Source organism: Clostridium tertium, from assembly GCF_017873245.1.
In the GTDB taxonomy this organism is placed as follows: domain Bacteria; phylum Bacillota; class Clostridia; order Clostridiales; family Clostridiaceae; genus Clostridium; species Clostridium tertium.
The window spans coordinates 1-46,296 of the sequence record NZ_JAGGJY010000022.1 but is presented as its reverse complement, the minus strand read 5'-3'; the positions used below and the strand labels follow the sequence as shown (position 1 = coordinate 46,296).

47 protein-coding genes, 1 pseudogene and 1 riboswitch are annotated in these 46,296 nt (G+C 27.5%); of the genes and pseudogenes, 4 read left to right on the top strand and 44 right to left on the bottom strand.

Annotated elements, in window-relative coordinates; genetic code table 11:
* Positions 1-256: 256 nt before the first annotated feature.
* From J2Z25_RS17420 to J2Z25_RS17370, 12 genes are all read right to left on the bottom strand, one after another.
* On the bottom strand, positions 257-1,366 hold the full coding sequence (locus J2Z25_RS17420; RefSeq protein ID WP_209741470.1) for a YcjF family protein: 1,110 nt from the start codon (positions 1,364-1,366) through the stop codon (positions 257-259).
* 224 nt (positions 1,367-1,590) lie between these two features.
* On the bottom strand, positions 1,591-2,334 hold the full coding sequence (locus J2Z25_RS17415) for a hypothetical protein (RefSeq protein WP_209741469.1): 744 nt from the start codon (positions 2,332-2,334) through the stop codon (positions 1,591-1,593).
* Between the two features lie 159 nt (positions 2,335-2,493).
* Positions 2,494-4,302: a cache domain-containing sensor histidine kinase gene (locus J2Z25_RS17410; protein WP_209741468.1), complete on the bottom strand. Its 1,809-nt coding sequence runs from the start codon at positions 4,300-4,302 to the stop codon at positions 2,494-2,496.
* A gap of 8 nt (positions 4,303-4,310) precedes the next feature.
* Positions 4,311-5,426, bottom strand: a complete 1,116-nt coding sequence (locus J2Z25_RS18925) for a response regulator transcription factor (protein WP_209741467.1) — start codon at positions 5,424-5,426, stop codon at positions 4,311-4,313.
* A 134-nt stretch (positions 5,427-5,560) separates the two neighbouring features.
* Complete coding sequence (locus J2Z25_RS17400; RefSeq protein WP_209741466.1) at positions 5,561-7,324, bottom strand: FAD-dependent oxidoreductase; 1,764 nt, start codon at positions 7,322-7,324, stop codon at positions 5,561-5,563.
* A gap of 17 nt (positions 7,325-7,341) precedes the next feature.
* Positions 7,342-8,196 (bottom strand): carbohydrate ABC transporter permease, encoded by an 855-nt coding sequence (locus tag J2Z25_RS17395; RefSeq protein ID WP_209741465.1) that lies wholly within the window; start codon positions 8,194-8,196, stop codon positions 7,342-7,344.
* 14 nt (positions 8,197-8,210) lie between these two features.
* Positions 8,211-9,128: a carbohydrate ABC transporter permease gene (locus tag J2Z25_RS17390; protein ID WP_209741464.1), complete on the bottom strand. Its 918-nt coding sequence runs from the start codon at positions 9,126-9,128 to the stop codon at positions 8,211-8,213.
* A gap of 12 nt (positions 9,129-9,140) precedes the next feature.
* Entirely contained in the window at positions 9,141-10,430 is a 1,290-nt protein-coding gene (locus tag J2Z25_RS17385; RefSeq protein ID WP_209741463.1) for an ABC transporter substrate-binding protein, read from the bottom strand.
* Positions 10,431-10,884: 454 nt separating this feature from the next.
* Entirely contained in the window at positions 10,885-11,124 is a 240-nt protein-coding gene (locus tag J2Z25_RS18690) for a hypothetical protein (RefSeq protein ID WP_245173483.1), read from the bottom strand.
* Between the two features lie 40 nt (positions 11,125-11,164).
* Positions 11,165-11,725: a helix-turn-helix domain-containing protein gene (locus tag J2Z25_RS17380; RefSeq protein WP_245173481.1), complete on the bottom strand. Its 561-nt coding sequence runs from the start codon at positions 11,723-11,725 to the stop codon at positions 11,165-11,167.
* Between the two features lie 36 nt (positions 11,726-11,761).
* Positions 11,762-11,944, bottom strand: a complete 183-nt coding sequence (locus J2Z25_RS17375; protein WP_209741462.1) for a hypothetical protein — start codon at positions 11,942-11,944, stop codon at positions 11,762-11,764.
* Between the two features lie 161 nt (positions 11,945-12,105).
* The gene (locus J2Z25_RS17370) at positions 12,106-12,531 is read right to left on the bottom strand and encodes a nucleoside 2-deoxyribosyltransferase (protein ID WP_209741461.1); all 426 of its coding nucleotides are present in this window, start codon (positions 12,529-12,531) and stop codon (positions 12,106-12,108) included.
* A 353-nt stretch (positions 12,532-12,884) separates the two neighbouring features.
* On the opposite strand from J2Z25_RS17370, the gene J2Z25_RS17365 reads away from it, so the two are divergent.
* Positions 12,885-13,634 (top strand): acyl-[acyl-carrier-protein] thioesterase, encoded by a 750-nt coding sequence (locus J2Z25_RS17365; RefSeq protein WP_209741460.1) that lies wholly within the window; start codon positions 12,885-12,887, stop codon positions 13,632-13,634.
* A gap of 65 nt (positions 13,635-13,699) precedes the next feature.
* Here J2Z25_RS17365 and J2Z25_RS17360 read toward each other — a convergent pair whose 3' ends face one another.
* From J2Z25_RS17360 to yeiL, 4 genes are all read right to left on the bottom strand, one after another.
* A complete protein-coding gene (locus J2Z25_RS17360) occupies positions 13,700-13,852 on the bottom strand; it encodes a zinc-ribbon domain-containing protein (RefSeq protein ID WP_008677353.1) in 153 nt (50 codons plus the stop codon).
* 200 nt (positions 13,853-14,052) lie between these two features.
* A complete protein-coding gene (locus tag J2Z25_RS17355) occupies positions 14,053-14,868 on the bottom strand; it encodes a hypothetical protein (protein WP_209741459.1) in 816 nt (271 codons plus the stop codon).
* A 112-nt stretch (positions 14,869-14,980) separates the two neighbouring features.
* Positions 14,981-15,049 carry a DUF1697 domain-containing protein gene (locus J2Z25_RS17350; RefSeq protein WP_083854791.1) on the bottom strand — a complete coding sequence of 23 codons (69 nt, stop codon included), beginning with the start codon at positions 15,047-15,049 and terminating at the stop codon, positions 14,981-14,983.
* 134 nt (positions 15,050-15,183) lie between these two features.
* Positions 15,184-15,879 carry a transcriptional regulator YeiL gene (yeiL, locus tag J2Z25_RS17345; RefSeq protein WP_209741471.1) on the bottom strand — a complete coding sequence of 232 codons (696 nt, stop codon included), beginning with the start codon at positions 15,877-15,879 and terminating at the stop codon, positions 15,184-15,186.
* A gap of 134 nt (positions 15,880-16,013) precedes the next feature.
* Between yeiL and J2Z25_RS17340 the strand changes: the two genes are divergently transcribed.
* Positions 16,014-16,832, top strand: a complete 819-nt coding sequence (locus J2Z25_RS17340; protein WP_035285794.1) for a purine-nucleoside phosphorylase — start codon at positions 16,014-16,016, stop codon at positions 16,830-16,832.
* 369 nt (positions 16,833-17,201) lie between these two features.
* On the opposite strand, the gene J2Z25_RS19005 is transcribed toward J2Z25_RS17340, so the two are convergent.
* The 12 genes from J2Z25_RS19005 to J2Z25_RS17280 form a co-directional block, all read right to left on the bottom strand.
* On the bottom strand, positions 17,202-17,432 hold the full coding sequence (locus J2Z25_RS19005) for a transposase zinc-binding domain-containing protein (RefSeq protein WP_209741458.1): 231 nt from the start codon (positions 17,430-17,432) through the stop codon (positions 17,202-17,204).
* Positions 17,433-17,686: 254 nt separating this feature from the next.
* A complete protein-coding gene (locus J2Z25_RS17330) occupies positions 17,687-19,549 on the bottom strand; it encodes a beta-glucoside-specific PTS transporter subunit IIABC (RefSeq protein ID WP_209741457.1) in 1,863 nt (620 codons plus the stop codon).
* 150 nt (positions 19,550-19,699) lie between these two features.
* On the bottom strand, positions 19,700-20,530 hold the full coding sequence (gene licT, locus J2Z25_RS17325; protein ID WP_008678873.1) for a BglG family transcription antiterminator LicT: 831 nt from the start codon (positions 20,528-20,530) through the stop codon (positions 19,700-19,702).
* A gap of 322 nt (positions 20,531-20,852) precedes the next feature.
* A complete protein-coding gene (locus tag J2Z25_RS17320; RefSeq protein ID WP_209741456.1) occupies positions 20,853-22,286 on the bottom strand; it encodes a 6-phospho-beta-glucosidase in 1,434 nt (477 codons plus the stop codon).
* Between the two features lie 128 nt (positions 22,287-22,414).
* Entirely contained in the window at positions 22,415-22,585 is a 171-nt protein-coding gene (locus tag J2Z25_RS17315; protein WP_161956074.1) for a hypothetical protein, read from the bottom strand.
* Between the two features lie 209 nt (positions 22,586-22,794).
* Entirely contained in the window at positions 22,795-23,478 is a 684-nt protein-coding gene (locus J2Z25_RS17310; protein ID WP_209741455.1) for a right-handed parallel beta-helix repeat-containing protein, read from the bottom strand.
* A 173-nt stretch (positions 23,479-23,651) separates the two neighbouring features.
* Positions 23,652-24,509 (bottom strand): AraC family transcriptional regulator, encoded by an 858-nt coding sequence (locus J2Z25_RS17305; protein ID WP_111927772.1) that lies wholly within the window; start codon positions 24,507-24,509, stop codon positions 23,652-23,654.
* A 10-nt stretch (positions 24,510-24,519) separates the two neighbouring features.
* Entirely contained in the window at positions 24,520-25,386 is an 867-nt protein-coding gene (locus tag J2Z25_RS17300; RefSeq protein WP_209741454.1) for a transglutaminase-like domain-containing protein, read from the bottom strand.
* Positions 25,387-25,676: 290 nt separating this feature from the next.
* Positions 25,677-26,405, bottom strand: a complete 729-nt coding sequence (locus J2Z25_RS17295; protein ID WP_111927774.1) for an ABC transporter permease — start codon at positions 26,403-26,405, stop codon at positions 25,677-25,679.
* Positions 26,406-26,459: 54 nt separating this feature from the next.
* On the bottom strand, positions 26,460-26,774 hold the full coding sequence (locus tag J2Z25_RS17290) for a hypothetical protein (RefSeq protein WP_111927775.1): 315 nt from the start codon (positions 26,772-26,774) through the stop codon (positions 26,460-26,462).
* A gap of 375 nt (positions 26,775-27,149) precedes the next feature.
* Complete coding sequence (locus J2Z25_RS17285) at positions 27,150-27,884, bottom strand: SDR family NAD(P)-dependent oxidoreductase (RefSeq protein WP_111927776.1); 735 nt, start codon at positions 27,882-27,884, stop codon at positions 27,150-27,152.
* Between the two features lie 326 nt (positions 27,885-28,210).
* Positions 28,211-28,366: a DUF6132 family protein gene (locus tag J2Z25_RS17280; protein ID WP_008678881.1), complete on the bottom strand. Its 156-nt coding sequence runs from the start codon at positions 28,364-28,366 to the stop codon at positions 28,211-28,213.
* 184 nt (positions 28,367-28,550) lie between these two features.
* Between J2Z25_RS17280 and J2Z25_RS17275 the strand changes: the two genes are divergently transcribed.
* The gene (locus tag J2Z25_RS17275) at positions 28,551-29,105 is read left to right on the top strand and encodes a class I SAM-dependent methyltransferase (RefSeq protein ID WP_209741453.1); all 555 of its coding nucleotides are present in this window, start codon (positions 28,551-28,553) and stop codon (positions 29,103-29,105) included.
* Between the two features lie 64 nt (positions 29,106-29,169).
* Here the strand turns inward: J2Z25_RS17275 and J2Z25_RS17270 are convergent, their stop codons facing one another.
* The 10 genes and pseudogenes from J2Z25_RS17270 to J2Z25_RS17225 all read right to left on the bottom strand — a co-directional run bounded on the left by J2Z25_RS17270 (position 29,170) and on the right by J2Z25_RS17225 (position 38,158).
* Positions 29,170-29,331 carry a hypothetical protein gene (locus tag J2Z25_RS17270; RefSeq protein ID WP_207635934.1) on the bottom strand — a complete coding sequence of 54 codons (162 nt, stop codon included), beginning with the start codon at positions 29,329-29,331 and terminating at the stop codon, positions 29,170-29,172.
* A gap of 76 nt (positions 29,332-29,407) precedes the next feature.
* A complete protein-coding gene (locus J2Z25_RS17265) occupies positions 29,408-30,265 on the bottom strand; it encodes an AraC family transcriptional regulator (RefSeq protein ID WP_209741452.1) in 858 nt (285 codons plus the stop codon).
* Positions 30,266-31,060: 795 nt separating this feature from the next.
* Positions 31,061-31,555 carry a helix-turn-helix domain-containing protein gene (locus tag J2Z25_RS17260; protein ID WP_209741451.1) on the bottom strand — a complete coding sequence of 165 codons (495 nt, stop codon included), beginning with the start codon at positions 31,553-31,555 and terminating at the stop codon, positions 31,061-31,063.
* 338 nt (positions 31,556-31,893) lie between these two features.
* A pseudogene (locus J2Z25_RS17255) lies at positions 31,894-32,465 on the bottom strand (ATPase).
* Between the two features lies 1 nt (position 32,466).
* A complete protein-coding gene (locus J2Z25_RS17250) occupies positions 32,467-32,631 on the bottom strand; it encodes a hypothetical protein (RefSeq protein ID WP_111927780.1) in 165 nt (54 codons plus the stop codon).
* A 169-nt stretch (positions 32,632-32,800) separates the two neighbouring features.
* Positions 32,801-33,529, bottom strand: coding sequence for a DUF2812 domain-containing protein (locus tag J2Z25_RS17245; RefSeq protein ID WP_111927781.1), 729 nt, complete (start codon positions 33,527-33,529; stop codon positions 32,801-32,803).
* 15 nt (positions 33,530-33,544) lie between these two features.
* Positions 33,545-33,865 (bottom strand): PadR family transcriptional regulator, encoded by a 321-nt coding sequence (locus J2Z25_RS17240; RefSeq protein ID WP_111927782.1) that lies wholly within the window; start codon positions 33,863-33,865, stop codon positions 33,545-33,547.
* A 606-nt stretch (positions 33,866-34,471) separates the two neighbouring features.
* Positions 34,472-35,452, bottom strand: a complete 981-nt coding sequence (locus tag J2Z25_RS17235; RefSeq protein WP_209741450.1) for an NAD(P)H-quinone oxidoreductase — start codon at positions 35,450-35,452, stop codon at positions 34,472-34,474.
* Positions 35,453-35,738: 286 nt separating this feature from the next.
* A complete protein-coding gene (locus tag J2Z25_RS17230; protein WP_209741449.1) occupies positions 35,739-37,256 on the bottom strand; it encodes a hypothetical protein in 1,518 nt (505 codons plus the stop codon).
* A gap of 566 nt (positions 37,257-37,822) precedes the next feature.
* Positions 37,823-38,158 (bottom strand): hypothetical protein, encoded by a 336-nt coding sequence (locus tag J2Z25_RS17225; RefSeq protein WP_111930701.1) that lies wholly within the window; start codon positions 38,156-38,158, stop codon positions 37,823-37,825.
* 468 nt (positions 38,159-38,626) lie between these two features.
* Between J2Z25_RS17225 and J2Z25_RS17220 the strand changes: the two genes are divergently transcribed.
* On the top strand, positions 38,627-38,860 hold the full coding sequence (locus J2Z25_RS17220) for a hypothetical protein (protein WP_111927795.1): 234 nt from the start codon (positions 38,627-38,629) through the stop codon (positions 38,858-38,860).
* Between the two features lie 237 nt (positions 38,861-39,097).
* On the opposite strand, the gene J2Z25_RS17215 is transcribed toward J2Z25_RS17220, so the two are convergent.
* The 6 genes from J2Z25_RS17215 to J2Z25_RS17190 form a co-directional block, all read right to left on the bottom strand.
* Positions 39,098-40,069, bottom strand: a complete 972-nt coding sequence (locus J2Z25_RS17215) for a Gfo/Idh/MocA family protein (protein WP_209741448.1) — start codon at positions 40,067-40,069, stop codon at positions 39,098-39,100.
* Positions 40,070-40,385: 316 nt separating this feature from the next.
* A complete protein-coding gene (locus J2Z25_RS17210) occupies positions 40,386-41,573 on the bottom strand; it encodes a M20 metallopeptidase family protein (RefSeq protein WP_111927797.1) in 1,188 nt (395 codons plus the stop codon).
* A gap of 447 nt (positions 41,574-42,020) precedes the next feature.
* On the bottom strand, positions 42,021-42,587 hold the full coding sequence (locus J2Z25_RS17205; RefSeq protein ID WP_209741447.1) for a phosphoribosyltransferase family protein: 567 nt from the start codon (positions 42,585-42,587) through the stop codon (positions 42,021-42,023).
* Between the two features lie 14 nt (positions 42,588-42,601).
* The gene (locus J2Z25_RS17200; RefSeq protein WP_008678912.1) at positions 42,602-43,654 is read right to left on the bottom strand and encodes a guanine permease; all 1,053 of its coding nucleotides are present in this window, start codon (positions 43,652-43,654) and stop codon (positions 42,602-42,604) included.
* A gap of 36 nt (positions 43,655-43,690) precedes the next feature.
* Positions 43,691-43,792, bottom strand: a riboswitch (purine riboswitch).
* Positions 43,793-43,927: 135 nt separating this feature from the next.
* Entirely contained in the window at positions 43,928-44,515 is a 588-nt protein-coding gene (locus J2Z25_RS17195; protein ID WP_209741446.1) for an L-dopachrome tautomerase-related protein, read from the bottom strand.
* A 90-nt stretch (positions 44,516-44,605) separates the two neighbouring features.
* Positions 44,606-46,081: a protein adenylyltransferase SelO gene (locus J2Z25_RS17190; protein WP_209741445.1), complete on the bottom strand. Its 1,476-nt coding sequence runs from the start codon at positions 46,079-46,081 to the stop codon at positions 44,606-44,608.
* Positions 46,082-46,296: the final 215 nt, after the last annotated feature.

The window sequence follows — 46,296 nt, the reverse complement described above, 5'->3', positions numbered from 1 at the left end:
ACAACTATTAAAGCTAAACCTATAATCTTCTTAAAGAATGAGATTTAATACTTTTTATACTTATAATAGTATGTTTCTTATGGCAAAGGACTTTTTAATTATTTATAGATATCTGGAGATATTATTTTAATGCAGATTTTCATTGATTATATAAAAATATTATTAAAGTGAAAACCTATGTTAAGTTGCTTAGCATAGGTTTTTCTATAAAGTAATAAACAATATTAATGTTTATATACTATTGTTTATTATCAATTTAGCTTTTATTAAAATGCTTTTTTAATTCGTCATACATCATTTGGGATATTTCTTCACTTTTAGTAGCTTTTCCTTCATATTGATTGAAGGCTACCCTTTTCATAACTTCTATGTAAGAAAAAGCTAAAGCTGTTGTTAATACACTTGCTGTTGTACCACTTATTGCTCCTCCAATAATAGTACCTGCAACTGGTATAAACTTAAGAAGGTTGCTTACTATTGTCTTTCCTGCAACAGTTGCTCCTGCAATGCCTCCAACTCCTGAGGCTATGGCTACTAGTATCTCTTTGTCTACTTTAACACCAAAAATAGTGGTTATATGTGCAAGCATACCTACTTGTGCGGGTATAAGAATAGCTGAATCTGAAAAAGGAATTGGAGAAAAACCAACTCCAAAAGAAGTACCAATATAGCCAAGAGCCCATTTAGTAGCTGCATCTACTTTTCTTTTTAAATCTACTTTCTGGGCATTATTAAAAGCCCTTCTTATCCCTTGAGGCAAAATTTGATAAGTTTTCTCGACAAGCTCATTTAATCCAAAGCTAGGTATCTCTATACTTCCAAATTTTATTGGCTCAGCAAGTATTCTTTGAATTCCCCTTATATCTAAATTCATGTTATCTATATATTTTTCAAGTTCTAAAGAGTTATCACTAAAACTTTGAGTTAATACTATAATAACAGGTACTTTTTTAGATAAATCTCGTATCCATTCAATTTCAAAATCTTCAATTCTATTTGAAGAAGAATTTAAACAATACCAAACCACATGTATTAAATCATCAGAATTTATATCTTTATTTCTATGTATTCTATCTATTTCAATATCTATATCATTTCTAACTTTTTCTTGAACATTTTTATCAAGCTCAAGTCCTCTACTATCATATAAATTTATTGGAACTCCTTCTTTAGTAATTTTTTTTAGATGCTGAGTAACTGGTCTTCCAATTCCTGTTTTAGCTAGCTCTTCCCTAAATATACTATTAATTAAAGTGCTTTTCCCGACTCCAGTCTTTCCAATTAACATGATATTAGCTGGTGTTATTTTATTGTTTTCTTCATTTATTTTATCAAACAAATCATTTATAAAATTGTAGTTATCCATTTAAACACCCCCTATATTATTATAATAATTATCTTTAGTAATATCTATAAGTATATTATTATTTTACTAGCTTATTAATATGTATGTAAAAAGAAGTAGATTATCTACTTCTTTTTACATACACAATATTATTTATTTATGAATGTTCCAGCATTTATTAATTTCTATTTTTAAAATCACTGTGTTGTGAGTTTATTTAATAAATAGATATGTAGAGCTAGCTTTTATTTTCTAAATTTTATATACGCAATCATAATTGTAAAAAAGGCACCAGTCAAAATAAAAATATAAAATACTGCTCCGAAATTCCCTTTTTTGCTTTCATTATAATTACCTTTATTATTTATTTCTTCATTATTTGTGCTAAATTTATTTTGATCTTCTCTATTTATTGAATCATTAATATCTTCATTTTCATCTATCATTAAAATGTTATTTAATGTTTCTCTGGATCCCCCAAACTCTTCTTCTACAACTTCTCCTATGTTATCAAGAATTTCTTTATTATCAATATTTCCTAGTACTTCTTTGGCAAATAGTTGAGTATTATTTTTATAAAACTCAAAATATTTCCCTAAATCATTCACATTCCCCTTAAATATTATATCATATCTATTTTTCTCTTTAAGGTTAAAATTTCCGTCTTTAAAACTGAAATCTATATTAAGATTTAAATTATTAGCTATTGAAGTTATTTCTTTATATATGTTTACTAACTCACTTATTTTAAATTCCTTAATATTGGTTTTATCTTTAATATTTTCTGATAACTCTTTACCCTTATCTACTATTTCCTCAATCTCTTCCTTACTTATATCTAAATTATTCATATATTCAACAAAACTTTCGCTATTTAATCCTATAGATTGGAGATCATTCGATGTATTTGCAGAAACTCTTATTATATCACTTATCAAAAAAACACTTATTGCTAAAATTATAATTGCTATCTTTTTGCTTACTTTCATATTCTAGCCCCCCTTATATTTAACTATTTAAATTATTGACAAGCAGAGGGCATTTTTAATCATTTAAAATGTGTTTTTTATCATTCACTTGTAGTTACTTTCTTTTTGTATAAAGTAACTACAAAATTTACAATTTTTATAGTTATTAATAAATTTATTTTAAGTTTCATTGGAATTAATCTTATAATCTGAAGGTATTGATATAATTATACTTGTTCCAATATCAACCTTACTTTTTATTTCTATACCATAGTTTTCTCCAAAACTAAGCTTTATCCTTTGATTAACATTTTTTATTCCAATATGGTTTTCCTCTTTTATGTATTCTGTCTTAAGTTCATTATTAATAGATCTACTAGTTTCTTCTTCCATCCCTGCACCATCATCATCTACCTCTATTAAAATTCTATCTTTTAAAAGAAAGGATCTTATTGTTACGGTACACTTCTTATTTGTTGGCTTTATTCCGTGATATATTGCATTTTCTACAATTGGCTGCAGAGTTATTTTGGGAAGCATGGCTTCTAAGGTTTCTTCTTGAATATTATAAACAACTTCAAACTTGTTATCATATCTTATTTTTTGTATTTCTAAATATATATTTACATGCTCAATTTCATTTTTCAAAGTATTCATATAACCCTTTGTATTAAGGCTTATTCTCAAAAGTTTTGATAAATTTGAAATCATATGACTTCCTTCATTTTCTCCATTGGTAAACTCCATAACCTTCCACTTTATATTCTCTAAAGTATTAAATAGAAAGTGAGAATTAATTTGTGATTGAAGTGCTATAGACCTAGCTTTTTTTAGTAAGCGCATCCTATTATTAAGCTCTTCCTTAAGATATTGAACATCACTTATAGAGTTTTCTAAACCTCTAGATATTATTTTGAGTTCATTTATATTCGATTTACTGTAAATTGGTATAATATCATAATTTTTCTTCTCCAATATTCTAACAATCTCTTCTATTGGGGTAAAAAGCTTAACAGCTATAAGAAATGAAATAATAAGCACTAAGCTTATGCTAAAAATTAAAAATCCAATCATTATATCTCTGATTCTATTCACTCTTAATTTATTATCTTTAGTACTTATAAGAGATATAAAGTTCCAGTCATTATAATTAGATTTGATATTATTTATGAAATATTCTCTTCCACCTATTGTAATTGTGTTTCCTTTTCCTAGATTTGATATATTTATTCCTTGAAGCGCTTTTACACTAGTAATTTTTTGGTTTAATAGCTTTGTATCTTTATTAAATATTATAGAGTCATTATTTAGTATATAGAAATCCTCAATAGTAAAATCCTTATTTTGATTTATAAGTTTATTAATCCTATCAATATCAATGCTAACTACAACAACTCCGCTCTTTTCATTAGAATATAGAGGTATTGCTCTAAAAAATGATATTGTATTCTTTTCAGGAATAACAGATGTCCAATAGCTTTTAGAGATGTTTTTATGGAACTCCTTTTCAAGAGTATCACTATACTTCCAGTCTATATAGGACATATTGCTTGTAACAACCTTATAATCACTTTTTTCAGAATAAATACAAATAGAGTTTATGAAATCTCCATAATACACATAGGTATTTATTACCTTTTCTATATTGTTTATACTTTTAAGCATATCTGAATTTTTTTCATCATAGTTTCTACTATTAAATCTTAATATATTTTCTACTTCTAAATCAGTGGCAAGACTTAAAAGAGTAGTCTCAACCTGTCTGCTTATCATATCAATGCTATCTTTTGTTCTTGATAAAGCAGCCAGGTTAGCATTCACTATCTGATCCTTATAAATATTATTTAAATGATAAAAAGCAATAAATAATGATAAAAATAGCGGAAAAGTTATAAAAAGATTAATAGTTATAAAATACTTTACTAAAATGCTGTTAAATCTGTACTCTTTTATATACTTCCATATATTCAAGCTCTTAATTTTCCCCATAAAAACACCTATTTATTTTCTTTATATTTAATACATTTATAGTTAACAATCATTTCCCTATACTTATTTGGAGTATATCCTGTATATCTTTTAAATACCTTGTAAAAGTATTTAAGATTTTTATATCCTACAAGTTCTGATATCTCATAGACTTTTAAATTTCTATTGATTAAAAGTTCTTTTGATCTTTCTATTCTTATTTTTGTTACATAATCAATAAAGTTAATTCCCATCTCTTTCTTATAAACCCTACTTAAATAAACGGGACTTAAGAATACGATTTCAGAAACCTTTTCTAAAGTTAAATCATACATAAAGTTTTTTTCAATATACTTATTTGCTTTTTTTATAATTAATTTAGAATTACTGTTATTATTTTCTTCAATTCCATTAACCGCTAAATTTATCCATAGTTCAAAAACTTCAAGTGCATTATTATAATTTTCAGATTCACTAATATTTTTTATTATATCTATCAAGTCTTCTTTTATATTTAAACCTAAATAAAAGCTAATTATTTTATTTAGCAAAAGCACTAAAGTGTTCTCTAAAAACTTTATTCCTGAATTAAAAGGCATATTGACTACTTTATTTGATATATCCTTAAAAATACTGTAGATAGAAATCTTATCAAAACTCAAAAAAGATTCTATTAAATTAGACTGCATATCTATAAGCACACTAAAATCCCGTTGGATTTCAATTGCTCTTTTCTTTTCCTCATGCATTTTTTTATTAATATTTTTCAAACCATCAAGATCGCTTCTTATTTTTATAAACTTTTCTTTAATCTCGCTCATTTCTATAGGCTTTACTATATAACAAACTACATTGTATTCTAAAGCTTTTTTAGCATATTCGAACTCCTGAAAACCACTCATTAAAACAACCTTTATATCCATAGAGTTTTCAAATACATATTTAGCTACATCAAGCCCAGATTTTCTATTCATTCTAATATCACAAAGTACTACATCTGCAGACATGGTATTTATATAATCTATTACATCTTCTCCGTCCTCACATTTCATTACAACATTGAACCCAAGATCTGCCCAGTCAATAAATCTGCTTAAGCCTTCCCTTATGTTCTTTTCATCATCTGCTATAACAAGATTATACACTTATATCACCACCAGTAATTCAAATAATTTTATCTAGTTTACATTTTATATTATTCTTCATACTACTCCAAAATCCTCTATATCTAATAGCTCTAATTTATCAAAATGTAAAAGACTATCAAAAGATAGTCTTTTTAATATATCCTAATCTCATAGATGCAAATATTATCAGATCCCCATGTATTTAAAGGTTTAACTCTTATTCTATTACAGCTAATATTATTAAACTTAGTATAACTAAGTCTCCTATGATTATCCCTAACTACTCTTTTTGATACTAATACTTCTCCATCATAAAACTCAATATCATAATCTCTTACTATTTCCTTTGGCGTGCCTTCTTCCTGACGTTTTCTAACACTATGAGTCAATGAAACCATTATTTCTTTTGAGAGATTTGAATTAAATTTTATTATTATTTCTTTAGGTGAAATATTATTATCAAAAGCTAATTCAATCCATGGATTCTTGTCATTAGAATCTGTAATCCATGCATTTATCTGATCTTTAACTGTTCTTTGGTATCCGTTTATGATATTTTCAGGTTCACAGTTTTTAATGAAGCTTGAAGCTCTTACTTTTGAAGCTAGTGCTAAGTCATCTTTATCTTCATTTCTAAATCCTGGTATATAGCAATCTTCCTTCATTAATATTTGCTGAAGTTCATGTATATGCTTATTAAGCTCTCTTGGCATAACTTGTTTACTTATACACATAGCAGCGGCTGTTCCTGAAGCTTGGCCAATAACTGCACAGGTTCCCATAACTCGTGTTGACCCAAATGCCATATGTGAAGCGCTTATATCTCTTCCTGCTACCATTAAATTATTTATATTTTTTGAGTAGATTGATCGATATGGTATTGTATATAAATCATCCATCATAATAAAATCATTTGGCTCTCTTCTAGTCCTTATGCCTCCTACAGTGTGCATATCCATAGGCCAGCCCCCATAAGCTATAGCATCTTCAAAGATTTTTCCATCAAATAAATCCTGTTCTTTTAAAACATAATCTCCTATTATTCTTCTACTTTCTCTTTTTCCTGGTAGAAATCCAATCCAGTCCAATGCAAAATTGTCTGCGTTGTGATTTCCTGAGTTTTTTATGTGATTCCATACTCCATACACAGCTTTTAGAAGTTTATCTCTTATTGCTTCACCATCCTGTATTACGTCCATATCATCTCCACCAATTTCAATCCACCAGTAGCCACTATTGATTTCGTGATGTTCTCTGTAAGCTAAATCTTCCTCATTATAGGTATTAGCCCAAGCTGGTTTTATAAATTCAACTTTTTTCCCCATATCTATAGCTGTAAACAAGAGCGTGCTTCCCATAGTATGATTATCTGATTGTTCAGGAGCAAACTTTTCTCCAAAAGTATCCTTTCCTTCTCTCCCTGACATGTATTCTGCACCAGATAAATAGCCAATAGTACCATCTCCTGTAGCATCTATAAATATTTCTCCATTCAATTTAAATACCATTTCAGTAGTTAACTGTTCTCCACTAACCATAATAATTTTATCTTTATCTTTAATTACTTTTGTAATATGTGTATTTAAATATAAATCAAGATTTTCTTGAAATCTTGTCTTTTCCCATAAGATGGTATCTAATATTGAAAAAGAATTGCTTCTATTAACTCTTTTATTGTCCAATAAAATTTCTTCTATTATTCCTGTTTCTCTAGCATTTTCTCTAAATCCATGATAATCAGCACCGCATATATGCATTCTTATTTCAGAGCTTGCATTACCTCCAAGTACTGGACGATTGCTTACAAGTGCAGTCTTTGCTCCATGTCTTGCACTTGCTATTGCAGCGCAGACCCCCGCCATCCCACCGCCGATAACTACTACTTCATAATCTTTAATTGTAATTTTTTTGTTCATTCTTATACCTCACAAATTTAACCTTTTACTGAACCAGAAGTAATACCTTGAATAAAGTACCTCTGCAAAAATATAAATATTAGAGCAACTGGTATTGATACAAATATTGAAGCTGCCATCATATTAGACCAGTTATTTTGAAATTCCCCCATATATGTTAGTGACAATCCTGGAGCTAAAGTCCTTTTTGCAGCTGAAGTAACAAGAGTCAATGAATATAAAAGGTCATTCCAGCTCCAAACAAATCCATATATTGCAGTAGATATTACTCCAGGCACTACTAACGGAAATATTATTTTGTGCATTATAGTCATTCTTGATGCTCCATCTATGCTGCCTGACTCTATTAAAGAATCTGGTATTTCATCAAAATATGATTTTAATGTTAGAGTACCCATTGGCAAAGTAAATGTAACAAATGACAGGATTAGTGATAGATAATTATCTAATAAATTAAATTTACGCATTACTGTATATATTGTTAAAAGAAGCACTGCAAAAGGAAACATTTGAGCTGTCATTACTAGCATCATAAATGACTTTCTTCCCTTATATCTAAACTTTGAAAAGCTATAGCCTGCATAAGTACATAAAACTGTAGATATAAAACAGCTTATGAAAGATACAAACAAGCTATTTTTAAGATATATGAGTATTCTCTTATCTGTAATTACCTGTATAAAATTATCAAAAGTTATTCTCTTAGGGAATAAACTTGGATTAACATTGAAGGCATCTTTTGCTGGCTTTAATGCTGTTATTATTATCCAATATAATGGTAAAAGCACAAACAATCCTACTATAATTAGTGAAACTATAAAAAATATTTTAAATCCTTTACTTTTACTATCAAACAATTTAAATTCTGACATAATAGTTTCCTCCTTTACTTTTCCCTCTGCATTTTTAAATATAAAAACATAAATACAGATAATATAGCAACCCATATTGTACCCATAGCAGAAGCCCTACCCAAATTCCAATTTTGGAAAGCAGTTTTGTATACTTCAACGGACAGTGTAGTTGTTGATATGCCTGGTCCTCCTGTAGTCATAACCCATATAATATCAAAATGTTGTAGTCCTGCTATAATACCTAAAAGTAAAATGAAGAATATAATATTTTTCATAGATGGAAGAACTATTTTTGTAAATACTTTAAAATTATTTGCACCATCTATTCTTGCTGCTTCAACCATATCATTTGATATACCTTTTAATCCCCCTATAAGAAGTGCCATAAACCAAGGCATATACTGCCAAGTTCTTGCTATTATAACTGCAAGCATTGAGAACTTAGGATCTGCTAACCATGTAATATTTTCCTTAATAATCCCTAAACTTCTTAATATATAGTTTAAAACTCCAAATTGACCATGAAATATCCACATCCATAAAAATCCTATAGCTGTTCCAGGTATTATCCAGTTAACAAGAGTAATACCTCTAAGGAATTCTGATCCCTTGAAGCCTTGGTTTAATATTATTGCCCATATAAATCCTAATATAAATGAAAGAATTGTTGTTCCAAAAACAAATATAAAAGTATTTATCAGTATTTTGGTAAAATTAGGATCTGAAATAATGCTCTTAAAATTATTTAATCCTATAAAACTTTTTTCAGTAGTTAACATTCCAGCCTTAAAAACACTATGTGAAACTGATGATAAAAAAGGATATAGTACTATTAGAGAAAAAACTATAAGAGCTGGGAGTACTAACAGAAAGCCAAATTGGCTATCTGTTAGTCTATTCTTTTTTATTCCATCATCAGATTTATTATTTAAAAATAAATTTGATTGCATATAGTAACCTCCTTAGTTGATGTTCTGTTCAAGCCTCATTTGTGCATCTTCTAAAGCTTTCTTAGGCGTTTTAGCTCCAAGTAGAGTATTTTGAATTTCTTCAGTAATTATAGTTGCTAACTGGCTATCATTCTCAAATTTTTGTGTTTCTGCTTTTTTCCCTGTTTCAGTTATCTTAATCCACTCACTTGACCAATTATCATTTTTAACCTTTTCACTGCTAATAGCTGACTTCATTACAGGAACAGATCCTGAAGTTTCAAAGTATTTAATAGAAGTCTCTTCACTTATTAAATATTTTATAAAATCTCCTGCCTTCTCTTTATCCTTAGCGCTCTTAAATATAACTAATTGATGCCCCCACAGTGTAGATTGAGGCTTGTCTCCTTCATTTAAAACAGGTCTTTCCATTGGCTTTATTGTTTCGTCAAGCTTATCTTCCTCAACCCCATTGCTCTTAGCAATACCTCTTGCAAGTATAGCATCATCATAAAAAGCAACTTTATTTTGAGCAAACAATTGTCTTGCATCAAATCTAGTTAAATCCATTGCTATATAGCCTTTGTCTTTTAGACCTTTATACCAAGTTAATGCTTTTTCATTTGCCTCACTATTTATTACAACTTTTCCAGAGTCATCTATATATTGACCACCAAAAGTCCAAAACCATGCATTTACATCTTTTGCTATACTTCCTGCTTCTTTAGTTGCAGCTGCATAAGGAATTATATCTTTATCGTATTCTTTTATCTTTTTAAGAGCCTCCTCAAACTCATCTACAGTTTCAGGAACTTTATCAATACCTGCATTTTTTAATATAGTTGGATTATAAACCATTCCTATAGATGCTTGTGTCCAAGGAACTGCAAGTTGCTTTCCGTCAATGTTCCCAGAATTTAATGATGTATCTGACAAATTTTCCTTCATCCAATCTTCTCCTAGTACCTCATTTAAATCTGCTAATACATCCATCTTTGCTAAAGTTGCAAGCCAAGCCATATCTACCTGCGCCACATCAAGATCTTGATCACTTTGGGTCCTTATTATTAACTGCTGCAATGTATTAGCCCAAGGCCATCCAACCCATGAAATTTCTGACGCATCTGTTGAAGTATTATAAGTATCAATAATTTCCTTTATTGTTTCTTTATTGGCTTCTTCTTCACCACTCCAACCTGCCCATACTAAATTAGTTTTTTCCTCTAGTTCGTTACTTACTTCGTCTGTATTATTTGAACATCCGACTCCAGCAAATATACTAAGTATTAAAAGGCTAGAAACTAAAATTTTAATTTTTTTCATTTTACCCCTCCATAAATTTTCTATAATTAAGTATCATCATTAATAACTTAATATTATTGTAAATGTTTTCTTAAAAGAATTAAATGGTACTATTTTTCAAATTTAGTATTGCAATTTTAACATAAAATAAAAAATTAAATTTTATAATACAAAAAGTATATTATTTTATCCATAAAGTACTGTTTTCTAGTCTGTAAAGTGATAATATTGATTTATAATTAATTTATATTAGTAAGATTATATAATTGTATCTATACACCATTTCGTATGGAATCATATATCATTTTAAGATAATATAAAGATAAGGCTATATACTGAACAATCTTTAACTATTCATATATAGCCCTATAATTACTTCTGGTATTTTAATTTAAATTAATCAGCAAGTTTTCAATATAACTTCAAATAGATTATAATAAAATTTTGATTTATTTGTTCTAAACTATAATATACATTATCTTACTCCTACTCTAATATTTTTAATTAAAAAATCTATTATATTTATAATCCACTCGCTTAACTTAGGATACTCTTCTTTTATTAATGTTTTCATATCATTTACTGAAGTTTCTAATGGAAGTGTTATAATTCCTTCTATCTTATTTCCTATAGCTATATTAGCCCTTGCATAATCACCTATAGCTATGTCTGTTGCTACTGCACTAGCCCCAACAGCATATTTTCCTATTGACAATGCTCCAAGAGAAAAAAAAACCTATAGATATTGCCCCAATTTAAAAGATTCCCAAAGAAATAACTCCTACTGCTAACAATAATCCTATTGATAAAACAGCTAATGTAATTAGACCAACAGACATTAAACCACAGCTTAAAATTCCAAAAGATATAAATCCTACTGATATTATTCCACATGAAATATTTCCTACAGAAATTATACCTTTTGCTTTTTTAAAACCTCTTCCAATATTAATATGAATTAATGGTAAGCCAAATAATATTCTCTTGCTTTTATACTCATACTCTAGTGAATAACCTCTATTTATATTAATAACTACCTGTGCATTTTTGTCAGATACTTTTTCTGATTTTTGTTCTTCACTAATTTCCATTTCGTTACTGTCTAAAATATAAAGTTCATCATTATCCTTAACTAAGCTATCAATAGTTACATTGTATAATTCAGATATTGCTACTAATTTATTTAAATCTGGTGTTGATTTACCAGACTCCCATTTTGAAACTGCTTGTCTTGATATTCCTAATTTTTCTGCTAATTCTTCTTGAGATAACCTATTATTATTTCTTAATAATTGCAATTTTTCTGCTAAATTCAATTTCTTCACCTCCATTAAGAATTATACAGAATGTTCCTATTTTAATCCACCAACCAAGGATTTCTTTTTATCAACCATAGGTTGCATTACTATATTCCCTATACTTATTTTCATTATTTTCCCTAGACTTAATGATCCTTTTATTCGTAAATTTATAGTCTCTTTATTTTCACCTAAGAACTCATCTACTTGTTCAATAGGAGACATATTAATATCCATATATCATTAATATAATTTTTATATTAGTAGTTATTTTATTTATATTTAAAGTAACTACTAAATCTATTTAAAACAATTTGAGATTCATGAAATAAAAAGCAGTATTACTATATATAATACTGCTATAAGTTATAAATTTGTATTAATTTTCATTTTAGCTATTAAAGCATCTCACCTTTATAAAAGGAGCTAACTAGCTTTCTAAAGTCATACTCCTTAAGTTCATCTAAAGTTATATTGGCGTGAGCCCCTTCATGAACCATAAGATTACTATCTTTACCAACATGAACTAAGATAACAGGTTTATCAGTAGCATACGCATAGCCAAGTTCCCATGCTGTTCCACTATCTGAATAGTTCCCATGATATATACCCACAACTATTTCGGACCACTTAATATGTTTTAAATCATTCATGAATGTTTCAATTGACCATTGACGAGAACCAACCTCAGCATGTTTATTCATTGGATTTCTCATAGGTGAAAACACCTCTAACCCTTTTTCTTCTAATATTTTCTCAACTATTTCTAAACATTCAACCTCTGTGTCATTAAAAAATGGGCTTGCTAAATAAACTCGTTTCATTTTCTTTTAACCTCCTTAAGTATTTCTTGAATTATTCTTTTGCTTGATAACTCTTTAAAATGATGTATATATACTGATCCACCTGAAAAGTTTCCCTTACCTCCTATTTAAGCTACTTTAAAAATCACATTTAATGCATTCATTTAAATTTCCAACTATTAAAAACTCTACCACATATGTAACAAGCAATCAATAATTGGCAATACTTAAAATATAGTATTTATATAAATATTTATTAATATTTCTCAAGTCCATTAATCTATATATATCCTGTAAAATATATGAAATTTCTAAAACTATGATACAATATTTAATATAAACATATGCAAACTTTATTAAAGGAGGAACTATAATTGAATGATATTTTCGAAAAGGAATATACAATAAATTTTTTTGATGTTGACTCTGAACATCAATGCAAATTTTCATCTTTAGGAGATTTCTTATGGGATGTTATTATATCCCAATCTGATTCTCTAGGAGAAACTAAGGAAGGCTTTGCTCAAAATAATTGTATTTGGGTACTTTTAAAATATGATATAACTATATATGAATACCCTAAGTTAAGGGATAAAATAACAGTTCAAACTAAGGTATTAGGTACAAAAAAATTCTATGGTTATAGGCAAAATACTATAAAGAACTCTGAAGGGAAAGTTATAGGAGAAGTTTTTTCAACTGCTATACTAATAGATTTTGAAAAGAGACGTCCTATGAGAATATCTTCTGAACAAAGCAAGATATATGGTCTAAAAAAAGAACTAGATGAAGTACCTATTTTAGATGATATTCCTAAGATTCAAAAAGCAGACTATCTAAAATACTATCCAGTTAGATATAGTGATATAGACTCTTATGGGCATGTTAATAATGTAAAGTATATTGAAATGGCTATGGATACTTTACCAAGATCTATTTTAAATGAATATAATTTATTTAACATTAAGGTATTATTCAAAAAGGAAACAACTGATGGAGATACACTACATATTTCATCTGAAGTAATTTATGATGAAATTAGCTATATTAATACAATTCACAATATTACAAGTGATACTGGAGTACTTCTTACAAAACTGCATATTATATGGAAGAAAAATTGATATCATTATATAATAAGACACCAAAAAAGGTTATAGTTTAAACTATAACCTCTAACAATCTAAAATTATCTTCTATTTTGTTCTTTTTTAGCTCTTCTACAAGATATACATCTTGTTGGCTCATTATCGAATCCTTTTTCTTTATAGAATTCTTGTTCTCCTACTGAAAATATGAATTCGCTTCCGCAATCTCTACATGTTATTGTCTTATCTGTCATAAATATTCCTCCTAAAATTAAAGATTCTAAATTGATATAATAATCTCTAATTTTTGAGAAACTATTTACCTAAATGAAACCTTTTTGTTAGCAACTTTGCTACTCATTTATAATAACATACTATTTATATCATTACAATACTTTTACTGAAAATATATATAAATAATTTAATTTCTTCTTCAATTATATGATCTATAGTATTAAAAATCATTTTTTGAAATTTCTCTAGGCCATGAAAGTAAACTCTTTCTTGATATTTTTAACTGCTTTTCATTTGGAAAATATAAGTCACAGAAATAATTATGATAATTAGCTGTCCATACATACTTATCCCATACTTTTATATTTTTTTTATTTAATTCTAGCATTTCTTCAACTTTAACTTTATGCCTAAGAAGCAATTCTATTTGCACTTTTTCAAATTCATATTCATTATTGCATTCTATGTAATATTTAAATATAGTATTTAAATAATTTAAAAACCACTGGCCATCACTATCAATAAGTATTTTCTTGTGTTGCGGCGCAACATCATAATTATTTATGTACTTTTGTAATCTACTTACTGTCTTATAATCTAATATAATTCTTGGATAGCAAGCTAGATTACTCTCAGCATCATGCGCATCCAAAAGAGCAGGTCCAAAAACAATATCTTCATTTATATAAAATTCACCTACACTTACTCCGCCTCTAACAAAAAGACCTTCTATTGCTAAGTTAAATTGATATTCTGATACATTATCCAATATTTCATTTAACTCTTCTTCTCCATCATCCTTTATAGGATATCCAACAATCATATTATCAGTATATATTTTTATCTTTCCTTGACTGTACTTATTTGGTATTATACATTGTTTGTTCTTATTTATAAGAAAGTTAACCTCATTAAGCAGCTTGTCTCCATATCCTTTACTACAAGAGTCTACTATCATTTGTGAAAATCCTAATATATCTATAGTGCATACCATAGAATTAATAAGCTGTGGATTATCCTGATTATATTTTTGCATACTTCTTCCAACACATCCTCACCTAATTTTTTCTATAGCTTTTATTTTAACATTTAAAGTAAGATATTGTGAAGATATTATGTCATTTAAATTAAAATTTATTCCAACCCTTTCATAATTTCATATCTATTTTATTTTTTCCACCAACATTTATTCCTCTTAGTAAAGCAACATAAACCATTTATCTATTCCCCTTTATTTTTATTTAATTAATTTATACATTTTTAAATATATAATTTTTAAAACCTCTTAATTTACATTTTACCATAATAGTTTTATAGTAAACTGTTCTATTTATATATATTATTAATTGTTTTATTTATATAAATCTGCTGCAAGATCTGTCAGCATACTATTATCTACTACTTCAAAGTAAGAGCTTTTCTTTTTAAGAATACCACTTTTACAAAGTGATTTTAATGTTCTTAAAAGATGTCTATAACTTGTACCTAAAAGTTTTGCTATTTCAGTTAAATTTTCATCAAATATTAGTACATCTACTCCATTAACATTTACCCTTTCCCCAGTCGCTAATATATAACTAGATAATCTATTTTCCAATGGATAAAGTAAGTTAATTGAACTATTTTTAGATAATTTTTTTAATTTTTCACTTAAAGACTCACACATAAAACGTAGAAACTTAACATCATCTAATAAATATTCCCTAACTTTTTGAATAGAAATACCTATACAATAACTATCTTCTAAAACTTGAATATTTGAATTAGCTGGCTCTAACTTCATAAATTCAATATCACCAATCATTTTTACTGAATTATAAAAACATATTAAAAGAGTTTTCCCATTGCTTAATGAGGAATAAACTTTTGCTTTTCCTTTTACTAAGAAAAAAAGATAGTTTGTACTTTCACCTTCTCTACAAATATGTTCTCCTTTCTTGAATAGGAAAAGTTCAGCATGAGAATTTATATCTTTACTGAAAAATTTATTTATATTGTACTTTTCTATATACTTACTTATAGTTTGAGAATCGCATATTTTTTTCATAATCTTATCCTTTACCATATTTGTATTATTTAAATGATAATTTTTTCCTATATTGTGACATATGTCATCATTACTTTCAACAATTTTATGATAAATTAAGTTTAAAAGTTAGTGGAGGTAATAAAATGAATAATATGTATGATAAAGTTGTAGAATCTACAAAATATATAAAAGATAAAATTACTAAATTCAACCCAAAGGTTGCAGTTATTCTTGGCTCAGGATTAGGTAATTTAGTTGATGTGTTAGAGGATAAAGAGTATATAGATTATAAAGATATTCCAAATTTTCCTCAATCAACAGTAGAAGGTCATGAAGGTAGATTAGTATTTGGAAAGATAAAAGGAATAGATGTATTAGCAATGCAAGGAAGATTTCATTATTATGAAGGATATACTATGAAGGAAGTTACATATCCTGTATATGTAATGCAACAATTAGGTATCCAAAAGCTTATAGTTACTAATGCTTGCGGAGGAATAAATACTGATTTTAAACCTGGTACATTAATGCTTATAAAGGATTTTATAAATCTATTTGGTGACAATCCTCTAATTGGAGTTAATGACAAAAGATTTGGAGTAAGATTCCCTGATATGTCTGAACCTTATAAATTAGAATTAATAGATAAAGCTAAATCAATAGCAGATGAAATTAATGTTGAATATAAAGAAGGCATTTATGCTGGTTTTATGGGCCCTTATTATGAAACTGCTGCTGAAATAGTTTCTATAGGCAGACAAGGTGCTGATGCTGTTGGCATGTCAACGGTTCCAGAAACGATAGCTGCTAATTATTTAGGAATAGATGTTCTTGGAATAGCTTGCATCACAAATATGGCAACAGGAATACAAAAACATAAACATTCACATGCAAGAGTTGTAGAAACAGCTGAAAAAGCCTCAGCTAATTTATGTGCATGGGTTGCTAAGATTATAGAAAATATAGAATAATAATTTTTTGAAGAATTTCTTAAAGTAATAGGAACTTATGAATAGTAGATGCTATTTTAAATTGTTCTTAGAATATGTTTAAAGGACTTGCTTATAACAGTAAGTCCTTTTTTGCCTAATTGTTTCACCATTCAATACAGATTTCCAAGATTCCTCAGCTTCCTCCATTAATCCTGATAATAAACACATCTATCTCCACATTCCAATTCAAGCATGTCATTTAATACACCCTTGAAGAATAAATAGATTGATGTACCTCTATAGCAAGATATATATCATACACAAAAATAGGACCTATTAATGGATCTTTAGCATATTCATATAAGCTTCATACAAAATGTTACTCTGTTATTTTCATACTTAATTATTCTATATTCCGCTATCTCGGCTCGAACAAAATATCGTCCTATCCCCTCCACATATTACACACCTATACTCCGCAAAGCCATATTTGATATCGCTACACATTAAAGCTTTATTTACCACATCATAAATATGCTCTCGCATATGTTTCGGAACTTGAAACCAATATTTATTTTTAAATTTATTATAGTTCTCCTTTAATATCTGTTTTACTGTTATCTTATCTTCAATTATCATATCTACATTTTATTAATTATCCACAGTTTTTAAAAATATAATTTTCTAAAGAATAAAAAAATAACACCTTAAAGTTACAATCTTCACACTGTAACTTTAAGGTGTTATGATTATCAAATACTATGTTAATACTAATATATTTTAATTACATCTATATTCTCACTAATAACTGAAGTTTTATTTCATGCAAGATATTATGAGTAATATTTATAACTACTCATAATATCTACAATAAATAATTTTTATAAACTAAACTATATTACTACTGTTAATAAATCTTCTTTAAAATCTATTTGCTTTTTATCTACTTCTACAACATCTAAATAATTATCTGAGTTTGTTATGATTACTGGTGTGATTAAAGAATATCCTTCTTTTTCAATTGCTTTAATATCAAACTCTACTAAAGTCTGTCCTTTTTTAATTGTGTCTCCTTGTTTAGCTTTTAATGTGAAGTGCTTTCCTTCTAATTTTACAGTATCCATACCAACATGTATTAATATTTCTGCTCCATTATTAGTTGTGATTCCCATAGCGTGTCCTGTTGGGAATAGTGTTGTAAGTATTCCATCTGCTGGAGCTACAACTTTCCCCTCTGTTGGTATTATTGCTATACCTTTACCTAATGCACCACAAGCAAATGCTTCATCTTCAACATTTTTTAGTTCTGTTAATTTTCCTTTTAATGGGCTTGAAATAACTTCTTGTTTAACTAATGTATTTTCACTATTTTGTGAAACATCTGTATTAGAATTATCATCTTCCATATCCTTTGGATCTAATTTTACAAATAACATTGCTAAAAATCCTAAAATCAAACCTGCTGCCATTGCTATAACAACTCCATAAAATCCCTTGTCAGGTCCATTTGGTCCTATAAAATTTGGTAAAACAAATATTCCTAAACCACCTGGCATATATTTTTTAGATTCAAAGAAACCAAGGATACCTCCTGTAACTGCACCTATTATACAGCTCACTATAAATGGTTTTTTTCTTGGTAATGTAATACCATAAATTGCTGGTTCAGTAACACCAAAGAATCCTGAAATGATTGATGGAACACATAATGATTTTAATTTCTTATTTTTTGCTTTTAATGCTATTGCTAAGACTACACCTGTTTGTGCAAAACATATTGCAACTGAAGTAGCTACAATTGGATCGTATCCTAAAACTGTGAAATTGTTCATTGCTATTGGAACTAATCCCCAATGTAAACCAAACATAATAAATATTTGATAGAATCCACCGATAAATAAACCTGCTATAGTTGAGTTTAAATTATAAATTGTTAATGTTAAATTTCCTAATATTTCACTAGCATATGATGCTACTGGTCCTATAGCTAAAAAAGTAACAGGAACTACTACTACTAAAGTTAACATTGGAACAATAAAAGATTTAACAATATCTGGAATAATTTTCTTAAATAACTTTTCAACATAAGATGCAAATACAATTGAAATTATAATTGGAATAACAGTTGAAGTATAACCACCTGAAGGCATTATAACTGGAATACCAAAGAATTCAATTGTCTTACCTGCAATTCCTGTTATTGTAGGATGAACAAGAGATGCACCTATTGCCATAGCTACAAATTGATTTACATTAAATTTCTTAGCTGCTGTAAGTCCTAAGAATATTGGAAAGAAATAGAATAAGCTGTCTCCAATTGTCTGTAGTATAGTATAAGCACCACTTTCAGGACTTAACCACCCCAAAGCAACAAACATTGATAAAAATCCTTTAATCATACCAGTTGCAGCTAATACTCCAAGTACTGGTTGAAAAACTCCTGATATAATATCAATTAATTTATCAAAAGTCTTCATCTTTTCTGAAGGATTATTTCCTGAACCTTCAGTAAGTCCTGCAACTGCAACTACATCTGCATAAACATCTGGAACATGATTTCCTATAACTACCTGATACTGTCCACCACTTTGAACAACTGTAACTACACCATCCATGTTTTTCAATACATCTGTGTTGGCTTTTTTTTCATCTTTTAACTTAAAACGTAATCTAGTTATACAATGAGTTAAACTGCTAACGTTTTCTTTACCTCCAACATTTTTAATTATTTCTTTTGCAAGATTTTCGTATTTCATAAGCAATCGCTCCTTTTAAATTAATCATAATCTTATATATAAAAAAGCAAGACCTAAAGTTTAATAATACTTAAATTACTTTTGTATTTTTAAACATATGGTCTTGCCTGATTTAACAGTAACAATCCTAAATATTTAATTGTTTCTATATTATCTATTTACAATACGCTTAATATGAAGTGTCAAATAAAGCTGTTCTTCATGACTTAACTCTATATTTAAATATTTTTCTATCTTAAGCATACATTTATAAGCATCTTTATATTTTTCTTTTACTTGTGGTAAAAGAAAGTCTTCATTTTCATTTCTATACTGTGTTTTATTATTAAGTCTTTTAAAGAAAAATCTTAAATGAGTAATAAACCTTTCATAGTTTAAAGATTGTTCATCTAATTCAATATCATATGTATATTTCACAATATTTAGTATATCCTGAATCTTTTTGGTCATACTGTAAGCAATATCAGTTTTATCGCTTTTTCCATTAATCTGAGCTGTTATCAAGTGAAGTGCAATATTTCCGGCTTCTTCTTCATTAATCTTTTTACCAAGCTCACTTTCAATAAACTCTAAAGCCTTTAAGCCAATATTATATTCTTTAGGATAAAACTTTTTTATTTCCCAAATCAATATATTTGGTCTTTCTATTCCTTCATCAAATAATTTTAATGTATAACTTATATGATCAGTTAATGTTACATAAATATAATCATTAAGTTCACAGTTTAACATGTTCTTAGCATATTCCACAATATCATAGCACAATGATATTTGTTCTGTAGGTATATGTTCTAAAATCATCTTAAACTTTTCTAAAGTATCTTTTTCCTTTAAAATAAAAGTTTTTTCAATTAATGATTCATCTACTTTATCGCCAACTTTTTTTCTAAATGCAAGTCCACATCCAATGATAACAGATTCTCGTCCATTGTCTTCTTTAACTATAACTGCATTGTTGTTAAAAATTTTATCTATCTTCAATGCACATCACCTCATACTCCATTCTATACTTGACTATATTAAAAAATAAAAAAACCTCAATTAATTTAAAGAAATAAATATCATATTTCTTCTACTTAATTAAGGTATAGCCTGATCGAATCAGTAACAATCCCAAGTTAATGTAACCGTTTATTTTCGACTTTATTATACTTTTTTCATGATAACTTGTCAATACTTTTTTATAACTTTATATGTTTTCATCAAAAATCTTCAAAAATTCGCTTTTGTTTTGCGTGACTATACTTTATTCTTCATTTTTGAATCAGCTTTTAAAATATAATAGAATTTAATATTAAGTCAGTTATAGTTCTTCTCCATTAGTTTTTATTACATTTTTGTACCATTCAAATGATTTTTTCTTCTTTCTGTCTAATGTACCTTCTCCTGCATTATCCTTATCTACATAAATAAAGCCATATCTCTTTTCCATTTCACCAGTACTTGCACTTACAAGATCAATACATCCCCAAGGAGTATATCCAATTAAGTCTACGCCATCTTTAACGGCTTCCTTCATTTGAATTATATGATCCTTTAAATATTCAATACGATAATCATCATTAATTGAGCCGTCTTCTTCAACTTTATCAAAAGCACCAATACCATTTTCAACTACCATAAGAGGTATATTGTATCTTCCATACAATTTATTTAAAACATATCTTAACCCTTTAGGATCAATCTGCCATCCCCAATCACTTGCTTTAAGATATGGGTTTTTAATTCCACTAACTAAATTTCCTGAAACTTTGTCTTTGCCACCCTCTGCTGATTCACAGTTACTCATATAATAACTGAATGTATAATAATCCACTGTTCCTTCTTTTAAAATCTTCTTATCTTCTTCAGTTATATCTAAAACAATATTATTTTCTTCAAAATATCTCTTAGCAAAGAAAGGATATTCACCTCTAACATGTACATCTCCACAAAGATCATTTGCCAATTGATTCATCTTCTGTGTAAGTAATATATCATCTGGATTACATGTATAAGGATATTTTGTCATATAAGCAATCATACAACCTATTTTAAAATCTTTATTAATACTATGACCAAGCTTTACTGCTTTTGCACTTGCTACAAATTGATGGTGAAGTGCTTGAAAACGAATCTGCTTATTATCATTTGGGTGTAAAAAGTCTTCTGTGCCTTCATTTAAAATACCAAGACTAAGATATCCTCCTACTGGTTTTGTACCACAATTAATTTCATTAAATGTAAGCCAGTATTTAACTTTATCCTTATATCTGTTAAATATTACGTTACAGTAGTTAACAAAAAAATCTATTACCTCTCTTGAAGCCCATCCATTATATTTTTTAGTTAAATTAAAAGGCATCTCATAATGTGAAATAGTAACTAATGGCTCTATATTATATTTTTTTAGTTCATCAAAAACATCATCATAAAACTTTAATCCTGCTTCATTAGGTTCTTTATCATCACCATTAGGGAATATACGTGTCCATGCTATAGACATTCTAAATACCTTAAAGCCCATTTCTGCAAATAACTTAATATCATCTTTATATCTGTGATAAAAATCAATAGCTTCATGACTTGGATAATTTAATCCATCAATAGTTTCTCTAGTAATTTTACGTGGAATAGTATGAGTTCCTGCTGTCAGCATATCACTTGTACTTATACCTTTTCCATCCAAATTCCATCCACCTTCAAATTGGTTAGCAGCTGTAGCACCGCCCCATAAAAAATCTTTACTGAATCCCATATAATGTTCCTCCTTATTTTTAGATAATTTAAATATACTTAGATTTACAAATTAAAATTATTTATTTAAAAATAAAAGACCCATCTGTAGAGATATAAGCAATTGCACAAAATACAATTCTTATAAACTCATACAAATAGGTCTAGCTTGTCTTTCAACAATAACCATCCAATTGTTATATTCACATTATAAAACATTTTAAACATCCTGTCAACGGTTTCACTTTTTTTCTTTTTAAACACCTCTCTTTTTGATTGTAATACAGCCAGTGGTGTTCTAAGCTCATGCGCTGCTACCAAAATTTTTTTGATTTACATATGAATTATGAATTTTCTCTAACATAATATTAAAAGCTTATGAAGATAACTAGTAAAACTTTTATAATTTTACTAGCTATCTTTTAAATATATAATGTGCCCAATTAGATATTTTTTATCTTTCAATGCTCCAATTATAGTTTCATAATAATAAAATTATTTTTTAATTATTCCTCATTTTATAGGCTACTTTAAATAAATCCGTAGTTATTTTTTACTGTTATATTAGAAGTATTCTCTTTCTCAAAATAAATTCCATTAGAATAAGTATCTACATATTCTATTCTTTCATTATTTTCTACTACTACGTCTTTGGCCTTAACTATTTCTATAGTTCCTTGATAATACTCATCATAGATTGGTAATTCATTTTGACTTGAGCCGTAAACTCTTCCATTAAAGGTTTCTGTATTAGGATTTATTATAGTATTGTTTAAAATAAAAATATCTGAGCATGAAAATAAGTAAAAAGCCAGTCTCGGACAATCTATTATAGTGTTATTTTCGAAAATTATATTATTAAATATTGGATAATTACATCTTCCATCTGGAAGATACACTCCCATATATATGACAGCCATAATCCACCTGTTTAAATCACAGCTTTCTATAAAGTTATTTCCCTCTATTAGCCCATTAGAGCCATGAATTAAAATTCCTCTCGCTCTATTTGAATGAAACTTATTGTTTCTTATAATATAGTTTTCAGTACAATATCTTCTGTTAAAAATAATAGTTTTTTCATTTAAAATTTCTGAAACTTTATCTTCAAGTTCAATAATACAGGTTACTTCTTCTTCATTATATTTTACAGACTTAACTTTTGAAGAATATCCAGTTTCAAAATTTATATTTATATTTGCAGAATGTAACATAAGCCAATGACACTTTTAATATCATTGGCTTAATATAAATCTTTTATAAACTTCTATTTATTTTGGTTATCCATATATACTGTTCAAATTACAATAAGTAAAAAAACTAGTTTTCAATTTAGTGCTAAGATAAATCAGTTCAATTTATTATTGCAATTTAGAAACTACTTTTATTAATAAGGAATAATAGGTATATAAAGATCAGCAACAAGTTTACCTTGATTATAATAATAATATTCAATATCATCAATGTTTCGATGTTTATATTTTGATTCACTAAGCCATACTGAATATATATAATCCCAAGTTTTTTGTACACTTTCTGTTATTGGTCCTATGACTCTAAAAACTGCATAAAGTGATGGTTCTAATCTATATATCACCATATCATCTGGAACATATTCTATAGAATTAACTTCATGACCTATCATATAATCAAATGCATCTTCTTCAGAAAATATACAAATTCCCATGATTTCATCAGCACACTTATTATTTATTATCTTTCCACTTTCTTTCTCATTATTCCACTTTTGCCACAATAATGGTATGTCTTGCAAATTGCTTCCATCTGCCTTTACCTTCCACTTCTTTCCTACTACATATCTTTCAGAAAGATTACGATACAAAGGAGTTAATCCTTCTGTAGTTAGTTTTAATTGAAACATCATATAATCAACATTTATTGGTTCTCTTATAAAATAAAGTAAATTATCTCGTCTTACCTCTGAAGGATTTCTTCCATAAACTTTTTCAAAAGCCCTACTAAATCCCTCTCTTGATTCGTAGCCATATTTTATACCTATTTCTACAATAGACTTATTTGTATATACCAATTCTTTTGCAGCTTCTGTAAATCTTCTCTTTCTAACGTAATTCTTTATTGAATCTCCCACTATACCTTTAAAAATACGGTGAAAATGATAAAGAGAATATCCCGCTTCTTTTGCGATTGCAGATAAATCAATATCTTCTAGCAAATTGTTTTCAATATAATTTAATGCTTTCTTTATGGAATTTATATAACACATATCCATCACCTTATTTTAAACTATTAATAACCTTATCAAAATCCTCAGGTACTTTTATTTTATCATTCCTTTGAACATAATTATATAAATCCTTAAAGTTATTATCAACATTCATGGCAAGCCTAGATAAATGATCCATTACTTCATAGTCTTTCTGTGTCCATTCTTCTATTGGCATACTTTTATATCCTTCCCACATATCCCATGGCTGCATTTCTAGCTTTAGTAGTGAATTAGCATCTAAGATTAAATTACATCTTAAATAATCATATCCCCACCATTTAAAAATCCCAAACAACTCAGGTTCAATTAAGCCTTCTCGGCACATCATCCAAGCTCTTGGCCCTGTTATGAAATACTCTTTGCTTATATCTAGAGGGTCAAAAGTCACTTTTAATTTATCTATCTGGATGTCATCTAGTTGTGCATCCACCATTACCCACCTTTTCTTATCTTCATTCCAATATTCAATAACCCAATGATCAATATATTTGCCTTTTTCTAAATAACTTGCAAAGCCACACCTTGCTCTAGCGGGAATACCTGCCTTCCTGAAAAGTGCAACTGCTGCTAAAGTAAAATCACGACATATCCCTATCATTTTATTTACATTTTGATTTTTATTAGATATATGATTATATCCAATATTTTTTAAAAAAATCAGTTTATCTTCAAACCTTCGTACAAATGGCTCTTCCTTTCTTTTATCGCTAAGCTTCACTCCATAAGCCTCACTCCAATGTTGATGGAGCAATATATTTTGTACATAAGATATAATAGTTTTTATATCCTTTGGTATATTGGTAACCATATCTTTCATGGTTTTTATTTCTGTCATAATACCATGCTCTTGATAAAATCTAAGATTATTTTTCATTATAATAATCACTCCTATCATTTTAATAAATCAGAATAGTTTTAAGACTATTTCTCTTCTACTTTAATGCAATTATACTATTCTTATAATTATATTGAGTGATATTTTGTGCTTTTTTAATAATAAAAAATTACTATTATTATGAACCTGCTAAATTAATTTTTTTAGATTTATAGAAGGTTATCATACTATTACCTATAACTTTTTCATGATATTTTGTAATACTAAATTAGCTAACGAACTCTATTTATTCCTCCAATCCGAATAAATAGAGTTCTGTTTAAACAAAATTAACTATTAACATTTCTCTTAAAAGTATAATATGTTCCTCCAAAGTAACATATATAAATTCCAAGCATTAAAACAATTCCAGTAACTATACTTAAAATAAATGTAATATCACCAATATAGATGCTAATTATATCTTTATAAATCAGATAATAGTTATATATAAAAATTACAACTCCAATCATGGCTATAGCAATAGGGATTATAAAATACAATGAAATTTGCTTTAATATAATCTTACTTATTTCCTTATCTTCAACACCTAATCTTTTTAGCACACTAAATCTATCTTTATGCTCAATAGAATCAACAAGCTGACTAAGTGATAAAACAGTTAAGCTTATCATAAGTAGTACTACACCTAAATATATTCCAAGAATTCTCATAGCTAAAGTCATATTTAAGATATTATTAGTTTCTGATGATTTTATTCTTACTCTAACTACACTAGATGATATATCATATTTTTCACTATATTTTTTAACGAATTCATCATTGCTTTTTCTAAACCACTTATTAACATACTTATATTGAAAATCATCAGCCTCTTCATAACTCATCTTATTATTAATATTAGCTACAAAATTTTTTTCTGCAAAAGTAAGCTTATTGCATACTTTATCTGGTAAAATTATAATATAGTTTGCATAAAATCCATAAAGACCTTCTCCAATAGATTCTTTATAGTATGAATTTTCACTAAGATTTAATTCTTCTCCATTAATATTCAAGTTAGAATATCCTTTAATATAATTACTTATTTCTTCATCATTGACTGCACTATGCTATTGAGTTGTAAACTCATTATCCTTAAGCTCTATTTCATCATACCCTAGCATGCTTCTTAATTTATTAAAATCACTTAATCTTAAAGCTATAGTTGAAACACCATTTTTATCTTTGTTATAAAAATCATCTTTATTTATAAAATACTTTTCTACCTCACAATAACTATTTGCATCATAACTCTTGGCATTTAAATAATCTATAATCTCACTGTAATCTAATTGAGGTACATCTTTAATATCAGTTATATTATTTTCCGTTAAAAATCCACTGCTATAATTATTTCTTATTTCTACATCATAAGGAACTCTCATATCTAAATATTCTAGCGCCTACTGAGCCATTACAAGTGTAATTATAAAACTTATCATTGCTCCTAAAAATGTCATTGCTATGGTAGCCATTAGTATTGGAGCTGACTTTATTTTAGATACTAATGTTACTATTAAAAATAAATTTGTTCCTTCATACTTGAAATTAATATACTTATGAATTAACTGATAAAATTAGCATAATAACTTATTATATCCATAATAAAGTAAAAAAGTAGTATTAGGAATTTATATAACTTGCCTAATACTACTTTTAATTTATTTAAAATGTTTATCAATTACATTAATATATAAAATATAAAAATTGTAGCGCCGACTATAAATTCGAAGTTACTATTTTTATAACATACTCTTAATCTACATTGCAGTCAATCCACCATCGATAACAAATTCCGATCCTGTTGAATAACTTGATTCATCTGAAGCAAGATAAAGTACTAGGTTTGAAACTTCTTCAGATTTAGCCATTCTTCTAATTGGAATTTGTTTAGAAAGTTTCTTAATTACCTCATATGAATCTCCTTCAGTAACCATCGGTGTTTCTATTACACCTGGATGTACTGAATTTACTCTAATTCCAAGTGGTGACAATTGAATTGCCGCTGCCTTTGTCATTCCACGAACTGCAAATTTTGTATCTGTATAACCAATTGCCCCACCCACTAATCCATTCATAGATGAAATATTTACTATTGAACCATTTCCTGATTTCTTCATAGAAGCCGCTACTGCCTTAGTCCCAAGAAAAACAGATACTTGATTTATATCTACAATTTTTCTATATTCATCTTCAGTAATTTCTAATAAAGGTTTATTTATACTTATACCAGCATTATTCACTAAAATATTAACTTGTCCAAATATTTTTTCAGTATCCTCTACAACCTTTTCCCAACTAGCGGCATCTGTAACATCTTGTTTTATAAATTTTACATTACCACCTATTTCTTTCTCTAGTATTCTACCTTGTTCTTCATTTAAGTCAGTAAAGACAACTTTTGCACCTTCACTTGCAAATAAACGTACATGGGATGCTCCCATGCCTCTTGCTCCACCAGTAATAATTGCCACTTTATTTTTTAAACGTTCCATTTATAATTTCTCCTTAACTAAATTTTTTATTTATATCATATTCATTAATTCATATCCATTTTTAGATATTACAATTTTTGAATTGAACCTACAGGATAATTATTGCTTTTTAATAAATATCATCCTGTAATTATATATTTTCTTTCTTACTAACAATATTTAGTTAGTTCAGCTTAAAGTATCTATAAGCTTATAACTAACACCAATATAAAAGAAGATTAATAAACTGTAGATTGGTCAATCACATAAATGTGAACAACAACCCTAAGGTTTTTTATTCTTTCTTTCCTATCTTAGATTATAAAATGCTAATTATTTTTAGACTTTTAAGAAACAAATAGATTTGCTAAAAGAGCACCATATATAATAGATACATATTTATTAGAAGTTATTGGACATGTTCCACTGGCACATCCAATTTTTTTATAGTATATATATCCTAATAAAGCACCAATAATTGAAGCAATAATATATTTTCCCATAATTAAAAATCTCCTTATTATAAAAGTATTTGTTATATCTAATATTAAGGTAAAAATAAATTTTTATATGTAACTTAGTCACTGAAATATATATTAAATTAAGTTATTATAATTTATATAATAAGCATGTATTTATTTTACTAAAAATAAACTATAACATTTCATTTAGTAAAGGAGACTATAAATGAATAATCATAAATTTGATGTAAAAAAATTAAGTAAACTAAATAATCCTGAAAGATTAAGTTTAATTGATTTAGATAAAATTATAGAAGAATTACAATTACCTAAAGATAGTACAATTGTAGATATTGGTATAGGTACTGGTATATTTTCTGAAGCCTTTTTAAGTAAATTACCAAATTCTAAGGGATTAGGATTTGATATTTCTGAAGATATGATTAAATGGGTAAAGGAAAATAGAAAGGATGCCTCAACTGGAAGGCTATCCATAGCAATAATGAGTGAAAATGAAATACCTTTAGCTGAAAATACTGCTGACTTAGTTTTTATGATCACAGTTCATCATGAACTAAAGGATCCTGTAAGTTTATTAAAAGATGCAAAAAGAGTTTTAAAAAATGATGGTAAGCTTTTAATTTGTGATTGGAAAGAGGGAGTTCATAAACACTTTGTAACAAAGGAAAGTATATTAGAAGACTTGGACTCGTCAGGATTTAAAAACATTAAAGAATTAAATAACTCAAATAAATTAATTTCTTTAATTGCCACTAAGTAGTTTTATTATATTAGATCTATGGAAATAGTATTTAAATATTATTTCCATAGCTTTATTTGTAAATTTAAGAGCGACTAGATAATTTTGTGTAGTTTTTATTTTTATTGTTTTTTATATTACTGGAAATTTTTATTTCCAGTAATATTTTTTTATCTAATTTGGTACATACAGTTTCATATTTTTTTATGATCTGTGGCTCAAGTTTTACATTTTTTAATTTCTTCATTGTAATCAAAGTTAATATCAATTCTATTGGTCATAATAATTTCGCCTATATTTGTATGGTATATTATTCCATTACACTATTTTCTCTTTACTGGAATCCAAACTTCACAATAGTAATTTTCATCTGAAATCCCTTTTTCATACTCACTTGGATCACTATACATTTCTACATTATAACCTGCAGCAATCTCATAATCTCTACAGTTTGGTAACCACTCTGAAAATATTTTCTTATTAGTTTCTTGAATTGATGTTTTTCCTTGTCCATAACAAGGGAAAATAGCCCAAGTAAACTTAGGAATTGTTTTAACTATATACCCTTCCAAGCCTTCCTTCTCTTTACAATAATCCTCTGCAATAAGGTACTCAAATTCATTACCGCCCATTTCCTCATCAATGTTAATACCATACATTCCGCATATATCCTTTAGCTTTCCTTGTGAAATATGCTCTTTCCAGAATAAAGGTACCTCTGTAAATGCTGTATCATATTTAAATTTCTTAGATGCTCCTATAACCTTAAATGAATCCTTCTCAACTATTTTATACTCCATGATATATCCACCTTCCAATGAAAATTTAATTTTAAGGGCAACAAATGACTTTATCATAGCACCCTCTTTACGAACTGCAGATGGTGTAACCCCATGAAATCGTGTAAAAGCTTTAGTAAAGCTATCTGGAGAATCATATCCATACTTTATTGCAATATCTATTATTTTTTCATTACTAGATAAGACTTCACTGCCGGCAAGTGCAAGTCTTCTTCGCTTAATGTATTCACTTACAGAATAGCCACATAACATTCCAAATCCCTTTTGAAAATAAAAAGGTGAAATATTTACTCTATCTGCAATTTCTTTAATAGATAAATCCTCTGTAATATTTTCTTCAATATAAGAAATAGCTTCTCTAATACTTTCAATCCATTCCATAATTTTAACCCCTTTCAATTCGTTAATCTAATCTTATCATCATTAAAGATTGACATCCCGACTTTTTAAGCTTTCATTTGTCCTATAATTATTATATCAAAAAGTGAATACGATAATTATCTTATAACAGGTATCTCGTATAATATTGAATTAATTTTCCAATTAAAATCTATTAATTAATCTATCTTTTTAGCTTACATAACGGTGTTTTTACTTATAAAAATAGTCTTAACCATTAATTTCACTTGTAAAAATAGTCTTAACCATTAATTTTACTTGATTAAGACTACTTTTCTTATTTATGATAGTTTCCAGTATCAGTAGAAAGTCATTTATTACTCTAATTTTATATAATGTGATTTTTTATTACGTTTAGAACAATTTCTTTTTACTATTGGTAAATTCTCAGGAACTATTTCCCATTGGTATTTTTTAAAATAGCTCACTTTGCTCCTCCTAGTCATTCAATTTTTAGGATTTGCAAAGGCTATTTCATTACATTTTTATAATAATGCAATAGCCTCTGCTATGCATTAAAAATATCTCTTGTCATAAACAGTTCCTCCTGTATCTTTTCTATATAAATTTTATCATCTCAATATAGTGCATAAAACCTCATTCTTATTTCATAAATAAAAATGAGCCAATATCATAATGACTCATTATTTTAAAATGAAATGTTATTTATTTATGGTATAGTTCTCCGTATTATAAATAAGTTTCTATACTTTTATTCTTCTGTACATATTCTACACGATCTCACTCTTACATATATTCGTAAACATTAATTGATTTCTATTTATTATTTGAGTTTTTTTCTGAATACTTTACCCATGTATAGAATATAAGAATTATTCCTATAATAAGGCATCCACCACTGATAGCTTCAATAAATCCTGAGAAAAATTGTTGATAAGCTTTTGCATCAGGTTGCCATATAACAGAATAAATTGCTGTAATAAATGATATTAATATGGCACATAAAGCCCCAACCAAGGATTCATTTCTTTTCAATTTTTGAATCTCATTAAGTAATGAGTTTATAGTTTTATTGCTTTCTACCTCTACATTTTCTTCTTCAATATATTCACCCTTTAATAATTCACTCATTGAAACCTCCAATACTTTACTTATCTTCTCAAATAATAAACTATCTGGTAGACACTTACCACACTCCCATTTTGAAACTGCTTTATCAGTTACATTTAGATATTCTCCAAGTTCTGCCTGCGTAAGTTTTTTCTTTTTTCTAGCATCTGCTATAAATCTTCCGATTTTTTTTGTATCCATGATTACACCACCTTTAATAGTATAATAATTCCAAAGTCACTATATTGAAACCCACCATAAGTAGAACTGGTAGAGTAAAAGTAGAATATTACAAGTTTAATAAAAAACTCATTTATGATACGATTCTACGCACAATTTAAAATACTCATATATGTCAATAGATTGATAATGATACTTGTAACTTAAATTTATTCTAAAATCATTTTTTCAAACTCATTATTATTTAAATTTTTGACCAATTTAACTCATATATTTTTTCTATTATAATTATAAATATTTCAATTCTAAGTTTTAATATATATTTTCATAAAAAATAAGCAGTAAAATTTGCTTAACATCTACTGCTTATTATTAAAATTCATATTTAACCAATTAGGACAATTTCTATCTTCCCAAATTATTTCTCCATTGTTAACAACCATTACCAACTTAAACATTTCAGTATTATCATATATATTAATTTTATCACATATATTAATTACTTTATTTAAATTTGCTAATGAATCACCATATCTTCTTTCTATAGCTTCATCTGGTATACCATGACCACCTTTACTCACTCGTATTGCAACTCTTTCTTTAGCAATATCAATGCTTTCAACTCCTATATAATTCATAGTAACATAAAACCCTTTTTCCTTCGCTAGTTTTATATTCCTAATTATACTCTTCCCTGATAAAGTAGTTTCTTGATTAAATGATATACCTTCAAGTATATATTTTTTTATTAATTTTACAGCTTCCCTTGCACATTTAATTTGGATATTATTATCTTGCCAAGAGCCTATTCTTGCAACCATTTCATCATGTTTATTCTTTTCTCATTCATATTTTCATTATAATAAATAGATTTATATATAGAAGTTTTTCCTGCTCCATTAACTCCAGCAAATATAGTGTAATTTTTCATATTACTTACCTATAACTTTCATTTGTTCTCGTTGTAATATGATGTTGGATAAATTTGCATAAAAATCTTGTTCTTCTTTACTTTTTGAGCTTTGAAGTAATTTCATAATATCATTATAGGAATATTTTGTGAAAATATCATATAAATTAATATCCTTATTTTTCATATAAAGTACCTCCTAGAAGAAAGTTATTTATATAATATTATATACCGAATTCATCAAATAATAAACATACTCTCTTTTAAATTACCTACTAATTTTTATTCTCCACAGATATACTTCTCTTTATATCTTGTAAATGATTTTTTTAAATTTTAAATGTTTTGAATAAAATTTAAAATGACTTTTTATATTTTTTAAAGTAGGCTGAACTTGAAAAAATAAAATAAACACCAAAAACTATAAAAAATACTGCGGAAAAATATAGTTTCCCAATTAAATGCCATATTCCTATAGCTAACCATAGAACGCCTGCAATTGCATATAATTTCCATGTGATTTTGTTATTTTCTGCTTCACTTTTACATTTACCATACTTTTTTATTCGCTTAATTCTAGAGTTATATGCTAAGTAAGGCATAAAATTAAAGATAAATATGAAAATATCAATTACTAATAACGCTAAGATAATCAGAAATATAGGTCTTATTGCTATTGCAGAAATAACTAACAAGCTTATCAATACTATAGCTATTATTAAAGAATAAATTGTTCCCATTCTTATTTGATCTCTTACACGTGTATATTTATCTATTTCCGATTTACTATCACTATAAATAGGCTTAGTCCCAGCTTTTGCTAAAAAAATATGCATTTGGTTATTGACAGAAAGAACAAGCTCCCAGCCTGCTTCTTTGAATATGGTAAAATACTCTCCATCGGCATCCAATTGATAATCTAAACTATACACTATATTTTGAGGCTTATCTTTTCTTAGTTTATAGAAAAAACCTCCTACTATGTCTTCCAGTATCCAACCTTCCTTTGCATAATTTCTTAGTTTTTCCATATCACTTTCTTCACTAAAAGCAAGACCATTAATCATTATATATTTACTTTTCAAGAATATCACCCTTTCCTAATCCAAAAAATTTTCAGCAAATTTAACCATCTGTTTTTTACGCTCAATCTCTTTTATTAGCATCTCTCGTCCTTTATTTGTTATTTTATATACTTTTTTATTATCATCTGTGTCAGAGCTTAACTCCACTAAATCTGCTGATAAAAGCTTTTTTAGTGTTGTATAAAGTGATGCAGGACCAATAGTAACTTCATTATTAGTAAACTTCTCAATAGTTTTCATAATTAGGTATCCGTGCTTTTCCTCAATAACACTAGATAAAATATAAAAAGCAGAATCTGTTAGTTCCCCAATATCAATAGAATCTTTTCTTGGCATAAAATTCTCCTTTCTATTATATATATCATTTATTGATATATCATTAAATATAATATATCAATAAATGATATAGTTGTCAAATATTCACATATATTATCTTTGTAAAATTATAAAAATAATTATAATGAAGCTTTCTCTTCTTAGTTCCATAAGCTAATTTATTAATAGTTATTAAAATCACCATGCCAGCTCCACACTTAGGATATATTAGTATTTCTGTTAGTAGATATTCTACATCATATATTCTTGATGATTTTCTTTATAAACCTTTTTCTTTATAAACCTTTTTCATTATACTTTTCTCCCTTCTAAATAAAAAAAACTCTTACCTGTACATATAAATACAAGTAAGAGTTTTACCAAATTTAGCTTTTATAGAATACTAGTTAATTATAATATATATTTATAATTCAACTTCATATATTTAAATCATATATCCATAACAATAAACTTATGTAGTTTAGTAACTATTAAAAGCTAAAACATATTTTAACTAATGTTTATACTAAATATAATCTATTTGTCACATTTAATGATTATAATTAATTATTAAAGTTGTTTATTCTTTTCTAAAACCAAGATATACTGACTAAGCTTCATTTTCTATTACTCACACACATTAATTATAATTTTTCCTATATTATGATTACCTTCCATATGTAAATGTGCCTTTCCAATGTCCTCTAAAGAAAACTTAGTATCAATAATAGGTCTTATTTTTTTATCTTCAAAGTACGATATTATATTTTCAGAAAACTCCTTTGTTAAAATAGCTTTATATTCATTACTTCTTGGAGTTAATAAAGTTCCTGTAAATTGAATACACTTTGACATAATTGATAGTAAATTTACTTTTTCAACCTCTGCTCCACCTAGTATACCAATAAGAACCCATCTTCCTTCTTTTTTAATACTAGCTAAGTTTTTATTCCAATAATCAGCTCCAATAAAATCTAAAATTAAATCTACACCTTTACCATTTGTTGCTTTTAAAACTTCTTTATCAAATGATTGTTCTTTATAATTTATAAGAACATCTGCTCCAAGTTCCCTACAAAAATCTAGTTTCCTTTTAGAACCAGCAGTAACAATGACTTTTGCATCACTAATATGTTTTGCCAATTGAATTGCTGCTGTTCCAACACCACTTGCACCTGCATGAATTAAAACAGTTTCATTTTTTTTAAGTTTACCAAGCCAAAATAATGTCTGATATGCAGTTAAAAATACTTCTGGAATTGCAGCTGCTTCATCAAATGATAAAGAATTAGGAATTTTTATAGCTCTATCTGATGGCATTACAGCAAATTCAGCATAACCACCACCATTAACTAATCCCATTACTCTATCTCCTATAGAAAAAGAGCTTTCCCCACTTATTTCAGTAACCACTCCTGAAATCTCCACTCCTAAAATAGGATTTTCAAGATAACCTACTTTTCCCTCTCTTGTTATAATATCTGTACGATTAACTGCTGCAGAATGTACTTTTATAAGTAATTCCCCTTCTTTTATTTTAGGTATATTCATATCAACAACCTCAAGTTGCTCATAACCTCCTGGTTTTTTTACAATAACACTTTTCATAAATAACACTTCCTATATTACTATTATTCTTGCCTTTATTTAAGTTACTTAAGTAAGTAATTTTCACTAAATATATTTATATATTATAATAGTAAATTAATATTATCAAGATACCGTTCTTTTATTTGCTATACTTACTAATAGTCTAGATATAAAAATTCTATACCTGAATCATTCTTTAATATTATCTATATATTTTATTAAAACCTTAAGATTATTTTATATGAAATGTAAAAATCGCACTTATTACTGATACGGTTCAAAGTAAATTATTCTAAATCTTCTCTTACTTAACCACAACCTCAAACCACTTCTCCCCACTACCAATTTCATTCCTACTCCTATCTACCGCTACAATTCTTAAGTTTGATGTATTATCTAGTCTCAACTTTTCTTTATATTCATTTATTACTGTTCTTGAGTTGAAGTGGCTTCCATCTACATAATGAAGTATGCATAAAGTTTTATTATAATCTTCTATTAATTCTCTAAATAATCCATTTATATGTCCATCATCACAATTGAAGGCAAATCCGCATACGCAAATAATATCTGATTCTTTAAACTTATTAAACATATCTACGTATCTTTTAGACATCTTAACAGAAGTTAATGGTTTTATACCACTTTGGGTAAATAAGAAAGGGACTATTATATGATTTTTCTCCTTGTTTTCATCAAAGGATATTATTTTATTTAAATATGGATCATAGTAATCATTTATACATCCATTTAGGTAATACACCTCTTCCTTAGTTATATCTTCTATAAATGAGTTATAGTTTGTTGTTCCTATTGCATTTATATCTACAAATTCTTTTAGATATAAAACATCATGATAGTATCCATTACCTTCTTTTATTTTCTCTGTATTACTTTTAGCTATTGATTCTATATATCTTTTTACTGTATATAAAAATATAACTATTTTATTGAATTTACCCCAATCTGTTTTAGGACTATAAATGTATCTCCAATTAGAATCAATTAATGTTTGATAATCTAATGCTCTTGAATATATATCTTCTAATATCTGCAATCCAAATTTAGTTATTTTCTCTTCATTATTGTAGTGTTCTTTAATATCTAAGTCCTCATTTTCTATTAATAGTTCTAGGCCCTTCATACCTGTGTTTGTATAATCTAATGTAAATATTGCTCCAAGATCATCAAATAAATCTATGCTTTCTGGACTATCATAAAAAATTCCATCATTTAACCTATGTATTAAATCTTCACCTAATGATCCTATTAATAATTCAAGTATTGCCCTTGTTATATTTCTTATATTTAACTTAAATTGATAACTTACTTTTTCTATTTCTAAAAGTTTTAAAAATGCTGAAAAATAGTTACTTCCAAAAAGTGAGTTATTACCTCCTAGTAACGGATTTAACTTTATTATATGAGAATAATTGTAGGATCCTAATTCTAAAGCTGTTATATCTAAAAATACTTTATCAATATCAAGTCCATTATTATATAACTTTTGTGATATTAAGTTAACCTTTTCATCAAAGTTATTTAAGTAATCTAAAATATTGTTTCTTTTGTTTTCTAAACTACCTTTTACTATTGATTCATATTGTGTCTTTGTAAAAGCAGTTAGTTTTTTATTATCAAAACCTTCTGGCAACCACCTTGCATAATTTGATTGCTTATCAACATTATTTAATTGTTCTTTTAAATTTATCTTATCATCACTAGTATTCATTCTAAAAATATCAAGTGCGAACTTTCCTCCTGATGGTAGCCCATATGAACATTCCGCACCAGCTCCAAAAAACAAAGAAATCTTAGTCATAATCCTCCCCCTTTAATAACACTCTTTATGGCAATTATAACATAAATTACATTTATTAACATAATATTAAACTTATAAAATGCATATTAAACTCTCCATTCTATAATAAGCAAATCCTCATGTTGTTTACTATCTAAATAACTACTATGATAAATGACTACAGGATTAATTTATTTAATATGGTTTAAATAAGTCCTAAATAATCAATTGATATTTTATTTGAACCAACCTCATTTACTCACTATAGATTCTTCTTATATAAGTAAAAATTCAAACTATACATTTTTTTATTTTCAAATTTAAATTAGATAATTCATGTAAAAGTCTTGCTCTTCTTTTATCTTACATTAGTAAAACCATTTTTATCTCCTCACTAAATTCTCTATAGCTAATTTTTTGGCTAATCAATTACATTAATATAAATCAATTTACAATTATTGTATATAATTATAACTTAGTTTATTGCTTTGGTAAATCATTTGATTTTATTGAGAAATAAAAAATACTGCATATTAATTTCTTAATAATACAGTATTTTTATAGTCTTACAGTATAGTCTATCTAATTTATTCAAACGATAATGCTACTTCACCATCACCAACTATTGCTATTATTCTTTTTGGTTCAATATAATTTAGATAAAATTTAGTGTTATATGGAATTGCGCTAATAAATTCAATATTCATTTCTTCATCAAGAATCATCATTTTAGTAGGAACGTTAGTGAGTAGTGTTACACCTATATTAACATTAGTTGTATTATCAAATTTATAAAAACCCTCTGTATAGGTTTTTGAAACAGTTGGTACAGGTTCAGCATAACTAGATGTTGCACTTGCACTAATACTGTTATTTAATGATATAAGTATTATTAGTGCTAAAAATATTTTTTTTATCATCATTTGTATTCTCCTTTGTTTTCTTTTAGTTTTTGATAAAAAAAAATTTTTATGCTTATAATGTTGATTTTTAATATTAATTTAGTTCGTCATTTAGAAAAAAGTAGACTAACTATATTAAAGAAAGTATATATTGTCATTATTCCTTCAAAACTTTATATTGAATCTAAGAATTTTGGTTTTCAAGAGACATTCTTCATTGTTACTCGTCCATATTTCAAAATCTAAATTACCTATTGATTATTATATTTATATATACTGTTTGACATTAAAACAAAACATATAATATAATCTCATTGTTATAGTATCATTTATATAAAACATGGACTATTATTGCTATTCTTGCATTTGAATAGTATTTTCAAATAGACATAAAAATTGTAATTTACTATGCAAGTTTTTATCTTAAATAATTAAAACGTTGTTTTACTAATAAAACTAAATACAATTTACAAATAGGAGGAAAAAGTTATGCATCAAGGCCAAGAAAAATTTTTAGGTTTTATTTTAGAAAGAGTTCAAGAAGGTAAAGTTGATGAAGCAAAAGTATTACTTGCTGAAAGCTTTAAAAAACAATCAGAAGGTACTTTTTCACATGAATATATTATGGAATTCATCCCTAAGATGATTGCTTTATTAAAGCCAGAAAAAGTTGAAGAAGTTAAAGCTATTATGCAACAATTTGCTCAAAATCTAAATAAATAGGATAATTAAAAATATTAAAAATATGATAATTCTAAAGATATAGTTATAGAATAATACCATATTTTAAATGCACAGTAATAAAATAATATAGTATTTTATCTTAAAATCAATGAATAGCATATGATAAAAGCACCAAATAAGAATTTACATCTTGCTAGGTGCTTTTTACTTATAAAGTAACAAAATCAATTAGTAATTGTAATTTTAATACATTTACTACTTAATCTTATATGCAATTTATTCAAATGGATAAAATAAACCTATTTGATTTCTTACTTCATCCATTATTTTAGCTAGCCCTAATGTAAAATCATGAGATGCCACATTACTTTCTAAAGACTTCTTTATAATACAACTATTTGCTTCTTCAATTTCATACTTGTATCCAGCTTCTTCATATTTATCTATATACTTTTCATTAGCATATTCATTATATAAATATGCTTCTTTTGACATCCAAAAGGTTGGTATAACTATTTTTCCTTTTTCTCCATATATAACTGCTGTATTATCTGTATCAACTGCTATTGAGCATGTTAAAGAAGCCAATATTCCATCTTCATACTTTAAATTAATAATATCACTTTCATCTACATTAGTATTTGTATATTCAGCACTTGCCTTTATTTCTTTTGGAAAACCATTTGATATATAGTTAGAAAATAAAATTGGGTAAATACCAACATCTAATAATGCTCCTCCAGCTAAATTAGGATTATATAATCTTGAATTTACATTATACTTACTCTTAAATCCAAAGTTTGCTGTAATTAATTTAACTTTTCCTATTTTACCTTCTTTAATCCATTTTTTTGCTTGATTTACTGCTGGTAAAAATAAAGTCCAAAGTGCCTCCATTATAAATATATTATTTTCTTTTGCAAGCTCTAAAACTTCTTGTCCAGTTTTAGAATTATATGAAAATGGTTTTTCACATAGTATATGTTTTTTAGCTTCTATACATTTCTTAGCATAATTCATATGGTAATTGTGAGGTGTTGCTATATAAACTGCGTCTATATTATCATCACTTAAAAAGTCATCTATATTAGTATAGTACTTTTCTATATTATACTTCTTCGCAAATTCTTTTGTTCTATCCTCGTTTCTTCCATAAACAGAAGAAAGAATTCCTTCTTTAGTATTATTAACTTCTTTTGCAAAAGCATTGGCTATTGTACCAGGTGCTATAATTCCCCACTTTATCATAAATTGATACTCCTTTCTTTTATTACCATAATTATATAAGACTTATTCTAAGAATATCAAATAAAAAATGGATATATAAGCATGCTTATTTAGTAACATTACTAAATATTAATCTGAACTTATACATTCCACTTAAAAATGAAACTTACTCTTATACTTTTATCGCCGATAACTCATCTCTAATTCTAAACAAGCTATATAATTTTTTATGCTTGATAAAACAATAAAAGGCCATATAAGTTATTAATAACCCATATAGCTTTTTATTACTTGAGAATATTTAAAATATTTTTATACAATTATATTTAGTAATAATTTATTTATTATTCTTTAGCCACATAATTGCACTATATGTATGTATAGCTGCTCCAGTAACTAATATATCTTCGTTAAATGTAACCTTTGGATGATGCATAGGATATCCATACTCAGGGTTTTCTTCTTTAGTTCCTGCTCCTAACATAAAGTACATGCTTGGTACCTTATAAGAATAAGATGCAAAATCTTCTGACCCCATACCTTTTCCGCCTTCAAAGCAATATACTGCTTTTTCTCCTAGAAGATCTTTAATATAAGATGCAATTTCATCGGCTAATTCCTTATCATTATTTAATGGAGGTACAGAGGATAATTCTTCTACTTTAGCTTCACCTCTAAACATTTTTGCAGTCATAGTTGCTACTTCATTTAATCTCTTGAATATAAATTCTCCTATTTCTTTTGATACATTACGTATTGTTCCTTCCATTATAACCTTATCAGGTATTATATTAGGTGCATCTCCGCCTGAAAACTTACCTATAGTTAGAACTGCTGGCTCAGCTGGAGCAATTTCTCTACTTATAATTTCTTGTAGGGATAGATATACATGAGCTGCAATATTAATAGGATCTACTCCAGTTTCAGGCATAGCTCCATGACATCCAACCCCATTTACAGTAATTCTGAATCTTATGCAACCTGCCATACTTGGTCCTGTTGAATATAAAACCATGTTAGATGGACTTCCAGAATGGACATGCATTGCCATTGCTGCATCTACTTTAGGATTTTCTAGAACTCCAGCATCAAGCATTTTTTTCGCGCCCGTAAATCCTTCTTCATCTGGTTGAAAAACTAATTTAATTGTTCCCTCTATTTGATCTTCATATTGCTTAAGTAGCTTAGCAGCACCTAGTAGCATGGCAGTATGAAGATCATGACCACATGCATGCATGTTACCATTATGTGATTTAAATTCACAACTACTTTCTTCACCTACAGGAAGAGAGTCCATGTCTGCTCTTAAAAGAAATGTTTTGCCGGGTTTTTCTCCTTTTATAGTAGCAAGAATTCCACTATCACATATTTCTTTTGGGTCATATCCAAATTCCCTAAGTTTTCCCATTACAAATTTTGTAGTTTCAGGAAGATGATCACCAACTTCTGGATTTTCATGAATTGTTCTTCTAAACCTTATTATTTCGTTTTTTAGTAGCTTAGCACTTTCTAAAATTTCTTTCATAATATCACCTCGTGTACAGTATTTACATAATTCTATTGACTCATACTTAATTGTTTTAATTGTTACATTGTTATTATTCCAACTAATATTTAGCATTCATATTGCCAAATGTTAGTTGGAATATACTATATAATATCAAAAATTATCATTAAGTTACAGTACACTTTTCTATGCTTATCTTTATTTGGATGTAATTATTTATATATATAAACATTTACATGAATAAATTTTCTTATTCTCAACCTTAAATAAATTTATCATATTAAATTTTATATTTACTGAAATTTCAAATTTGCTATTCTTATTTATTTAAGTTCTAAAAAGCGTTCTATATGGAGGCTTTTAAATCTATGTAAATACTGCTTTTTTTAGTTATTTTAATAAATATGCGTCAATAAAATAAGAAAAGTCCACCATTAACTTGTGGACTTTTTGGCTATACATCTTTTATACTTCTATAAAATTTTCATTTTCATCTACTTTAAATAGTGGAAGTCTTTTTAAAAATATAATGTCATCTCTATTTGATGCATCTCCTTCAGCTAAAATTGCAGCTTTAGCTTTCACTATTCCTCCAACTTTTTCAACTAAGTTTTCAACACTTCTTAAAGATTCACCTGTTGAAATTACATCATCTATTATAGCAACTTTTTTCCCATTAATCTTTTCTAAATCAACTTTATCTAAACATAGAAATTGTTGTTTTTTAGTAGTAATTGAATTCACTTCTTCAGTTATTGGCGAATCCATATAAGATTTAATACTTTTTCTTGCCACTATAAATTCCTTCATTCCTAAAATTTTAGATATTTCATAAGCTAGAGGAATTCCTTTTGCTTCAGCTGTAACAATTATATCTATATCTTTTAACTTTTCTGCTATTGCAGGAGCAACTGTTTGAACTAACTCTGCATCACCTAGTATTACAAAGCTTGCAATTGCTAAATCTTCTTTTATTTTTATTATAGGCAATTCCCTTTTTAATGAAAGTAAATCTAGATTGTATGAACTCATATTAAATTTCCCCCTTAAAATAATACTTGTGCAAATCTTGTTATAATACCTGCTAGCATTCCAAGGAATGGATCTGTTATTGCTGTAACTCCCATAGTCACTCCCCCAACTAAACTATCTGATCCAGCTAGAGCACTAGCTGCATTTCCAGGTAATGTAACTAATATACCTAATACAAATAAAAATCCACTAATTGATTGAGATGGCACATATTTACCTATCTTAGGTAATAATCCAAAGAATAAAATTGCTGCCATAATCAACATCATAATTACTCCTGCTGCCAATGGATGTGGTGCACTTCCTGTTGCAGAGATTATAGATTCAACTGGTGCACCACCAAATAATGCTGAACCCATATCTGCAATGCTACTTATAACAGAAAGATGATCTATATTTACATTTGTATTAGCCATACTTCCAGTTATTTGTCCAAATGCAATATTAGATCCAATGTTTAAGCACACCATCCCCAATGCCCCTCTTAATATTCTTAAGTTAAATATAAACTTTTTCTTTTCTATTTTTTCCTTAGGAATTTTAACATTTCTCATTTCCTTATTAAGCATATTAGCAACGATGCTTGAAAGAGCTACTGAAATAGTAATAGTTAAAACTAAATCATTTGTAGCGAAATAAACAATAACTGCACTTACTAATGATACAGCACTTACTTTATTATCACTTTTAAGCATATCCATAGATACTTTGGCAAGCATTATGCCAACACCGGCCATCATTCCTGAAGTAATAGTCGGCCCCACAAAATCTATTATCCTGCTTAAAAATCCGAACATTCCTATAAGTGTCATTATAGCAGCTCCAAAGAATATCATTGATAATCTCTCTTTCATATCTTTACCAGCAGTACCTGCATATGTTATAGTTTCCGCCTGGAATGATATTGGTGCAACTGAACCTGTTATTAAATTACCAATAGCACCTACTAAAAAAGCGAAAGCTGTTGGTATTGATGCAAACCCAAATGTTAATGCTAATAAACCTTGTGGAAGTCCATTTAGAACAACACCTATGATTGCAAGAAAGTCAGTAACAAAGTCTGACATAGTTGTTTTCCCCCTTTGAGTTGCCTACCTATTTCATAGTAATAAATAAATCATCATAGTCAGAACCTTTACGGAGTTCTGGTAGAGACTTTTGGACCATATTACCAAAAATATATGAAGACAGTATTTTTTTCCATAACTATAATAACATTCCTGTCGAATATTTTCAACTATTTTAAAATAATTATTCGTATTATGCTCTAAAAAAATTCTGTTATTTATTTATGTAAAGAAAAAAACAGGTAATTAATTAATACCTGTTTTTTGAATATCTTATTTTGTAGGGGCAGGAAGCTCATCTATTTTAATTCTAAATAAGCTATATGGCTTTTCTCTTAAATCTTTTCCATAATGATAATCAGCTTGTCTATTTAGTTGATTTGCAATAAAATATAAATATTTATCAGGCCCTATAGAAAGTGTATCTGGCCATAAAATTCTTGGATCATGAGCTATAGTTTTCATTGTGCCATCTAGTAAAATAGTCCTAATACTATTATTTTCATAATCACCTGCATATACTGTTCCTTTAACATCAGACATTAATCCATCAGAAGCACCTTTTTCCCCTAGATTTTTAACGTAAGATGATAATACTTCATCTGGAATTGACCTATCCCTTAAAAGTTCTGTTTCAATTGAATATAAATTTCTGCTTGACAATGGACAATAATATATTATCTTTCCATCAGGAGATATAGCAATACCATTTACTGAAAAATTAATTGGTTCTGTTGGCCCATCCTCTTTCCTTTTAAGTAATACTTCTCCTTCAACTTTTGGTATGAAATTTGGATCAGGTACTGTTGATTTATTACCATTTAATCTTCTGAATGCTTTACCTGTCTTTAAATTAAGCATAATAATTGCTCCTTTAATTTATTAATCATTTAACTAAAAATTATTAAAGGACTTACTAAAACTGAGTAAGTCCTTTGTTTAAGTTTCATATTAAGTTCCACAAAATGTTCTATATGGACGATTTGAAGGTTCTGGTAATGTTGAATACTCATCTTGCTCTTTGGAATATGCAAATGGTTTTGAAAGAGCATCTAAAAGTCTATCCATAACTCCATAGTCTTCATTTTTTACTGCAGCATCTAATGCTTCTTCCACTCTATGATTACGTGGTATTATATAAGGATTAGAGCTTTGCATTAATTGTTTAATTGATTCTTTTGTTTCTGATTGCCTTGTTAGTCTTTCTTGCCATAGTTCATTCCATTTACTAAATTCAGATGTGCTAAACATTACAATGCCATCTTTTTTATCAATAGTTAATGCGGCAAATGTATTTGTATAATCTGCACCATATTTATGCATCATGCTTAAAAGATTCTCAATTAATGATTTATCTTCATCTTCTTCATTAAATATTCCAAGTTTGGAGCGCATTCCAGATAACCAATTTTCTTCATATATATTTGCAAATTCTGAAATTGCATTTTGTGCTAAATCAACAGCTTCATCTTGATTAGTATGAATTAATGGTATTAATGTTTCTGCAAATCTTGCAAGGTCCCAAGCTGCAAGTTTAGGTTGATTGCCATATGCATATCTTCCTTGAACATCAATAGAGCTAAATACTGTTTCTGGATCATATACATCCATAAATGCACAAGGTCCATAATCAATTGTTTCTCCACTAATTGTCATATTATCTGTATTCATAACTCCATGAATAAACCCTACCAATTGCCATTTTGCTATAAGCTCTGCTTGCTTTTTTATTACTTCTTTTAAGAAAGCTAAATATTTATTTTCTTCATCAGCAATATAAGGATAATGTCTATTTATAGTGTAATCAGATAATTCCTTAAGCTCATGAATATTTCCGAATCTTGAAGCATATTGGAAAGTACCTACACGTATATGGCTTGATGCAACACGTGTTAATATTGCTCCAGGTAAATAATCTTCACGTATTATTTTTTTACCAGTAGTAACTACTGCTAAACTACGAGTTGTAGGAATTCCTAGTGCAGCCATTGATTCACTTATTATATATTCCCTTAACATTGGTCCTAAAGCAGCTTTTCCATCTCCACCTCTTGAATATGGAGTTCTCCCAGAACCTTTAAGTTGAATATCTAACCGCTCCCCAATAGGAGTTATATGCTCTCCAATTAATACTGCTCTACCATCTCCAAGCATTGTAAAATGTCCAAATTGATGTCCAGCATATGCTTGTGCAAATGGTATTGCTCCTTCTGGAAGTTTATTACCTGCAAGGATTTCTACTCCATCATTACTTTGCAGGAATTTAGAATCTAACCCTAAAGAATTTATTAATGAATAATTTAAAGCAACTAGCTTAGGTAATGGAACACTGCTTGGATCCTGTATAGTGAAAAATATATCTGAAAGCTTTAAATAACTATTATCTAAATTAAACTTAGTATTTTTTACTACTTCTTTTTCTGTCATATTTTCTTCTTTTCCTCCTCATTATATATTTTAATTAATAAATCTATAATTAATTATTAATAGACAAGCTAACTAACTTAATCATCATATTTTAAAATTAATTTGTCTAACTAAATAAAGCATTATAATTAAAATCATGTTTTATTTCATAAAAATTTAATCTTATTTAGTTTTTACCTCTAACTAGTTATTATACTAATTAGATTTAAATTAAA

What these genes read in the sequence shown, in the direction of transcription:
- J2Z25_RS17275 (WP_209741453.1), top strand. Translation starts at nt 28,551, where the DNA reads ATGAATAATCATAAATTTGATGTAAAAAAATTAAGTAAACTAAATAAT.
- J2Z25_RS17195 (WP_209741446.1), bottom strand. Translation starts at nt 44,515, where the DNA reads ATGCTTAATTTAAAGACAGGTAAAGCATTCAGAAGATTAAATGGTAAT.
- J2Z25_RS17305 (WP_111927772.1), bottom strand. Translation starts at nt 24,509, where the DNA reads ATGTGTTATATAAATTCCATAAAGAAAGCATTAAATTATATTGAAAAC.
- J2Z25_RS17410 (WP_209741468.1), bottom strand. Translation starts at nt 4,302, where the DNA reads ATGGGGAAAATTAAGAGCTTGAATATATGGAAGTATATAAAAGAGTAC.
- J2Z25_RS17290 (WP_111927775.1), bottom strand. Translation starts at nt 26,774, where the DNA reads ATGAGAGTTCCTTATGATGTAGAAATAAGAAATAATTATAGCAGTGGA.
- yeiL (WP_209741471.1), bottom strand. Translation starts at nt 15,879, where the DNA reads ATGAAAAAAATATGCGATTCTCAAACTATAAGTAAGTATATAGAAAAG.
- J2Z25_RS17400 (WP_209741466.1), bottom strand. Translation starts at nt 7,324, where the DNA reads ATGAACAAAAAAATTACAATTAAAGATTATGAAGTAGTAGTTATCGGC.
- J2Z25_RS17285 (WP_111927776.1), bottom strand. Translation starts at nt 27,884, where the DNA reads ATGGAACGTTTAAAAAATAAAGTGGCAATTATTACTGGTGGAGCAAGA.
- J2Z25_RS17330 (WP_209741457.1), bottom strand. Translation starts at nt 19,549, where the DNA reads ATGAAATACGAAAATCTTGCAAAAGAAATAATTAAAAATGTTGGAGGT.
- J2Z25_RS17390 (WP_209741464.1), bottom strand. Translation starts at nt 9,128, where the DNA reads ATGCAATCAAATTTATTTTTAAATAATAAATCTGATGATGGAATAAAA.
- J2Z25_RS17420 (WP_209741470.1), bottom strand. Translation starts at nt 1,366, where the DNA reads ATGGATAACTACAATTTTATAAATGATTTGTTTGATAAAATAAATGAA.
- J2Z25_RS17355 (WP_209741459.1), bottom strand. Translation starts at nt 14,868, where the DNA reads ATGCAAAAATATAATCAGGATAATCCACAGCTTATTAATTCTATGGTA.
- J2Z25_RS17205 (WP_209741447.1), bottom strand. Translation starts at nt 42,587, where the DNA reads ATGAGTTCATACAATCTAGATTTACTTTCATTAAAAAGGGAATTGCCT.
- J2Z25_RS17370 (WP_209741461.1), bottom strand. Translation starts at nt 12,531, where the DNA reads ATGAAACGAGTTTATTTAGCAAGCCCATTTTTTAATGACACAGAGGTT.
- J2Z25_RS17240 (WP_111927782.1), bottom strand. Translation starts at nt 33,865, where the DNA reads ATGCCAAGAAAAGATTCTATTGATATTGGGGAACTAACAGATTCTGCT.
- J2Z25_RS17320 (WP_209741456.1), bottom strand. Translation starts at nt 22,286, where the DNA reads ATGGGATTCAGTAAAGATTTTTTATGGGGCGGTGCTACAGCTGCTAAC.
- J2Z25_RS17280 (WP_008678881.1), bottom strand. Translation starts at nt 28,366, where the DNA reads ATGGGAAAATATATTATTGCTTCAATTATTGGTGCTTTATTAGGATAT.
- J2Z25_RS17265 (WP_209741452.1), bottom strand. Translation starts at nt 30,265, where the DNA reads ATGGAATGGATTGAAAGTATTAGAGAAGCTATTTCTTATATTGAAGAA.
- J2Z25_RS17300 (WP_209741454.1), bottom strand. Translation starts at nt 25,386, where the DNA reads ATGAAAAATAATCTTAGATTTTATCAAGAGCATGGTATTATGACAGAA.
- J2Z25_RS17235 (WP_209741450.1), bottom strand. Translation starts at nt 35,452, where the DNA reads ATGAAAAGTGTTATTGTAAAAAAACCAGGAGGTTATGAGCAACTTGAG.
- J2Z25_RS17340 (WP_035285794.1), top strand. Translation starts at nt 16,014, where the DNA reads ATGTATGATAAAGTTGTAGAATCTACAAAATATATAAAAGATAAAATT.
- J2Z25_RS17385 (WP_209741463.1), bottom strand. Translation starts at nt 10,430, where the DNA reads ATGAAAAAAATTAAAATTTTAGTTTCTAGCCTTTTAATACTTAGTATA.
- J2Z25_RS17395 (WP_209741465.1), bottom strand. Translation starts at nt 8,196, where the DNA reads ATGTCAGAATTTAAATTGTTTGATAGTAAAAGTAAAGGATTTAAAATA.
- J2Z25_RS17220 (WP_111927795.1), top strand. Translation starts at nt 38,627, where the DNA reads ATGCATCAAGGCCAAGAAAAATTTTTAGGTTTTATTTTAGAAAGAGTT.
- J2Z25_RS17270 (WP_207635934.1), bottom strand. Translation starts at nt 29,331, where the DNA reads ATGAAGAAATTAAAAAATGTAAAACTTGAGCCACAGATCATAAAAAAA.
- J2Z25_RS17415 (WP_209741469.1), bottom strand. Translation starts at nt 2,334, where the DNA reads ATGAAAGTAAGCAAAAAGATAGCAATTATAATTTTAGCAATAAGTGTT.
- J2Z25_RS17260 (WP_209741451.1), bottom strand. Translation starts at nt 31,555, where the DNA reads ATGGATACAAAAAAAATCGGAAGATTTATAGCAGATGCTAGAAAAAAG.
- J2Z25_RS17250 (WP_111927780.1), bottom strand. Translation starts at nt 32,631, where the DNA reads ATGAAAAATAAGGATATTAATTTATATGATATTTTCACAAAATATTCC.
- J2Z25_RS17225 (WP_111930701.1), bottom strand. Translation starts at nt 38,158, where the DNA reads ATGATGATAAAAAAAATATTTTTAGCACTAATAATACTTATATCATTA.
- J2Z25_RS17190 (WP_209741445.1), bottom strand. Translation starts at nt 46,081, where the DNA reads ATGACAGAAAAAGAAGTAGTAAAAAATACTAAGTTTAATTTAGATAAT.
- J2Z25_RS19005 (WP_209741458.1), bottom strand. Translation starts at nt 17,432, where the DNA reads ATGATAATTGAAGATAAGATAACAGTAAAACAGATATTAAAGGAGAAC.
- J2Z25_RS17215 (WP_209741448.1), bottom strand. Translation starts at nt 40,069, where the DNA reads ATGATAAAGTGGGGAATTATAGCACCTGGTACAATAGCCAATGCTTTT.
- J2Z25_RS17360 (WP_008677353.1), bottom strand. Translation starts at nt 13,852, where the DNA reads ATGACAGATAAGACAATAACATGTAGAGATTGCGGAAGCGAATTCATA.
- J2Z25_RS17210 (WP_111927797.1), bottom strand. Translation starts at nt 41,573, where the DNA reads ATGAAAGAAATTTTAGAAAGTGCTAAGCTACTAAAAAACGAAATAATA.
- J2Z25_RS17230 (WP_209741449.1), bottom strand. Translation starts at nt 37,256, where the DNA reads ATGACTAAGATTTCTTTGTTTTTTGGAGCTGGTGCGGAATGTTCATAT.
- J2Z25_RS17200 (WP_008678912.1), bottom strand. Translation starts at nt 43,654, where the DNA reads ATGTCAGACTTTGTTACTGACTTTCTTGCAATCATAGGTGTTGTTCTA.
- J2Z25_RS17310 (WP_209741455.1), bottom strand. Translation starts at nt 23,478, where the DNA reads ATGTTACATTCTGCAAATATAAATATAAATTTTGAAACTGGATATTCT.
- J2Z25_RS17375 (WP_209741462.1), bottom strand. Translation starts at nt 11,944, where the DNA reads ATGGATATTAATATGTCTCCTATTGAACAAGTAGATGAGTTCTTAGGT.